Genomic DNA, 57,475 nt, shown 5'->3' with positions numbered 1-57,475 from the left:
ACGGCGCCATCGCGCCCTCCGGCCGCATCGATTATCCCGAGTGCTTCCAGTGCATGGACTGCGTCACGATCATCCAGGATCCCGCGCAGTGCGTGCCGCAGGTGATCGCACGCAAGCGGACGCGCCGGGCGGCCCCGCAGCCGGTCCCGGTCGCATGAGCCCGCACTGGCCGCGTGATCCGGCGCGCCGGCGCATTGTTGTCGGAGCCGCAGGCCTCGCCGGAGCCGCCGGGCTCGCGGCCTTCCGGGCCTCCGCGGCCGCCCGGGGACTGGCGCTCCGGACGCGCGCGGGCCTCGCCTTCGGCACCACCGTGGCGCTCACCGCGGCCGGTCCGGACGCGACCGTCGCCGAAGCCGCGTTGACCGATGGCTTCGCGGCCCTGCGTGCCGTTGAGCAAGCCGCCAGCCTGTTCCGTCCCGACAGCGCCCTGGCGCGGCTCAACCGCGACGGCGTCCTGACGGCGCCCGATCCGCACCTCGTCGCGCTGCTGCGCTTCGCCCTCGCCCTCGCGGCCGAGACCGGCGGCGCGTTCGACCCGACGGTGCAATCCCTCTGGCCGGTCTGGGCCGGCGCGGCCGCCCGGGGCACGCGACCGGACGACCGGGCGGTCGAGGCCGCCCTCCGCCAAGTCGGCTGGCATCGCGTCGGCCTCGAACCGGACCGGATCACCCTGGAGCCGGGCACGGCCCTGACCCTGAACGCCCTGATCCAGGGCTACGCCGCCGACCGGGTGATGGCGGCGCTCCGGGCCCGCGGCATCGGCGACGCGTTCGTGGATACCGGCGAGTTCGGCGCCGCGGGGGCGCATCCCGACGGCACACCGTGGCGCCTGGGCCTCGCCGATCCCCGCGACCCCGCCGCACTCGCTGCCGTGATCGCGCCGTTCACGGGCTTCGCCGCGACCTCCGGCGACTACAACATGAGCTTCTCGGACGACCGGGCGGACCACCACATCTTCGATCCGGCCAGCGGCCACTCACCGCGCTTCTTCTCGTCCGTCACCGTGACGGCGCCGACGGGGCTCCTGGCGGACGGCCTGTCGACCGCCTGCATGGTGCTCGGGCGCGAAGGCGGGATGCGGCTCGTCGGCGCTCATGCGGGCTGCGCCGTCCGATTCACCGATAAGACCTGACGGCCCACGAGGCGCCGTCCGCCGCGCACCGGCCGAGGCGGGGCCGCGTCGTGGCTGTCGTTTCCAGTCGGGAACACGTCGAGGATCGCAGCCGCACCGTCATTCCGGGGCGCCGCAGGCGAGCCCGGAATCCAGAGCCGCTGTCCATGCAGGATCTTGGCGCGTCAGCGGATCTGGATTCCGGGCTCCGCTACGCGGCCCCGGAATGACGTGGCGAGAACAGGATCCGGACGGCATCCTGCCCGACGTCTGATCCCCATGTGCGGAACCTCACCCGTAAGAGCCCCAGCCCGCTTGCTTCCAATCATGATGGGCGTCATGTTTCTCATACATGATGATCATCATGTTCAAGGATCGGAGATCGACCATGTCCAGCAAGCCAGCCGTTCTCGTTACGGGCGCCTCGTCGGGGATCGGCGCCGTCTACGCCGACCGCTTCGCCCATCGCGGCCACGACCTCGTCCTCGTCGCCCGCGACGGCGAACGGCTGAACGGCCTCGCCGAGCGCCTGCGCCGCGAGGCCGGCGTGACCGTCGACGTCGTTCAGGCGGATCTGACCCGGACGGAGGATCTCGTCCGCGTCGAGGCGCGCCTGCGCGAGGACGCCCGGATCGGCGTGCTGGTGAACAATGCGGGCGCGGCGCTCTCCGGGCACTTCGCCGAGCAGAGCCCGGATCAGACCGCCGCCCTCATCGGGCTCAACGTCACGGCCCTCACCCGGCTCGCCGGCGCGGTCGCGCCGCGCTTCGTCGCCGCCGGGACCGGCGCCATCATCAACATCGGCTCGGTGGTCGGCTTCGTCCCCGAATTCGGCATGGCGGTCTACGGCGCGACCAAGGCCTACGTGCAGTACCTCAGCCGGCGCTCCACCTCGAGGTCGGGTCGAAGGGCGTCTACGTCCAGGCGGTGCTGCCCGCCGCGACGCGGACCGAGATCTGGGGCCGCAGCGGCATCGACGTGAACGCCCTTCCGGCCGTTATGGAGACGGGCGATCTGGTCGACGCCGCCCTGGTCGGGTTCGACCGCCGCGAGACCGTGACCATCCCGCCGCTGCCCGATGACGGCCAGTGGCGCAGCTTCGACGCGGCGCGGGCCGCGATGATCCCGAATCTCGGCCAGACCCGTCCGGCGGAGCGCTACCGCAACGCGGCCTGATCGCCGCGATCCCGGCTCGGGCTGCCCGGGCCGGGCTCAAGCTTCGCGGCGCGCGTTCCAGAACACGAACTGGTCCTGGACGATGTCGCGGATCTCGCGCCGGTACGCGGTCCGGTAGAAGTACTGGCCGAGCGGCAGGTACGGCACCTGGACCATAGCCGCGGCCTGCAGGTCGCGGGCGATCCTCTGCCGCCCGGCCTCGTCCGGCGCCTCGATCCAGGCTTCCCGCAGCGTCTCGATCTCGGGGATATCCGGCCAGCCGAAGAAGCCCTTCTGGCCGCCGCACCGCAGCACCTGCTCGCCGACCGGGTTGGTCATGTCGAGGCCCACCCAAGTGGTGCTGAAGATGTTCCACCCGCCCTGGTCCGGCGGCGCCTTGCTGGCCCGGCGAGTCACCAGCGTGCCCCAGTCGGAGACGACGTACTGCACGTTCATCCCGAGGCGCTGGAGCAGGTCGTGCATCACCTCGCCCAGGGCGCCGAGCACGGGGTTGTCGCTGGCCGACATCAGCACGACGCGCTCGCCCTTGTAGCCGGCGGCGATCAGGTCCTTCTTCGCGCGCGCGAGGTCGCGCTTGCGCGTCAGGATGTCGAGGCCGGCATCGCTGGCCATTGACGTTCCGGGCGTGAAGATCCCGACGCCGGTGCGCCGGAGCTTCTCGTCGTCGCCCGCCGCGGCGGCCATGAAATCCTCCTGCGTCAGGGCTTCGAGGATCACGCGGCGGACCGCGGGCTTGTCGAAGGGCGGATAGAGGTGGTTCATCACGGCGGTGCCGAGATTGCCGAGGCGCCCGGCGAGCTGCGTCACGATCTGCGGGTTGCCCTGCAGGGACGGCAGCAGATCGTTGATCGGGTTCTCCCACCAATCGACCTCGCCGTTCTGCAGCGCGGCCGCGGCGGTGCCGGGATCGGGCATGACCTGCCACTCGACCCGCTCGAAATGCACCCGCTTCGGCCCGGCGGCCCAGGAGACCGTGCCGCTCTCGCGCGGCCGGTAATCCGGATTGCGATCGTAGACGACCCGGGCGCCGACCAGCCGCTCCTTGGTGTTGAACCGGAACGGGCCGGATCCGATCACCTCGGGGATCTGCTGCGCCGGGTCCGTGGCGGCCGGCGCTCGGGCATGATCACCAGAACGGGTGGCCCGAGCTTGGCCAGCGTCTCCAGCATCAGCCCGTAGGGCCGGTTCAGGCGGATGACGAAGCTGCGGTCGTCCGGCGCGCTCATGGCGTCGGTGCGGGCCATCAGCGCCTGGCCGAGGCTGTCGCGCTGCGCCCAGCGCCGGATCGACGCGATGCAGTCGCGGCCCCGGACCGGCTCGCCGTCGTGGAATGTCAGACCGTCGCGAAGACGGAAGGTCCAGAGCGTGCCGTCCGCCTCGACATTGTGCCCCTCGACCATCTGCGGTTGCGGCTTCAGCTGCGCGTCGAGGCCGTAGAGTTGGTCGAACACCATCAGCGCGTGGTGGCGGGTGATGTAGGCGGTGGTCGTGACCGGATCGGCGATCGTGAGATCGGATTGCGGCACGTAGCGCAGGACGCTGGCCCGTGCATTCTGGGCGAGCGCCGGGCGCGCCGGCAGGAACGGCAGGGTTCCGGCCGCGGCGGCACCGCGGAGAAAGGAACGTCGCAGCATGGTCTCGAACTCCGGACGCGGGCCCGCGCCGCAGGAATGTCCGGGCCGGAGCGGTCGCGGCATTCCGGACAAGGTGCGGACGTGGTGATGCTGCCAGGCTGCAAGAGACACGCCCCTCCCCATGCCCGCGGCGCAGACCCTGCATTCAGAATACTGCGGGATTAACCCCCGAGATCGAGAGGAGAGCGCGTGTGACCGAGGCGATGCAGCCGTATTGGCCGACGGGATCCTGGGAGGACGCGGATCCCGGCGCGGCCGGATTCGACGCCGGGCGTCTCGCGGAGGTGGTCGTTTACGCCGAGGCCAACGAGAGCGCTTGGCCGCGCAGCCTGTACTATCCCGACGGTCGCTATGTCGGGATCGTGGAGTGGAACGAGCGCGGGCCGTGGAGCGACATCGCCGGTCCGGTAAGCCCGCGCGGCGGGCCCGCCGGCGTGATCCTCAAGGGCGGCCGGCGCGTCGCCGCCTGGGGCGACACGCGCCGGCCGGACATGACCTTCTCGATCGCCAAGAGCTATCTGGCCGTCCTGGCCGGTCTCGCCCACGATGACGGGCTGATCCCCGACGTGGACGCGCCCGTCCGCGACAGCGTGCCGGATCCGCTGCTCGACGGACCGCAGAACGGCGCGATCACGTGGCGCCACCTGCTGCAGCAATCGAGCGAGTGGGAAGGCACCCTGTTCGGCAAGTCCGACCAGGTGGACCATCATCGCCAGATCGGCCCGGGGGCCGACAACAGCCGCAAGGGCGAGAAGCGGCCCTTGCGCCCGCCGGGCACGCATTACGAGTACAACGACGTGCGGGTGAACCTGCTGTCCTACTGCCTGATGCGCCGCTTCGGCCGCGCCCTGCCGGAGGTGCTGCGCACGCGGATCATGGACCCGATCGGCGCCTCGCAGGACTGGGCGTGGCATGGCTACGACAATGCCTGGGTCGAGATCGACGGCGCCCGGGTTCAGTCCGTGCCAGGCGGCGGCCACTGGGGCGGCGGCCTGTTCATCGGCGCCGACGACCATGCCCGGTTCGGGCTTCTCATCGCCCGCGGCGGCGACTGGAACGGGCGCCGGATCCTGTCGGAGGGCTGGATCCGCGCCATGCTGACCCCCTCGCCGACCCTCGACAGCTACGGCTATCTCTGGTGGCTGAACCGCGGCGCGGCGGCGAAGCCGCACCTGCCCGCCTCGGCCTTCAGTGCCCTCGGGGCCGGCAACAACGTCATCTGGTGCGATCCGGACCGCGACCTCGTCGCGGTCCTGCGCTGGATCGACAAGGCCGCTCTCGACGGCTTCCTGCTCCGCCTCGTGGCGGCGCTGCGGGATTAGGCCTGCGCCAGTGCCGCGATGGTCTCGGCCATCGCGCGCGCCCGGGGCACGAGCGTCGCGACCTCCAGATACTCCTCCGGCGAGTGCGCTTTCCCGCCGACCGGTCCCACGGCGCAGAGCGTCGGACAGCCGACGCTGGCGGTGAAGCCGGAATCGGCGCAGCCGCCGGCGAACTCGCCCGCGACCGGCGTGCCCTGCCGGGCACTGACCCGCGCGTAGGTCTCGAACAGCGCGCGCGAGGCCTCGTCCTGCACCAGCGGCAGGAACTCGCCCTTGATGGTCAGGTGCGCGGTGGTGTCGGGCACGGTTGATTCCGCCACGATCGCGGCGATCCGGTCCATGGCCGCCGCCCGATCCGGCGGGGTCACGTAGCGCAGGTCGATCTCGCAGGTCGCCCGCGGGGCCACGGTGTTCACCGACTGCCCGCCCGCGATCAGCCCGACATTCACCGTCGTACCGCGCTCCAGATCGGTGATCGCGTGGAAGGCAACGGTCTTGTGCGCGAGTTCCAGGATGGCGCTGCGCCCGTCGGCATAGTTGCCGCCGGAATGGGCAGCCTTGCCGCGAACCTCGAGGACCATGAACACGCCGCCCTTGCGGCCCGTGACGACGTTCCCGGTGGGGCGGCCGGGCTCGGAATTCAGCACCGCCCGGGCGCCGCGCGCGGTCTCCTCGATGATCGGCCGGCAGGCCGGCGAGCCGATCTCCTCGTCGCTGGTGAACAGGCCGACGAGCGGCACCGGCGCGCCGGCCCGGTGGAAGGCCGCGAGCACGAAGGCGTTCATCACGAGGCCCGCCTTCATGTCGGCGACGCCCGGCCCGTAGGCGCGGCCGTCCGCGATCCGGAACGGCCGATGGGCCACCTCGCCCTTCGGGAAGACCGTGTCGCGATGGCCCATCAGCACGACCGGTCGGTTGCCGCCGCCGGACCCGGCGACATGGGCCTTCAGCGCGTCGCCGTAGCCCTCCACCGGGACCGTCGTGACCGGGATGCCGTGACCGGCCAGGAACTCAGCGATGCGGGCGCCGACCGCGTCGACGCCCGGCTTGTCGTAGGAGCCGGAATCGATGTTCACCAGCCTCTCGAGGAGGGCCAGCATGGCGTCCTCCTGCGTGTCCAGCCAGCCGAGGGCGTCGGCGTCAGGTGCGGTCATGGGGATCCTCGAATGGAGCGCGTCGGATAACGGGCTCGAAGGTCTTTGCGCGCGGAGCGAAGCAACCCAGAGGCGCTCCGCTTGCGGAGGTCGCGCTGCCCTGGATGGCTTCGCTCCGCTCGCAAGGACGGCGCCGTTGCGCCGTGACCCCGCATGAAAAAAGGCGCGCCTATTCCACGGTGACGGATTTGGCGAGGTTTCTGGGCTGGTCGACGTCTTTGCCCATGATCACGGCGGTGTGGTAGGCCAGCAGCTGGATCGGCACCGCGTACACGATCGGCGCCACGCTCGGCTCCAGCGCCGGCATCGTCACCGTCGCCAGCGTCTCCAGACCGTGCGCCGCCGCGCCCTGCGCGTCCCCGATCAGCACGATCCGCCCGCCGCGCGCGGCCACCTCCTGCATGTTCGACACCGTCTTCTCGAACACCCCGTCGTGCGGCGCGATCACGATCACCGGCACGCTCGCGTCGATCAGCGCGATCGGACCGTGCTTCAGCTCGCCCGCCGCGTAGCCCTCCGCGTGGATGTAGCTGATCTCCTTCAGCTTCAGCGCACCCTCCAGCGCCATCGGGTAGCTCGTGCCCCGGCCCAGATACAGAACGTCCCGCGCCTGCGCGACCTCGCGCGCCAGACCGGCGATCGCGCCCTCGTGGGCCAGCGCCTCCGCCATCAGACCCGGCACCCGGATCAGCGCCTCAACCAGCCGCGCCTCGCCCGACGCGTCCAGCGTGCCCCGCGCCCGCCCCGCCGCGATCGCCAGGCACAACAGAACGGTGAGCTGGCACGAGAACGCCTTCGCCGAGGCCACCCCGATCTCCGGACCCGCCAGCGTCGGCATCACCACCGACGATTCCCGCGCGATCGTCGAGCTCGGCACGTTGACCACGCTCAGCGTGTGCTGGCCCTGGCTCCTGGCGTAGCGCAGCGAGGCCAGCGTGTCGGCGGTCTCGCCCGATTGCGAGATCACCAGCGTCAGCCCGTCCCGCTAGCGGCGCCTCGCGGTAGCGCGCCTCGGAGGCCACGTCGATCTCCACCGGCAGCCGCGCCAGCTGCTCGAACCAGTAGCGCGCCACCAGACCGGCATAGTACGCCGTGCCGCAGGCGGTGATGTACACCCGGCTGAGCTTCGCGAAGTCGAACGGCAGCGCTTCGGGCAGCACCACCCGGCTGTTGGCCAGGTCGACGTAGTGGGCCAGCGTCCGGCCGACCACCTCGGGCTGCTCGTGGATCTCCTTGGCCATGAAGTGGCGATACGCGCCCTTGTCGATCCGGTAGGCCTGGGTGGCGATCGTCTGGCGCGGGCGCTGAACGACCGCCCCGGACGCGTCGCGGATCTCGGCGCCGTCGCGGGCGAGGATCGCCCAGTCGCCCTCGTCGAGATAGGTGATCGCGTCGGTGAAGGGGGCCAGCGCCAGGGCGTCGGAGCCGAGATACATCGCGCCCGCGCCGAAGCCGATCGCCAGCGGCGCGCCGTGGCGGGCGCCGATCAGCAGGTTGTCCTCACCGGCGAACAGGAAGGCGAGCGCGAAGGCGCCGCGCAGCCGCGGCAGGGCGGCTTCGACCGCCGCCACCGGCCCGAGGCCCTGGTCGATGGCGCGGCTGACGAGCTGGGCGACGACCTCGGTGTCGGTCTCGGTCTCGAACACGACGCCGTCGGCCTCGAGCTCCTGCTTCAGCGCGCGGAAGTTCTCGATGATGCCGTTGTGCACGACCGCGAGGTGCCGTGTGGCGTGGGGGTGGGCGTTGGTCTCGTTGGGCCGGCCGTGAGTGGCCCAGCGGGTGTGGCCGATGCCGATCGTGCCGGTGAGCGGCTCCTGCGCGAGCTTGGCCTCGAGGTTGGCGAGCTTGCCGGCGGCGCGGCGGCGTGCCAGCCGGCCGTGCTCGAGGGTGGCCAGCCCGGCGGAGTCGTAGCCGCGGTATTCGAGCCGGCGCAGGGCCTCGATCACCTGCCCCGCCACCGCGTCGCGCCCGACGATGCCGACGATGCCGCACATGGTTGTGTCTCTCGCTCTCGCGCCCGGAGCGCCGCGCAATCGTGCCGCGCGGCGCTCGGGCTGCCCCGCTCAGCGCGGCGCCAAGCGTGAGTTGTACCGGATGGGGGCGGCGCAGAGCGAGTCCCGGCCCCGCTCGGGACTTCCGCGGCCCCGAATCAGGAGCTTTTGCCGCGCCGTGCCTTCTCGGCCTGCAGGGCGGCGCGCTTCTCCCTGGCCCAGCCGGGCTTCGTCGCCTGCCGGCCGCGCGCGACCGCCATGGCGTCCGCCGGAACGTCGTCGGTGATCACCGAACCCGAGCCGATATAGGCCCCCTCCCCCACCGTGACCGGCGCCACGAGGGCCGAGTTCGAGCCGATGAAGGCGTTCGCGCCGATGGTGGTCCGGTGCTTGAGCACGCCGTCGTAATTGCAGGTGATCGTGCCGGCCCCGACATTGGCCTTCGCGCCGATCTCGGCGTCGCCGAGATAGGTGAGGTGCGCGGCCTTGGCGCCTGCGCCCATATGGGCGTTCTTCAGCTCGACGAAATTGCCGAGCTCGGCGCCGGTCTCCAGCACGGCGTGGCCGCGCAGCCGCACGAACGGTCCGATCCCGACGTCCGCCTCGAGTCGCGTATCTGTCAGATGCGCGAAGGCCCGCACGGTGCAGCCGTCCCCGACGCGCACCCCCGGCCCGAAGACCACGTTCGGCTCCACGATGACGTCGCGTCCGAGCACGGTGTCGTGGCTGAGGAAGACCGTCTCGGGTGCGATCAGGGTGGCGCCGCCGAGCATGGCGCTGCGGCGCAGCCGGTCCTGGATCGCGGCCTCCGCGACGCTGAGCTGCGCCCGGTCATTGACGCCTTGCGCCTCCGCCTCGTCCACCGGCACGACGGTGACCGCGAGCCCGTCGGCGACCGCGAGCGCCACGGCGTCGGGTAGGTAGTACTCGCCGGCGGCGTTGTCGTTGCCGATGCGGGTGAGCAGCGCCAGGGCGTGGGGGCCCGACAGTGCCATCAACCCGGCATTGCAGAGCGTCACGGCCCGCTCGGCCGCGCTGGCATCCTTCTCCTCGCGGATCGCCAGGACTCGGCTGCCTTCGGTCAGCACCCGCCCGTAACCGGTGGGAGTCGCGGTCTCGAAGGCCAGCACCGCGACCGCCGCGCCATCGGCCAGCGGTGCCCGCAGCCTCAGGAACGTCTCGGCGGTGATCAAAGGCGTGTCGCCGAAGGCGATGACCACGTCGTCGTCCGGATCGGCGAGCACGTCCCGCGCCGCCAGCACCGCGTGGGCAGTGCCCAGCCGCTCGGCCTGCGGAAAGACCTGCGCGCCGGGAGCCTGCCGGGCGATCTCGGCGGCGACGTCGTCGCGGCCGGGCTCGGCCACCACGGCGATCCGGCCGGCGCCCGCCGCCTGCACGGCGGCCAGCACGTGGCCGAGCATGCTGCGGCCCGCGATCCGATGCAGCACCTTCGGCAGGTCCGAGCGCATGCGCGTGCCCTTCCCGGCCGCCAGCACGATGGCGGTGAGGCTGCGGGACGGTGTTCCGGTCGCGGTCATGGCAGGTCCAGGCGTCGTCATTCGGCGCCACGGATGGGCCGGACGGCGGTTTCGCGCAAGCCCGGCCGTTGGCTCAGCGCGGCGCCAAGCTTTCGCTCAGCGCAGGGCCAGGGCGGCGTGGTGGGCGGATCCGTGGGCGAAATGCTCGCGGCGGCGCTCGATCGAGCTCGGGATCCGCAGCGATTCCCGGTACTTCGCCACGGTGCGCCGGGCGATGTCGACGCCCTCGCTGCGCAACTTCTGCACCAGCGCATCGTCGGAGAGCACGTCGGCCGGCGTCTCGCCGTCGACGAGCTGCTTGATGCGGTGGCGCACGGCCTCCGAGGAATGCGCCGCCATGCCGGCCGCACCGGGGATCGCCGCGGTGAAGAAGTATTTCATCTCCAGGGTGCCGCGGCTCGTGCCGATCGCCTTGTTGGAGGTGACGCGCGACACCGTCGATTCGTGCATGCCGATCGCTTCCGCCACCGTCTTCAGGTTGAGCGGGCGCAGATGCGTGACGCCGTGGACGAAGAATCCGTCCTGCTGGCGCACGATCTCGGTGGCGACCTTGAGGATGGTGCGGGCGCGCTGCTCCAGGGAGCGGGTCAGCCAGTTGGCGTTCTGCAGGGCCTCCGACAGGAAGGCCTTGTCGCCCTCCGCCGAGGCGCCGCGCACGACCCGGGCATAGTAGCTCTGGTTCACCAGCACCCGCGGCAGGGCCTCGCCGTTGAGCTCGACCAGCCAGGACCCGTCGGGGGCGGCGCGCACGAACACGTCGGGCACCAGCACCTCGACCGCGCTCGACCCGAAGGCCCGTCCCGGCTTGGGGTCGAGGCGGCGGATCTCGCCCAGCATGTCGGCGAGATCCTCGTCGCCGACGCCGCACAGACGGCGCAGGGCCGCGAAATCGCGCTTGGCCACGAGATCGAGACGGGAGACCAGGGCCTGCATGGCCGGATCGAACCGGTCGCGCTCGCGCAGCTGGATCGCGAGGCATTCCGCGAGATCCCGAGCCGCGATTCCGGGCGGGTCGAAGGTCTGCACGAGGGACAGCACGCGCGTCACCAGAGCCGGGTCGGCCCCGAGACGCTCGGCCACGCCGTCGATGCCCTCGCGCAGGTAGCCGGCCTCATCGACGGCGTCGATCAGGAAGCCGCCGATCAGGCGCTCGGCGGGATCGCGTGTCGCCAGCTCGAGCTGGCTCGCGAGGTGGTCGCGCAGCGACGTCTCGGCCGTGAGACTGGCCTCGAAATCCGGCGCTTCGGCGTCGAAGCTGCCGCCGGCGCTGCCGTAGGGCGGCGGTGTCAGCGAGAGCATGTCGCCGCCGCCCGCCTCGCGCGCCTGGACCGGCGCCTCGTCGGGAAAGACGTTGTCGAGCCGCGTGTCGAAGTCGCCCTCGATCTCGCCGCGGCTCGCATTCAGCTCAGTGGAGAGCCAGGAATCGGGCTCCGGCGCCTCGAAGCCGTCGGCATGCGACTCGTCTTGGTGAGAGCCGGATTCCGAGGCGTCGCCTGCGCCCGACAGCTCGGGCTCGGCACGCTCGAGGAGCGGGTTCCGCTCCAGCTCGGCCTCGACATACGAGGCAAGATCGAGCTGCGACAGTTGCAGGAGCTTGATCGCTTGCAGGAGCTGCGGCGTCATCACCAGGGCCTGGCCCTGACGCACTTCCAGCCGTTGCACCAAACTCATGCGAGGCCCCGATGCCCTTCCAGCGCGGTTCACCAGCCCGAGCGGCGGTGCTCACGGCATGGTTCTTGCTTGTCTTGCTGCGCCGTGTGTAGACCGATGGAGAGCGCACGTCAAAGCGCGGCGACGTACTCGGGTGTTGGCAAGTGCAGGCCGCGCGGCGCACGTAGCAAAGCAGCCACATCGGCACGGCTGCCTGGGCCAATCTGAGGATCGGTCTTTAAGGAAGCTTTGCATTCCGCATCGGGGCCGATTCTCGTGTGTTGCCCGTTCTTCCGAGATCTCTGGTTTGTCTGATAGCGGACGCTCCCTGCATAACGTGCAATATCCGCTCGCGTTCGTGCGGTGATCCGAGCAGTCTCGCCGTGACGCTTCGTCTCACCAAACTGTGTCGGCGCGTTTTCGGCTGCTTCTGCGCACCTCACGGCGATGGCTCATCAGAACAGCTTGCTGGCGTCCCTCTCCGAGGCGGACAACGCGCTGCTCGCGCCGCATCTCGAACCTATCGAACTGCCCCTCGGGATGGTTCTGGTGGAACCGGCCAAAGTCATTGCGCATGCCATCTTCATCGAGACCGGCCTGTGCTCGGTGGTTTCGGGCCTGGCGGAGGGCGGACGCGTCGAGGTCGGATTGTTCGGCCGTGACGGCATGGCGGTGCCGACGCTGATCCTGGGTGTCGATACGATTCCCCACCAGATCTTCATGCAGGTCGCGGGCCGCGGGCAACGTATTCCCGTCGCGGCCCTGCGCGCGGCCGCCGAGGCCAGCCGGTCACTGCGCGATCTGCTGCTGCGCTACGTGCAGACCTTCCTGGTGCAGGTCGCCCAGACCGCCATCGCCAATGCCGGCACGCCGGCTGAGGAGCGGCTCGCGCGCTGGTTGCTGATGTACCACGATCGCCAGGACGGGGACGATCTGTCGGTCACGCACGAGTTTCTATCGATCATGCTCGGTGTCCGCCGCCCCACTGTCACGGTGGCGATCCACACGCTGGAAGGGGCCGGGCTGATCCGGGCCCGGCGCGGGCGCATCCGTGTGCTGAGCCGCGCGCGGCTGGAGCAGGCGGCCGGCAACACGTACGGTCCCGCGGAGGCCGAGTACGAGCGCCTGATCGGGCCGCTCAGGGCGCCTCACGGAACGCTGGCGTAGGGCACCTCCGCCACGACAGCACCGCCCTCGTCGGTGATCACGAACGTGTCGGCCCGCCAACGGCGCGGCGCGCCGTAGATGTGAGGCAGGCGCCGCATTTCGCCGACGATCTCGCGGGCGAGCGCCTGGGCGGCGGCCCCGTCGGGCAACTCGTCGCCTTCCTCGTCTTGGATCAGCGTGCCGTGCCGACGAACGTTCAGGTAGAAGCGGGGCAGGTCTTCCCTCCATGATCCTCATTCGGGATCGGCCGCCGCGCCGTCCCGGCATCCTGACTTTCAGGACCTTCCTGCTGAGCGATCGTGCCGCCAGCGACCGAAGGCGGCGCTCGCCGCGAAATGCCGCAGGCCTAGTTCCCCGCGGCGGCCCCTTCCATTGGACCTTCGTGCAAGCCTGGAAGCAGGGCTGCGCCGCGCCCGCGCTCGGAATGGCGGCGCGGCCGCCTTGATGCAGGGCCAGCTTTCTCCTAGGGAGTGTGTACTTTCCGACAGTCGCGAGCGGCTGCCGGAGGATTCCCGTCACCTTGTGTCCGCTGGAGAGGCACCCGTGCCTGGGTGAACAGCCGGTCCTGCGGCTCGGGGCCGGTGTGGTTCGACCCACACACAGGTTAGCGACAGGGGATGGGGGGCGGATCACGCTCCGTGTTTGCCCGTGAGGCTCCGCGCCGTGCGCTACTTCACCGACTTCATCGAAGGCCAGGACGTGTCCCGCGACGAGGAGGGGCTGGATTTCGCCGAGCGGCAGGAAGCCTGCCGCTCGGCGGCGGAAGCTCTGGTCGAGGCCGCGCACGACCTGCTCCGCGGCAAGCCGAAGCTTCCGCCGCCCGGCGGCGCCGCCGGTCTGCAGCTGGAGGCCCAGGTTCGGGACGAGGCCGGCACCGTCGTCTTCCGTGCCCGCCTCGCCCTCGATCTGGAGTGGCAGCCCGCAATCGACTGATCCGGCAGGCTACCAGCCGCAATTCGGCACCGGCGGCTGCGGTTTCGCCAGGGCCGCCTTCTCGATCTTCACCAGCGGCCCCCAGGCGTATTTCTGCGCGTAGGGCGTCACGTTGGCGAACAGGCAGCCGAGCTGGAAATCGGTCGCGCCCATCTCGCCCGAGAAGCCCATGCAGTCGAGGAACGTCCAGGTCTTGGGCACCGGCGTCATCGACCGCCAGCGCGGCATCGCCACCGGCGAGCAGACCTTCACGGCTCCGGTCCCGTCATCCGCATCGAGCGCGTCGCCGGGACGGGGCTCGACAGCCCAGGCGGAGGCCGTCGCCAGCGCCAGCAGCACCGCGAGGGCGCGGACCGGCATTCTTGCCGGGGTGAAGCCGTATCGGATCATCGGATCAGCGCATCGTCCACCACAGCGCCGCGAGAATCGCGAAGCCGATGAGGTTGTAGAGGATCGCCCAGAGCCAGACACCCAGGATCGCGTGGCTCGGCTGGCGCGGCTTTTGACGGCCGAGGCGCAGCCGGTTTCGATCCTCCGGCGTCGGCCAAATGGCGCTCTTGGGCGCCCGGAGCAGGCGCGTGAGCGTCTCGGGCAAGTGCGGGTCGGGCGAGTGCGGGTCGGGCGGTCGTTCGCCGTTCATGACGGGCTCGCATGCGTCGCCGGACCGACCGGCCGTGGGGCGATCGGGGCTTTCACGCGCCGGGCGGCCCAGTCGCACACAGCCCTGAACCCGCCGGTCAGAGGACCGTTCCGGGGGCTTCCGGATAGTACTGGTAGGCCCAGGTCTCGGAGAGCAGCCGCCCGCCGGCCTTCAGCTGCAGCCGCATCTCGACCGGGTCCGGACCCTCGGCGTAGACCTTGAGGAACACCCGCCAGGGACTGGGCTTGCCGTAGGGCGCCCAGGTGGCGCCGACCTCCTCGGCCTGACCGCGCGTGAGCGTGAGGACCACCTCGGCCTTCTCGGGATCGAGGCCCGCCAGGGCCGCGCCCTCGAATTCGAGCACGAATTGCCGCACGAGATTGGCGCGGCCGGGGCGCCGGTCGACCTCGGCGAGCCAGGATCCCTTGGTCGCCCGCGTCGCCACGCAGCGGGCGAGATCGGTCGCGACCGGCTCCTGCACCGGCCAGCGCAGGCGGTAGGCGAAGCTGCGCGCGCTCCCGGCCTTCGGCGGGTCGTCCGGGACCCACAGGGCGACGATGTTGTCATCGGTCTCCTGATGGGTGGGGATTTCCACCAGCTGCACGCTGCCCGCGCCCCAATCCCCCTGCGGCTCCACCCAGAGGTCCGGCCGGTTCTCCTCGAAGCCGTCGCCGATGTAGTGGTCGAAGGACCGGTCCCGCTGGAGCAGGCCGAAGCCCCGGGGCGACCGGTCCGCGAAGGCGCTGACGCTGAGCCGCGGCGGGTTGTTGAGCGGCCGCCAGATGATCTCGCCGCCGCCGGTCTGCATCAGCAGGCCGTCGGAATCGTGCACCTCCGGCCGCCAGTCGCTGGCGAGGAACCGGCTCATCCCCTCCGAGTACCAGAGCATCGAGGTCAGCGGCGCCATGCCGAACCGCTCGACGGAGCGGCGCATGTAGAGCGTGCAGGCGACGTCGATGACGACGTGCGGCTCCTTGCGGGCGACGAACCGGTAGGCGCCGGTCAGGCTCGGACCTTCGAGCAGGGCCAGCACGGTGACGGCGCCCTCCGCGGCCGGGCTGACGTAGAAGCGGGTGAAGACCGGGAATTCCTCCGTCTTGCCCGGTCCGGGCGCGGTGTCGATGGCGATGCCGCGGGCGGAGGCGCCGTATTGCTGCCCGTCGCCGGCGGCGCGGAAATAGGATGCGCCGAGGAAGGCGAGCCAGTCGGCGTCATCGCCGGGCTGGCCGGCCGGGGCCTTCTGGAACCGGAACCCGGCGAAGCCCGCCCCGTCCGGGACGTCCTTGGCCGGATTGCCGGCCGGGTAGGTGAACAGGTCGTGGCTGTAGAGCACTTCGCGGGCCTGTCCGCCCTCCAGGGCGAAGACCTTCACGGGGTGCCGGAAGAAGTTGCCGAGATGGAAGAAGGTCACCGGATAGGGGCTGTCGGAGAACAACGCCCGGCCGGGCGGGTAGCGGATCTCCTGCAGCGGCCCGTAGGTCAGGGCGTCGAGGGCCTTCGCGGCGGGCGCCTCGGGCGGCGGCGCGTAGGGCCGGTCGCGCAGGCTCCGGGCGAGGTCGTTCAGCCGGTCGAGATCCATGGGCTCGGGCGACGCGAGACGCGGCCCCCCGGCAGCGGCCCGGGCAGTGCCGGGGAACGGCGCGAGGGCCAGGAGCCCGAGGGCGGTCAGGACGCGGCGCGTGATCAAGCGGATGCCTCGGCGATTCGACCTGGGCCTCGCGGCCCGCGTCGCGCTCTAGCCATGCCGGGGCGACGGTGCAATTTCCTCAGGCGCCGCTCAGCTCCGCGGCCCGCACGTGCCCGTGGCACCGGTCGCCGACCAGAGTTCCGCCCCGCCCCCCGGGGCGCACTGTCCGGGCAGCGCCAGCGTGATCAGCTTGGACAGCACGCGCGCCTCGTCCTCCTGGTAGCCGATCTCCCCGACCATGCGGCCGGTCTTGTCGAACAGCGCGACGGTGGCCGAATGCTCCATCGTGTAGTCGCCGTCCTGGGTCGGCACGCGCTTGTAGGCGACATGGTAGGCATCGGCCATGCGGGCGACCTGATCCTTCGTGCCGACGAAGCCGCGGATTCGTGGATCGAACGAGGCCAGGTACTCGCGCAGGGAGTCGGGCGTGTCGCGCTCCGGGTCGAGCGTGACGAAGACCACGTTGAGACGGTCCGCGTCGCGGCCCATCCGGCCGAGGGCGCCGGCCAGCGTGGCGAGCGTCGTCGGGCAGACCTCCGGGCAGTGGGTGAAGCCGAAGAACAGGGCGGTCGGCTTGCCCAGGAGATCGGCCTCGCTCACCGGCCGGCCGTCGAGATCCGCCATGGTGAAGGCGCCCCCGGTCTTGCGCGGATGGCTGAAGCGCGAGCCCTGCTGCAGGACGATCGCCCCCGTGCCGGCGGCGACCATCGCGACGAGACCGGCGGAGGCGATGAGGGCGATCGGGCTCGGTGCCATGCTGTGACCTGCGAGGGCGCATCGTTGCCCGCAATATGGGGTGCGTGTCGATCCCCGCGATGTTCCTGCGGCGTCCCGGCCGCTCGGCCGCGGCCCGGGGAACACGCCCTGGCAAGCCCGGTTGGCAGGATACCGGCGGTGACGGGCATCCCGCGTCGTACGCTGCGGCGCCCTGACGGGACAGGTCTGTGCCCGCACGGATCCCGGTGGGGCTCGGCCCGGCCCGGCCGCACCACGAACAGCTATAGGAGCCCGGTTCAGATGGCCCAGCAGATCCCTGTCGACCCGCAGGCCCGGGCCGATGATCCGCACCGCGACGCCGAGCGAGACGACGCCACCCACGCCATCACCGACGACGTCGCGTATCAGCGTCATGTCCTCGTCAACGTGGTCTTCGTCGGCGAGCCCGGCGCGGGCGACCGTGGCTGGGTGCTGGTCGATGCCGGTGTAATGGGCTCGAAACGGGCGATCGAGGCGGCCGCGCGGGCGCGCTTCGGCGAGGGCGCGCGGCCATCCGCGATCGTGCAGACGCACGGCCATTTCGACCATGTCGGCGTGCTGGAGGATCTGGCCGCGCAGTGGGAGGTCCCGGTCTACGCGCACGCGCTGGAGCGGCCCTATCTCGACGGCAGCGCCGCCTATCCGACGCCCGATCCCAGCGTCGGCGGCGGCCTGCTCGGCCGGCTTTCGCCGCTCTTCCCGACGCAGCCGGTGGATGTGTCGAAAAACCTGAAGGACCTTCCGGAGGACGGGACGGTGCCGCCCCTGCCCGGCTGGCGCTGGATCCACACGCCGGGCCATGCGCCGGGTCACATCTCTCTCTGGCGCGAGGCCGACCGGACGCTGATCGTCGGCGATGCCTTCGTCACGACCGCGCAGGAATCGGTCTACGCGGTGGCGGTCCAGGAGCCCGAGCTGCACGGACCGCCGATGTACCTGACGATCGACTGGGACGCGGCGCGCACCTCCGTACGGACGCTGGCGGCGCTCGATCCGGAGCGGGTCATCACCGGCCACGGGCGGCCGCTCCAGGGACCGGAGATGCGCCGCGCCCTCAAGGCGCTGGCAGACGATTTCGACCGGGTCGCGGTCCCGAAGCACGGGCGCTTCGTGGAGGAACCGCTCCGCGCCGAGGACGGCTCGGCCTACAAGCCGCCGCGGTGATGGCGGGGTGTCTTTCCCCGTCACGCCCGTCCGGGGCGCCGTAGGCGTGTTCAGACCCGCGCGCGGTCGCCAGCCTAACCGCGTCGGCGGGTCTGGATCCCGGGCTCCGCTCCGCGGCCCCGGATGACGGCGTGATCGGCAGCTGGCCGCCTATGAGGCCAGGGCGAGGCCGTCTGTCGGACCGACCGCGTCGCCCCCCGCGCTCAGCACGACGTCCATCTCGGCCTTGGGCATGGCGTGGCCGAAGAGGTAGCCCTGCCCGAAATGGCAGCCTTGATCGGACAGCCAGTCCAGGCTCGCATCCGTCTCGATGCCTTCCGCCGTGGTGGAGAGGCCCAGGCTCGTTCCGAGCTTGATGATGGCGTCGACCAGCTTGGCGCGCTCGTCGCTCATCGTGATCGCGTCGACGTAGCTCCGGTCGATCTTCAGCTTGTCGAACTTCAGCTCGCGCAGGTGATAGAGGCTGGAATAGCCGGTGCCGAAATCGTCGAGCGCGATGCGCACGCCGAGCTGTCGCAGCGACAGGAGGGTGGCGCGCGTCGCCTCCAGATCCTGGATCAGGGCGCTCTCGGTGATCTCCACTTCGAGACGCTGGGGCGGGAATCCGGTCTCGGTGAGGATCGCCAGGATGCGCTGGGCCAGCCACGCGTCCTGGAACTGGTGCGGCGCGATGTTCACCGCGAGAATCAGGTAGGACGGCCACGCGCGGGCATCGAGGCAGGCGCGCCGGATCAGGCTGTAGCTGAGGTCGGCGATCATCCCGGTCTCCTCGGCCACCGGAATGAATTCGGTCGGGCCGACGAGGCCCGGGTCGGATGGCGCCAGCGCGCCAGCACCTCAACGCCCACGATCGTCTTCTCGGGCAGGGAGACCACCGGCTGGTAGTAGGGCTCGATCGCCCCGGTCTCGATGGCGGTGCGCAGCTCCGTCTCGATGCGGGCCCGGGCGCGCAGCTCCTCGTCCATGGTGCTCCGGAAGAAGCGGTAATTGCCGCGGCCGTCCTTCTTGCCCTGGTACATGGCGAGATCGGCCGCGTGAAGCACGGCGTCGGGATCGGCGTGGTTGGCGGCCACGACCGCGACGCCGACGGTGGCGCCGACCTTGAGGTCGTTCTGGTTCCAGGAGACCGGCTCGGAAATGCTGGCGATGACGGCCTGCGCGAGGCGCGTCAGCCCCTCGCTGCCCTGCTCTACTGGCACCAGCATGGCGAACTCGTCGCCGCCGAGCCGGGCCGCGACGCCGCCCGCGGGCAGCTGCTGCTGCAGGCGTTCGGCCACGGCGCAGAGAACCGCATTGCCGGCCGCGTGACCGTAGAGGTCGTTGACCGGCTTGAACCGGTCGAGATCGATCAGCAGGACCGCAGAGGACGGCTCCGCACCCAACGTCGCCTGGGCTCGCGCGACCGCATCGATGAAGCGGCGCCGGTTGGCCAGCCCGGTCAGGCCGTCATGCCGGGCGATGGCCTCCGCCTGCGCGGCCGCCGCGTCGCGCTGCAGCATCAGCCGGCGGAGGAGGATGGATTTGCGGACGCTGGCGCCAAACAGGGCCACGCCCATGCAGGCGGCGAGCATCAGCAGGTCGTTGAGACCGTAGGCGGACATCGCGGCGTTCAGGGAGTCGAACGTTCCAAGCGTGACGCCGACGAACCAGATCCCCGCGCCGATGACGAGCAGGCACAAGGTCTCGTATAGCTCGCCGCGGCCCCATGTGGTCGGCGACTCGTTCGGCATGCTTTGTGTCCGGATTCCAGGACGCGGACAAAGCATGCCAAATGCTAAGAGGCTGTGAACTCCAGGATCACCAAAGTCTCTGCTTCGACTGATGGCTTCGTTATTTTGGTTGATACGGGATTAAGGCAATACTCCACGTCTGCCGAGCCCCGGCTTTGCGAAGGCACAGGGCTCGGCCGACACGTCGGACTAGCCGCCGCCCTGGCCGGAGGTGCCGCCGCCGGCGCTGCCGTTCGGCACGGACCGCTCCGGAAGGTTGGCGTTTCCGCCCGCGGCCGAGTTCGTGGTGATCGTCTCGGCGCCGGTGGCGCCGGGGGCGATGACGATGTCGGCATCGCTCCCGGTCGTGTTCGGCTGGATCTCGGTGATGGCGCCGGTGGTACGCGGGCCGACGAGGCCCGGCCCGGCCGGCACTCCCGTCTGGGCAAGAGCGCTGGCTGGCAGCGTCATGGGCAGCGTCATGGGGAGGAGCACGGCCAACGCCGCGGCTGAGAAGCGCATTTGATGTCTCTGGTTGGGCAATACGCGACTGCGGCTACCGTGACGGCCCGTGAACCGAGGGACAAGCAGCAGGGTATGGTTGGTCAACCAGCTGAAACGGATCCGGTTTCTGTATAAATCCACACGCACGGACGTTTATTGAAGGTGACGAGCCGCCATAAATCTTAGTCTATGTCGATTTCTGGCCTGATCGACCGGCATGAAAACGCTGATCCATTGATCAATTCGGGCCCCTACGTGCCACATACGAGCGCGCGCGGCTGCCGCCGAACACCGCACGAGCCGCCGATTTGAACCGCAGCTTCTCCGGTGCAGTTGAGCGAGTGCTGACATTCTCAACTGGATAGCGAGAGCCCTGCATGAATTCTGGATCAGGTTGCCGCCCCGTCATCGGATCTCCCATCTCGCGTCTTGGCGCGATCCTCACCGCGGCCCTCCTCCTGACCGGGGCCGCCCGGGCCGCCGAGACGATGCCGACCGTCGACCTGACCATGACGGTCGAGAACGGGGTGCCGACCTGCGCCCCGGCCGAGCTGCGCCTGCCGGCTGACACGGATGTCAGCATCAAGGTGCAGAACCGCTCCACGAGCCAGTTCGTCCTCACGGCGCCGCAGATCTTCGAGAACAAGAACGTCCTCCATCACGATGGCGACGTCGTGCACGTGGCGAGCAACGAGGGCTACACCGTCAAGCAGAACGGCAAGGGCGAGATCCGCGTGCGAACGATCGGTGCGGGCCAGTACCCGTTCGGCTGCACCAGCGTGAACGACAAGTCCAAGCCGTTCCGGGGAACCCTGACGCTGACCCCGGCGGCCCGGTAGCCGCGCCGCCTCAGCGCCGCTGGAGCGGGCCGTCCGGCTCCTCCTCGGTGGGCAGCTCGCAGCGATTGTGGATGTCGGTGGCGGCCACGGCGCCGTGCGCCATCGCCACCACCACCTGATCGAGCCCGCGGACCACGCCGCCGGCGGCGTACAGGCCCGGCACGCTCGTGCGGTTGTGCTCGTCGACCGTGAGGGCCCCCGTGCCATCGTGCTCCGCGCCGAGGGCGCGCGCGAGGTCGGAGCGGAGCTTCAGTCCGAGAGCCGAGTACAGCACCTCGAACCGGTGTTCCGCGCCGTCGGCGGTGCGCAGCAGGGTAATCCGGCTGTGCTCGATATCGAGGCCGATGACCGGCGCGTGGACGACCGCGATCCCGTGGTCGCGCGCCCGCTCGCGCGCCGCTTCGTCGAGGTGCAGATCCTGACCCAGGGTCAGCAGCGTCACGTCCTGGGCGTAGGTGCGTGCCACGAACACCGCCTCGCCGAGGCCCCGGTCGCCGTGGCCGATGACGGCGATGCGCTTGCCCCGCGCCTCGTAGCCGTCGCAGATCGGGCAGTAGCGCACCAGCCCGCGCCGGATCGCGTCCGGCAGGTCGGGGAGGTCCGGCTCGACATCCTCGGCGCCGGTGGCGAGGAGAACCCGCCGGGCCTCGATCGTGCGGATGCCGGGTTCCTCCTCCGCCCTGACGGTGGCGCGCAACCCGCCCGGCCGCCGCGCGAGATCCGTGACCAGCCCCGGCAGGATCGTCCCGCCATAGCGGGCGAGGTGCGCGCGCTGCCGCTCGAGGATCTCGGTGCCCGAGATCCCGTCGGCGAAAACCGGGATGTTATGGCTGACCGGGATCCACCCGGTCCGGGACCGGCCCACATCGACCACGAGGCAGCTGCGGCCGAAACGGGCGAGGTAGAGCGCCGCGGTCAGGCCGGCCGGCCCGCCGCCGACGATGAGGCAGTCGAGCAATTGGCCCACCGAGAGCCGGTCCAGCGGCATGGCCCACCCGAACGTTATGACGCATCTCACCGAAGGACCCGTTCGGGCGGCCCTGGGTTCCCCATTCTGCCGTCGCGGCCCGCGCCAAAGCGGGCTGCGCCGCTCCGACGGCGGATCATCCGACCGAGCCGATCCAATGCGTTCCGATGCGTGACACTGCCCTGAACGCGGAGAGCCTCCGCACCTGTCCCCTGCCGATGCCCGAGGCGGGCAGCAAGGAGGCCCGCGGCACCGTTCTGGTTCTGGGCGGCTCGGCGGAGCTGCCGGGGGCCGCCCTGCTCGCCGGAGTCGCGGCCCTGCGTGCGGGGGCCGGCCGGCTCCGCATCGCCACGGTTGCGGATGTGGCGACCGCCATCGGCGTCGCGATCCCCGAGGCGCGCGTTATGGCGCTCGGTGCCACCGAGGCGGGCGAGATCGATCCGGCGGCGCTCGCCGAGCGGCTTCCCGGCCTGACACGGCGCTGCGACGCGATCTTGGTCGGCCCGGGCCTCAGCGCCGGCGCGGCCACGGAGCGGCTGGTCCTGGCGCTTCTGCCCGGCGACGCGCCGACAGGCTTCGTTCTCGATGCCGGTGCTGTCTGCGGACTCGGCGCCCACGCGGAGGCGGTCCGGTCCTGCGGCGGACGGGCGATCATCACCCCGCACGCCGGCGAGATGGCGCGCCTGCTCGAAACGGACCGCGAGACCGTTGAGGCCAATCCGCGGGCGGCGGCGCACCGGGCGGCAGACCGGCTCGCCTGCACGGTGATCATGAAGGGCGCCGAAACCTGGGTGGTGAGCCCGGCCGGTGACACGTGGCTCTATTCCGGCGGTGGCGTCGGCCTTGCAACCTCCGGCTCCGGCGATGCCCTCGCGGGCATCCTGGCGGGGCTCCTGGCCCGTGGCGTGGACAGCCTGACGGCCGCGCTCTGGGGCGTGTTCCTGCATGGCGAGGCCGGCCGGAAGCTCGCCGGCCGGTTCGGGCCCGTCGGCTTCCTCGCGCGGGAGATCGCCGGCGAGGTGCCGCTCCTCCTGCGCGACCTGGCGGACACGACGACGGCGTGAGCCGTTTTTCCAGCCCGCGGCGGAAAGCCCGGGCCGGGCGCGCACTCACGCCGCGCAGGCTGCCATTCCGTTCCGCACCAGCGCCCGGGCCGCCTCGGCGTCGCCGCGGCGGAGCGGCCGGAATTCCCGGCCGGACAGCGCGTTGTACTGCGCGAAGAACGCCTCGACCTCCTCCAGCATGCCCGGACGGAGGTCGCTCAGGGCGTGAACATGCGCATGGGTCGGAGCGTGCTCCGCCACGGCGATCAACCGGTCATTGCGCTCCCAGGTCCCGTCCCGCTCGCGCTGCTCGGCCTCGATCACGCCGACGAGGCGGCCCGCGACGACGCAGCCGGCGACGGCCGGCGCGTCGAGGAGCAGCAGGACGTCCAGCGGATCGCCGTCCTCGCCCTTCGTCGAGGGGATCATCCCGAAATCGTAGGGAAACGACAGCCCCTCCGGCAGGACCTTCTTCAGCAGGAGCGCGCCGAGTTCGGGTTCGAAGCTGTACTTGTTGCGGCTGCCTTTCGGGGTCTCGACAACGATGTTGAGCGCGTCGCCTGTGAAGGCGGACAGGCGGTGCAGCGGCTGAGGATGAGCGGACAACGGGACGACCTCCGGGACGGGGCCCCCGGCCGCGTCACCGGAGGGGAACCCGCCCTCCCCCGGACAGGATCCGGACGCCGAGGCCCTATCGCCCGAGGCGTCAGCCCGCGCGTGGGCGCTCCGGGTCCGGATCGCTCGAGATCGCCCAGGATGCGAGCACGAACGCCATGAAGAACAGGAAGTACTGATTGACCGACAATTCCTCGAACATCATCGACGGGATCAGGAACAGGGCGCTGTAGGTCAGGAACGGACCCGAGACGGCCGGCGCCAGAAGGATGCGCACCAGCCCGGCGATGAGGAGCAGCGCCACGGCGAGGCCGGATTGCAGCGCGAGCGAGACGAAGGCGTTGTGCGGCGTCATGAGACCGGTGAGCGCGCGCAGCTCGTCCCGCCGGGCGATCTCGCCGACCCCAAACGGGTATTCGACCACGAGCTGGAGTGCCGTGACGCCCGACAGGAACCGCTCGTCGAAATTGCCGGCGACGTTGTGGTCTTCGGTGAAGCGCCGCTCGACCGCCTGAGCCAGGGTGCCGGGCAGCGGGAGCTCGCCGGTCAGCGACCAGGCGAGGAGCAGGACGCCCAGCACGCCGAGGGCGGCCAGGACCATCGAGGGCCGAAGATTGCGCCGCATCAGCACGATCAGGATGAAGCCTGGCATGAACAGGCCGGCGCGATTGTTGGTCAGCGGGAAGCTCGCCAGCAGCGCGGCGAAGTACACGAGGTAGATCACCCGCAGGCGGTAGCGCAGGCTCAGAAGCAGAGCGGCGGCGCCGCCGAGCGCGAAGACGTGGCCCGTCTCGTTGCCGGAGATCCAGAGCCCGCCCAGCTTGTCCTGGAAGAAGAGCTTCAACTCCTCGTCGACGCCGTCCAGCGGAACCGCGAGGCCAAAGCGATCCAGCGACGCGCCCGTCGAGGCGAGGAACAGCACCGCCAGGGACGCCAGCATGCCCGCGAGGAGGCCGATGCAGAACGCGTTCTCAATCCGGCGGTCGCGGAACAGCACCAGCAGGATGAACGCCTGAACGACGTAGAGCAGCAGCACGAGGGTTAGGTAGACGTCGCCGCCCTGCTGGTGGGCCTTCAGCACGATGGAGGCGCCGAGGAGCACGACGATGGCGCCGATCGGCGCGATGTTCCGCAAGGCTTCCGCGATCACCGCGCGGCGCAGTCCCAGCCAGGGGATGAGAAGGAACGGCAGGAGGTCGGACAGGCGCTGGAATGGCAGCCCGAAGCTCGAGGTCAGCACGTTGAATTGGAGGGCAACGCCGAGCAGGAAGACGGCCGCGCGGTCGGCAGCGGCGGACAGGGCCGGCGCCTCGTCCCGGATCGGCAACGTCCGTCCCATCATCGTTCCGAACCGTCCGAACGCGCGCCGCCGAAGGCCGGCGCCGGGCAAGGCAGGCGTCTCCGCCCCCCGACCCGACGATCCCGGTCCGGCCGGACGCGGCCCTGCACGCGCAGTCTCGCCCATAAAGGTTGGCGGACCGTGCAGATCAGGCCCTGCGGCGCATGAGGAACCCGAGGGCGCTGTGAACCGTGTCCCGCATGAAGGTCTGGGCCAGCGCCGCGTAGGCGAGGACGCCGATTCCGACGGCCGCGAACAGGCCGAGCCGGTCGCCGAGGGCGGCGTGGATCGGGGCCTGGACCAGCAGGACGAAGCCGGCCATCGCCGCCGCGCAGGCCGTGACCGGCAGGAGCACCCGGGCGAGATGCCGGTTGCTCACCGGCACGAAGCGCCCGGCGCCGACCACGATGGCGGGCGAGAACAGGTAGGCCCGCGCCACATGACCGATCGCCAGCGCCGCGAGGCCGAAGGGGGCTGTCGCGACGGAGGCGAGCGCGCCGAGGCCGAACTGGGCCCCGGCGAGCCGCAGCGCCGTGCCGTTGCGCCCGAGCGCCGTGAAGATCATCCAGAGCATCGAGGTCGCGACGAATTCGGGCGCGAGCAGCGCCAGCATCCGCAGCACCGGGGCGGCCTGGTGCCACTGATCGCCGAACAGGAACGGGATCAGCGTCGGGGCGACGGCTGCCATGCCGAACAGGGCCGGCACCGCCACGAAGGCCGAGGCCGCGGTGAAGCCGTAGAAGGCCGTCGCGAGTTCCGCCGGCCGGTCTTGGAGCCGGGCATAGGTGGTCAGGCCCACCGTGGTCAGGGGGATGACCGCAACCTGGCTGACGAGATCGATGCAGCGCCAGGCGAGGCGCAGATACCCGACATCGGTCGCCGAGAGGAAATACGCGGCGATCACCTCCTGGCTGCGGATCGAGACCACCAGCAGGAGGTAGGTGCAGAACACCCGCGAGCCGAAGGCGATCTGGGCGCGCGCGGCCGCGAGATTCACCCGGCGCGCCGGAATCCAGCGGGACGCCGCCCAGGTCAGGAGCGTCGTCGCCGTGGCGGCCACGAGGCGCTGGACCACGAGGCTCCAGACGCCGTAGCCGGCGAAGGCCAGCGCCAGGGCGACCGCCCCCCCGAGCAGGTTGGAGCCGAGCGCCCGCAGGGCGAGCTTGCGGAAGCCGAAGCTGCGCTGCAGGCGCGCCTCGTGGATAGCGCCCGCGGCGGTGATCACGAAGCAGGCCGAGAGCGCGCACAGGACCGGGCGCAGCTCCGGCAGGTCGAAGATCCAGGCGATCGGCCCCGACAGGGCGATCAGCGCCGCCGCGCACAGGCTGCCCGCCGCGAGCATGACCCAGAAGGCGGTGGCGGCGAAATCCTCGTCGCAATCGGCCCGCTGCACCACCGCGTCCGGCAGCCCGCACCGGGCGACAATCTGCAGGATGTCGATGAACACGGCGGCGATCGCCACCATGCCGAATTCCGCCGGCCCGATGAGACGCGCGAGCACGAGGAACACCCCGAAGCTCAGGACGACATTGCCCACGGAGGCGAGCGCCACCCAGCGGGCGGCGTCGAAGGAGCGGCCGGTCACGTCCGCGCCGGCGCCGAGCCCCGGGACGATCTCGGAGGCGTCGGCGGCCGCCGCGGCCTCGGTAAGGACCGGCGCGCCGGCGCTCACGGGTGGGCTGCCCGGCGCTCGGCGACGAGTTCGGCGTAGAGGTCGAGGTACTTCTCGGCGACGCGCTCGGAGGTCGATTCGCGGATGACGTGCTGGAACGCGCGCTCGTCCGGAAGGTCGCCGCGGCCCCGTGCGATCACCGCCTCCAAGCGCGCGGCGAGTTCGGCATCGTCGCCCGGCGCGAACAGCCAATCGGTGTTGTCCTCGCCGATCAGCTCGGGGATCCCGCCCGAGGCGGCACCGATGACCGGGACACCCATCGTGTAGGCCTCGTAGATCGTCCGCGGGGACGGCTCGGCCCAGAACGACGGCACGGCCAGCACGTCGATCGCGCTCAGGAACTCGGCGGGCTTGGCCCAGCCGACGAACTCGATCGGCAGGCCCTCGGCCTGCGCCTTGAAGCGCGCGATCGAGTCGTCCATCGCGTGGCCGGCCACGAGGCAGCGCCAATTGCCGGGCCCGATCCGGCGGAAGGCGTCGATCAGCGTGCCGACCCCCTTCTCGACGTTGATCCGGCCGAGATAGCCGAAGGTCATCGGCTGCGCCGACCGGTCGATGCGGCGCCGGGCCTCGGCATCGCCGTCCGGGACCGTGCAGGAATAGAAGATCACCCGGCGGCGCTCCGGGGCGAGATGCGTGAACAGGCCGTGATTGACGTGCGTCTTCAGGATCTCGGTCCCGACGCTGACGACCGCATCGACCGAACGGTTGGTGATCTGCTTGCCGGCATTGACCACCTTGCAGCCGAGGTGCCAGCGCTCGCAGGGCTTGCCGTTCTTGAACATCGCGGCGTTGCCGCAGATCAGGTCGTACTCGCAGACCGTGTGGACGATCGGGATTCCGCGCTTGGCGGCCTCGCGCCAGACCAGGGTCGAGACGTCGAGCAGCGAGTGCGTGTTGACGATGTCGGGCCTGAAGTCGTCGAGGACCCGGCCGAACTCGGCCGCGATGGCGAAATTCCACTGCTGCTTGAGCTTCGCCCAGGCACGGCCGAACCGCGTCGCCTTCGGCCAGTCCTCCAGCCAGAAGTCGTTGTGGTGCGCCATCCGGTAGACCGTGACGCCGCCCCGCACGCTCTTGGGCTCCGGCTCCCGGGCGATGCAGGCTGCCGCCACGATGTGGCCGGCTGCCGCCAGCTCCTCGGCGAGGTGCTCCACCGAGCGCTCGGCCCCGCCGACGATGTACGGCGGGTAGAGGGCGCTCAGATGCAGGATCCGGAGCGGCCCGGTGACGGCGCGATGCGCGATGCCATCGCGCGGCGCGCTGTCGACCGAGATGCGGCCGCTGTCGAGCAGGTCACGCGTGTAGGCCGGGGCCAGGGTAGAGGCCGTCATAGGCGGGACTCGCTGAGTTGCGGGCGGCCGAGAGGAGCCGGGACCGTGGCGGATTGGGTGGCGGCGCGGGCGGCGGCGTAGAGGTCGAGGTAGGCGGCCGCCACTTCGGCCGGGTCGGTGCCGGCGCGGATGATCGGCGCGCGCGCCAGACCGTCGGAGAGACGCTCCGGCTCCGCGATGATCCGAGCCATCGCGGCCGCAAGCGCGGAAGCATCGCCGGGCGGGACGAGCCAGGGGCCCGGTCCGATCTGCTCGCCGATGCCGCCGATGGCCGACCCGATCACCGGGACGCCGCGCCCATAGGCCTCCGCCACGGTGCGGCCGAAGGGCTCGGGCCAGATCGGGGGGACCACGAGGCAATCCACCCCGTCGAGGAAGGCGTCGCGCTCCGCGTGACCCAGGAAGGAGACCGGCAGGCCTTCCGTCAGGGCACGGTAGCGGTCGAGCCCGTCCACGGCGCGACCGGCAATGGTGAGGCGCCAGCCCTGTGCCGGCAGCAGCCGGCAGGCCTCGAAGAGAATGTCGGCGCCCTTGCTGGCCTCGATGCGCCCCAGGAAGCCGAAGGTGACCGGCGCACCGGGCGTCCGGGGTCGCCGGTTCGCGCGTGCGCCCGGCTCGATCGGGTTCCAGATCACCCGCTGGAGATCCGCCGGGACCGCGTCGAAGAAGCCGGCGGCGCGATGGCGGGCCAGCAGATCCGCGCCGACGGCCGCGATAGCCGAGACCGCGCGCTGGCACCGGCGGTGCGGCTCCGCGTAGAGCCGGCACTTGAGGTGCTGGCCCGCGCAGGCCTGGCCGTGGCGCGTCATCGCGCCGTTGGTGCAGAGGCTGGTGAAGTCGTGCAGCGTGTGCACCACCGGCACGCCGAGCCGTCGGAGCAGCGGCCAGACCGCCGGGGGCAGTTCCGAGAGCGAGTGGGTGTTCACCAGATCGGGCTCGAAATCCCGCACGGTTCGGCTGAGCTGGACGAGGCTGTGCCGGTTCCACTGCGCGGCGAGCTTGTAGCGGATCCGGTCGAGGCGCCCGCGCTGCGGCCAGTCGAGGATGTGGAACGGCGTCCCGTATCCCATTCGGTAGACCGCGACGCCGTCCTGATGGACCGGCGCCTCGACCTGCCGCGATGCGCAGGCGACCGCCACGGCGTGGCCGAGACCGGCCTGCGTGCGGGCGAGCGTCTCGACCATCAGCTCGGCGCCGCCGACCTGCTCGGGCGGGTAGAGCGAGCTAAGGTGCAGGATGCGCATGCGGCACCTCCCGGGCGGGCGTCGCGCGGCCGGCCTCCGCCAGGGCGTCGAGGAGCACGGCCTCGTAGCGCCGGGCGGTCTCGGCCCAGCTGTAGAGCCGGACATTGTCGTGCCCGCGCGCGATCAGCGCGTCGCGCAGGCCGGGCTCGTCGAGCAGGCGGCGCAGGCATCGGGTGAGCGCCGCCGGATCGGCCGGGTCGAAGGTCAGCGCACCCGCGCCCGCGATCTCCGGGGTCGCCGACCGGTCGGAGCAGATCACCGGGCAGCCGAGCGCTTGCGCCTCCAGGACCGGCAGGCAGAAGCCCTCCGCGAAGGACGGCACGCACAGGCAGAGGGCGTCCCGGTAAAGGGCGGCCAGCCGGCCCTCGCCGATCCGGGACAGGCGCGTCAGCGGCACCGGGGCGCCCGCCAGCGCGGCGGCGATCGTCTCGTCCGGGTCCTCTCCGACATGGACGATGCGGATGTCCGAGCGCCCGAGCGCCGCCACGGCCCGGGCCAGGGTCGCGAAGTTCTTGTTGTAGAGCGCGTTCCCGACCGCCAGCACATACGGTCCCGCGGGGATCCCGGTGGCCGCATCCACGTTCGCCGGGTCGAGCATCGGCGCGGAGGGCACGGTGTCGGTCCGACCGGCGAGCGACGGGTAGCAGCGCCCGAGGTCGCGCCGGGTCGTCTCCGAGACGGCGATCACCCGGGCGCTGTTGCCGAGGACGAGGCGGAAGATCGGATCGGTCGTGAGCGCCTCGCGCGAGCCGATCCGTTCGGGCATCGTGCGGAAGTAGAGATCGTGGACGACGCTGACCCGCGCCCGCGCGCCGAACGCGGCCCCGTAGGGATCGGCGTTGAGCACCACGTCGATGCCGTGGGCGCGGCAGAGCGCCGGAACCGTGACGGCCTGCCGCAGGACTTCGAGCAGCATGATCCGCGGGCGCGGCACCGTGACGATTGCGATCCGATCCCGGATCGCCGGGGGTAGCTGGTCGCGGCTCCAGGGCGAACGAAGCACGATATCGAAGCTGCCGCGCGCGATGAGCCCGGCAATGACCCGGAAGGCGACGAGGGCGACGCCCGACGGCCGGCCGGCGAATTGGCTGGGCATGTTCACGAGGACGCGCGGCATGGCGGCTCTGGCGGCTCGATCGTGAGAGGAGGATGGCCCGCCCGTCAGGGTCGGCCAGAAACCTGAAGAATCAGCGTCGCGAGATCGCGCTGCATGGCGGCGGCCCCGTAGTGAGACAGCGCCCGCGCGCGGGCCAGGCGGGTGCGCGCGACGACGGCATCCGGATCGGCGAACAGGTCGGCGAGGGCCGCGGCGAGGCGATCGGGCCGCCGGGGCGGGACGAGGATGCCGGCCGCGCCGTCGTCCAGGATCTCCGCAGAGGCGCCCGCATCGGTGGCGATCACCGGGACGCCGGCGAGCATCGCCTCGACGAGGGTCCGGCCGAACGGCTCGGGATCCACCGACGGGTGCACGACCGCGTCGACCGCCTGCATCAGGCGGGGCACGTCGGCCCGCTGGCCGAGGAACAGCACGCGGTGCGCGAGGCCCCGCGCCGCGACGCGGGCGCGCAGATCCGCCGCGTAGGCGTCCTCGCCGAACAGAGCGGCGCCCACGACGATGCAGCGGACATCCGGGAGCGCCGCCAGGGCGTCGATGACGACATCCTGCCCCTTCCAGGGCGCGAGACGGCTGAACACGCCGACGAGCGGTCCCGCGGGCAGGCCGAGTTCCGCGCGCAGCGCGGTCTGCGGCCGCGGGTCCAGGTCGAGATCGAGGCCGTTCGGCACGACCGTGATCCGGGACGGTCGCCCGCCGGCGCGGACGAAGGCGTCCGCCGCGGCGCGGGACGGGACAACGACCCGGGCCGCGCAGGCATTGGCGAGGCGCACCTGCACGGCCCGCTGGACCCGGCCGAAATGGGCGCCGTCGAGGATGTCGTGCAGGTGCCAGATCAGCGGTCGCCCGGCCAAGCGCGCGGGCAGCGCCGAGAGCAGGAAGGCCTTCTGCGAGTTGGCGTAGACCACGTCGCAGTCGCGGGCCGCGCCGAAGATCTCGACCGCGATGGCCGCCAGCCGCTTCAGCACGGGCAGCGCCCGCATCGGAGACGCGTCGCGCCGAAGTCCCGAGAGCCCGGCCCCGCGACGCGCGACCCGCGTCTCGAGACCCAGCCCGCGCAGGGCCTCACCCAGCGCGCCGTCCTCGAACAGGAACGCCCTGGCGTCCGTCCAGGGGCGCACGGCGTCGCGCAGCACGAGTTCCGCCCCCGACATCGTGCCGGTGTGGCTCACGAACAGGACCCGCGGGCGGGCGCTGCGTCCGGGCTCGGCCAATCGCGCGCCGGGCGCGATGCCGTGCTCCGAGAGCCCGTCCGCGGGACAGGCGCCGGTCATCGGGCGGCCCCAGCGTGGCGGGATTGCGGAAGCGGCATCGCGTCGTAGGTCATCTGCCGGCCGGAATTGACCATCGTCATGGCGATGCCGAGCACGTGCCCGCCGGCCTGGCGCAGGTTCGCCACGGTCTCGACGGTGTCGGACAGCTGCGAATGGCCGTAGCGGGTGCAGCAGAGCACGCCGTCCACGTGACGGGCCAGCATCGCGGCGTCCATCAGCAGGCTGGTCGGCGGCGTGTCGAGGAGGACGAGGTCGTAGCGACGGCTCCAGCGCAGGAAGTCGGTCATCCGGGCGCTCATCAGCAGCTCGGTCGAATCCGGGGTGGGCGTGCCGGCCGGGATGACGTCGAAGGCACCCGCCGAGACGACGGCCTCGGCCGGGCCGATCTCACCGCGCAGGATCCCGCCCAGGCCCGGCCCGCGTCCGAGCCCGAGCGACGCCTCGAAGTTCGGCCGGCGCAGGTCGCACTCGACCACCAGCACCCGGCGCCCGCTGGTCGAGCCGATGCCCGCCAGGGCGAACGCCGTGAACGACTTGCCCTCGCGCGGCTTCGGCGAGGTCACGAGGACGACCCGGGATTGGCCGCCGCCGGCCAGCATCAGGTGCGCGTGCAGGTTGCGCAGGACGTTCTGCATCACCGGGTCGACGCGCGCCCGGTCCAGGGCCTCGGCGAGCTGGAGTTCCCGGTGCCGGTCGGAGAATCGGCCGACGAGGCCCGGGGCTTCCAGGTACGGCAGCTGGGCGAAGACCGGAGCGCCGGTGCCGGCCAGGAGCTGGGACGGGGTGCGGACCCGCTGGTCGGTCGAGTCGCGCAGCAGCGCCGCGGCGGCCGCCAGGACGCCTGCGAGCACGATGCCGCCCGCCACGAACGGCACGGTCTTGGGCGAGGACGGCTCCTGAGGCAGTTCGGCGAGGCTGACCAGCCGCGTGCTTCCCGTGAGGATGCGCCGCTCGGTCTCCAACTCGCCCGCCCGCTTCACCAGATCGGCGTAGCGGGTGCGCTTGATCTCCGCATTGCGCACCATGCCCTCGATCGAGGCCTCGTCGTCCATGGCGGCCGCGGCCTCGGTCTTGGCGGTCTCCAGCTGGGCGCGCAGCGACTTGGCGAGGGCGTTCGACGCTTCGTAGGACTTGCGCAGGCCCCGCGCGACGTTGGCGATCTCCTGCTCGATGCGCTCGCGCAGGCTCGACTGCTCGGTCACGAGCGCCCGGATCGCCGGATGGCTCGCGCCGAGGAGCGTGCTCTGATTGGACAGCTGCGCGCTGACGGTGCTGAGTTGCTGCTTCAGAGCAATCACGGTCTGGCTGGCCAGGACCGCTGGGGCGCTCTCGGCGCCGCGTCCCCCGCGGCTCTCGATCTCGCCGAGACGCGCGGCCGCGTCGGCCTTGGCGGCTTCGGCGGCGTTGAGCTGCTGGCTGATGCTGGTGAGCCGCTCGGCGCTGATCGGGGCACTCGACCCCTTCAGCAGCCCCTTGCGACGCCGATAGGTCTGGATCCGCGTCTCGTCGGCGCGGATCGATTCGTCGAGCTGCGTGATCTCGGTGTGCAGCCAGTCCGAAGCGGCCTTGCGGCTCGAGGCCTGCGCCTCGCGCTGATCCTCGAGGAACGCGTTGATGAGCGCGTTGGCCATCGTCTGCGCCACTTCGGGCAGGGGCGACCGGTACGCGATGGTGATGATGCGCGAGCGGCCGGAGCTTGCGACCGTGAAGCGCTTGAGCAGGTACTCGGCGAGGGCGTCGTGATTGCTCGTCAGCTTCGTGCACGCGGCCTGCTTCGTCTCCGAGATCTCCTCCGGCTGACCGCGCGTGGCGGCGAAGCGGCACTCGGCCATCACCGATGCGGCCAGGCCGCTGTCGATCGCGAGCCTCAGCAGCCGCGGCGAGCGGATCACCTGGATCTGGCTCTCGATGTCGGCCGGATCGCCGAGCTTCTGGATCCAGGCCATCGAGGCGTTGTGGGCGCCGGGCTCGGCTTCCGCCACGATCACCGAGCCGGTGGCGACGTATTGCGGCTGGATGATCATCAGGGCGGTCGCCGCCAGGGCGACGACGAGGGTGAACACCGTCGCGAATAGGGTGCGGCGACGCCAGATTCGCGTCAGGGGGGCGGCGAGCGGACCGCGGCGCTCCGGCCCGAGGGCGGGGGCGGAGGTGCGGGCCGGAACCCGATCCGCCAGATCGACAGTCAGGAACGACATCGGCGCTGCCCTCAGCCCACGGCTTCGAGGCGCGGCAGAACGCGCGGACGCGTTTCGCAGGAGGCCCGGTGGAGCGCCATCTGCTCGTCGACGAAGGTCGAGAACCGCATCCGGAACAGATCGGCCGAGAAGAGTTCGGCCTGAGCGCGGCATGCCTCGCGGCTGAAGTGGCTCTCCTGCTGGAGAAAGCCGCGCACGCAGTCCGCGATGGCTTGCGGTTCGGGCGTCTCGAAGAACATCCCGGTGCGATGGGGGCCGCGCACCTGCACCGTCTCTCGGGCACCGCCCCGGCCGAGCGCGAGGACCGGCGTGCCCTCGGCGGAGGCTTCGAGCACGATGATCCCGAAATCCTCCTCCGCCGCAAAGATGAAGGCGCGGGCCGTGGCCATCAGATGGCGCAGCTCGTCGTCGGCGACGAAGCCCGAGAAGGAGACGTTGGGACCGGCGATCTCCCGCAGATGCGCGGCATCCGGACCGGTGCCGGCGACGACCAGCTCGAGGTCGGGCAGCATCGCGAAGGCGCGGACCACCGCCTCGACGTTCTTGTAGGGGACGAGGCGGCTCGCGACGAGGAAGTGGTTTCCGCGCGGCCCCTCGAAGCGCTGGCGCGACAGGGTGATGGGCGGGTGGATCACCTCGGCCGAGCGGCCATAAACCTTCTGGATGCGCCGCGCCACGAAGGCTGAATTCGCCACGATGGCGTTCGGGCCGGCCGCCGTGCGGACGTCCCACACGCGCATCTGGTGCAGGATCAGGCGGGCGATCACGCTCTTGATGCCGGCATCGCAGCCGCTTTCCCGCAGATAGGTGTGCTGCAGGTCCCAGGCATAGCGCATCGGCGAGTGGACATAGGAGATGTGAAGCTGATCCGGCCCGGTCAGGACGCCTTTCGCCACCGCGTAGCTGCTCGAGATCACGAGGTCGTAGCCGGCCAGATCGAACTGCTCGATGGCGAGCGGCATCAGCGGCAGGTAGTTGCGATGCCGGGTCCGCGCGAAGGGCATGCGCTGGATGAAGCTGGTCCGCGCCTGCTCGTAGCCGAGCCGTGCCCGATCCTCCTCCGGCAGGAAATCGAACAGCGCGTAGACGTCCGCACCGGGGTAGATTTTCAGCAGTTGCTCGAGGACGCGCTCTGCGCCTCCGACGACATAGAGCCAGTCGTGAACAATCGCGACACGCATCGCAGCTTCCTCGTGGATATGCCGGACGCTGGAAGAAGCGGTTCCGTCCCGGAGTCCAAGACCGGTCGATGTCTCTGGCCGGTCTGCATACAGAGACTAGGGATGGAGGCGCTAAAAAAGAAGTCAACGGCGGCTTGAATTCTGCAGATCCATGTCAATCGGGTCAGAAAGCGCGATGGTAGTGTTAATTTAAGCGTTGGATTAAGGTTAAATTTCGGTCGTAGACCTGTCTTGGTCGCGCGATCCGGCCCTTCTCGACCGCGGGGGCCGGCCTATCGCGGCGCATGTCTGCAGGACATAAGTGAATGCGCGGCGCCCGTGACGCCGGCGTCGGGTCAGGTGGTGATCGTGCCGGGCAGGGATGCCGAACCGATGCGCCACTCGTGCCAGCGCTCGTACCGCCGTCGGAGGGCCGCGCTCCCGGGTGCCTCGACGAACCGGAACACCAGATCCCCGAGGAATGCCGCTGCCGCGAACGCGATGACGAAGATCAGGGCGGCGCTGAGGATGCCCGGCGTGACCAAAGCCAGAACGATCTTGGCGGCGGTATGCAGCAGCACGTTGTGGATCAGATAGAACGCGTAGCTGGCGTTACCCTGCGAGAACAACCAGCGCGCACGCAACACGATTCCGGCGCGCTCCAGCAGGAGCATCGCGCCCACGATCAGGACCGCTGCGGATCCCCAGACCAGGGGCCTGTAGAAGCCCTGAAGCTCGGGGCTGACACCCAGGGCGTAGGCGCCGCCCTGCCCGCCGAGAAGCAGAAGCGCGGCTGCGAGGACGGCCAGGCTGGCGACGCGCCTGACCGGAAACCCGGGGGGCACGGAGCGGAGGCGCTCGTACGCGTAGCCGAGCCCGATGCCGAACGCGAATTCGATCACGATCGGCTTCGTGTAGAACGCCCAGTAGATCCCCGGCACCGGGACGAGCCCGAGCAGGATCAGCCCGAGGAAGAGGCCGGCCGCCGCCAGGACCCGGTGGGTGGACGTCCGGATGAGCAGCAGCCCCGCGAAGACTGCGTAGAAGAACATCTCGTAGTTGAGCGTCCATCCGACCGAGTTCAGCGGTTCGATGTAGCCGCCCCGTGAGAAGGGCAGGAATGCCAGCGACTGCAGCAGGTATTCCGGCCGGAATTCCACGATCCCGACGGGCTTCAGGCCCACCAGTGTCATGAGCGCGAGACCGACGGTCACCAGCCAGTAGACCGGGACGACGCGCGCCACCCGCCGCACCAGGAACGCGCCGGGTCGCTCGGCACGTCCGTGCGTGCTGACGAACATGATGAAACCGGACAGGACGAAGAAGATGTCCACGCCGGCCGCGCAGAAGGCGAGGAGATCCGGCTGCGGCAGGACCGGGCCCGCGTAGAGGCTGAAATGCAGCAGGAATACGAGGTAGGCCGCGAGGGCGCGCAGGACTTGCAGACTGTAGATCATGCGCAGCGGCCACCCGCGGGGCTCGACCCACCCGGCCCGGGCGAGATCGCAGCACCATGCCTGACCGGGGCCCGACAAGTCACGGATTCTCAGGAAACGTGCTGAACAGGCCCCACCCTGTGTTGGTAAAATTAGTGCATACAATTCATCGCAGGGCGCAAGCGCGTCTATTTCTGTGCAGAGACAATCAAAACCGCGTCATCGAAAGTCATTGGAAAGGTGTCGGCGCTGAACATGGTTCGCGCGACATTGCCCCGGCCTGCAGCCTCCGACACGATTTCCTGCTCCGGTGAGGGGGTTCATATTTACTATTAACAAACGGCTTATTTGACGTCGATAGATTCTAATCAATAGTGTGTCCTAAATCGAAGCACGGAGATCCGCCTTGAACATCACCCAAGACATTCGCGAGATTCTCGGGTCCACCGAAGCTTTCGCCGGACGGGCCGATCAGCTCTCCGAGGACGACAGCCTGTTCGATATGGGGCTCGACTCGTTCGGCTCGGTGCAGCTGATGCTGGCCCTCGAGGAGCGGTTCGAGGTCGAGTTCCCCGATGCGCTCCTGAACCGCAAGTCGTTCTCGGCGATCCGGTCGATCCGCGACGCCGTTGCCACCCTGATCAATCGGGAAGCCGCATGAGCACCCTGGCCGCGCGTGCCGAGCGGGCGGCGGCGGTGGCAGCACGCCACGCCGACGCTGTCGATCGCGAAGGCCGCTTCCCCGCGGAGGCGGTCGCTGCCCTGAAGGCCGAGCGCCTTCTGGGTCTTCAGATTCCGGGACAGTTCGGTGGTGAAGGCGCAGGGCTCACGCAGATCGCCGAGCTCTGCAGCATGCTCGGCCAAGCCTGCAGCGCGGCCGCGATGGTCTTCGCCATGCACCACATCAAGGTGTCGAGCCTCGTCACCCACGGGCTCGACAGCGCGTGGCACTGCCGCCTGATGGAGCGGATCGCGCGCGAGCAGCTGCTCGTCGCCTCCTCGACCACCGAGGCCGGCATCGGCGGTGACCTGCGCAACAGCCTCTGTGCGGTCGAGACGACCGGCGAGGTGTTCGCGCTCGGCAAGGATGCCTCGGTCATCTCCTACGGGGCCCAGGCCGACCTGATCCTCGCCACGGCCCGGCGCAACCCGGAGGCGGCGACGTCGGATCAGGTGCTCGTGGCGCTTTTCGCCGACCAGATCGCGCTGACGCGCACCGGGGCGTGGGACACGCTCGGCATGCGCGGGACCTGCAGCGAGGGCTTCCGCCTGGAAGCCCGGGACATTCCCGTCGAGCAGATCCTGCCGAAGCCGTTCGCGGAGATTGCCGCCCAATCGATGCTGGCCTCGTCGCACCTGCTCTGGAGCAGCGTCTGGTACGGGATCGCGACCTACGCCCTCGACCGGGCTCGCGCGTCCGTGCAGGCCGAGGCGCGGCGCCGGCCCGGCAGGTCCCGCCGACGGCCCTGCGCCTCGCGGAAGTGTCCAACGCCCATCAGGCGATGCGCGGCACCATCGTCTCGGCCCTGCGCCGGTTCGAGGACGCGCACGGGGATGCCGACACGATCGGCTCCCTCGGCTTCTGCGTCATGCTCAACAACCTGAAGGTCACCGTCTCCGACATGGCCGTCGACATCGTGCGCTGCGCGCTCGCGATCGTCGGGCTCGCCGGGTACCGGAACGACACGCCCTACAGTCTCGGCCGCCCGCTGCGGGACGTCCTGTCCGCTCCGCTGATGATCGGCAACGACCGCATCCTCGCCAACACCGCCAAGCTTCTGCTCGTGCAGAAGGGCAGCGGCCAGCTCATGAGCGCGTGATGGAATCGTTTTCCTCTCCCCACAGCGATGTCCTGCTCGAGGACGCGCCGGCCGGCGGTCCGACCTTCCTCGACCGCCTGTTCGATCACGGCCTTCTGATCCGCACCGGGGTCGACGGGCTCTACGGCCGCAGCGGCGCCTTCGAGAGCGTCGCCGACGCCCTCGACCGGCTGATCACCCGGATCGGCGCTGCGGACGGCGCCGAGGTGATGCGCTTTCCGCCGGGCATGAGCCGGCCGGCCTTCGAGCGGAGCGGCTATCTCAAGGGTTTCCCGAACCTCGCGGGCACCGTCCACAGCTTCTGCGGCGATTCCGCGGGCCATGCCGAGATCCTCGCCTGCGTCGAGGCCGGGCAGGACTGGACGGGCCAGCAGGAGGCCACCGACGTCGTGCTGACGCCGGCCGCCTGCTACCCCCTGTATCCCGTCGCGGCCGCCCGGGGACCGCTCCCGGCCGAGGGGCGCCTGTTCGACCTGCAATCCTACTGCTTCCGGCGCGAGCCATCGCTGGAGCCGACCCGGATGCAGCTGTTCCGGATGCGCGAATACGTGCGCATGGGCAGTCCCGAGCAGGTTCTGGCCTTCCGGGAATCCTGGCTGGAGCGCGGCACCGCGATGATGCGCGACCTCGGCCTGCCGCTGGCCATCGACGCCGCCAACGACCCGTTCTTCGGCCGGGCCGGCCGGATGCTCGCAAACAACCAGCGGGCGCAGGGTCTGAAGTTCGAGCTGAACGTCCCGGTCAACAGCGTCGAGAAGCCGACCGCCTGCCTCAGCTTCAACTACCACCAGGACCATTTCGGCAGCACCTGGGAGCTGCGTCAGGCCGATGGCGGCGTCGCCCACACGGCCTGCGTCGGCTTCGGCCTGGAGCGGATCACCCTGGCGCTGCTGCGGCATCACGGCCTCGACCTCGCCGCCTGGCCCGAGGCGGTGCGCACCGCGCTGTGGGGCTGACGGCGTGACCGCCGCCCTTCGCCTGCCGTCGGGGCTCGCGCCGGCGGCGCCCTACGTGCCGCACCCGCTGCACGATCCCGGCCGGGACTGGCCCGAGACGAACTGCTACGTCGACCTCTGGATCGAGCTGCTGCACGGCCGCGGACTCGCGCCGGAGGCGATGCTGGGCTTCACCCTGCGGCAGGATTTCGAGGGCGACCAGTTCACCTTCTTCAAGCCGCCGCCCGGAGACATCGAGCGCCTGTACGGGCTCGAGGTCCTGGAACTCGCGGTCTACCGGGACCTCGAGGCCCACGCCCTGATGCAGGTCGGCGCGGGCCGGCCGGTCCTGGTCGAGGTCGACGCGATCCACCTGCCCGACACGCACGGGACGACCTACGGTCGGGACCACGGCAAGACGACGATCGGCATCCTGGCGCTCGATCCGGCCGCCGGAGAGCTGGATTACCTCCACAATGCCGGCCGTTTCCGGCTCTCGGGCGCGGATTACGCCGGGATCTTCGGCCCCGCCACGCTGCCGCCCTACGCCGAGTTCGTGAAGGCGGTCGCCGAACCCCTCGCGGCCGTCGACCTGCCGGCCGCGGCCCTCGACCTTCTCGTCCGGCACCGCGCCCGCGCACCCCGGCAGAACCCGGTCCTGGCCTTCCGCGACGCCCTCGCCGCCACGGCCGAGGGGCTAGTCTGCCGGCCGCTCAGCGTGTTCCACGCCTACGCGTTCAACACGACCCGCCAGCTCGGTGCGAATTTCGAGATGCTCGCAAGCCACCTCGCGTGGCTCGGGGAAAGCGGCGCCGGCGATTTCGCACCCGCCGCCGAGGCCGCCGCCGACCTGAGCCGCGAGGCCAAGGCGTTCCAGTTCCAGCTCGCGCGGGCCTTCCACCGCCGCAGCGCCGCAGGGCTGGCGCCGCGCCTCGATCGCCCCGCCGAGACCTACGCCCGCGTGTTCGCGCTGCTCGACCGGGCACTCGGCCGCTAGGGACGCCGATGGCCCGCATCCGCAGTGTCGACGGCCGCGTGCCCCAGGCTCCGAACGGGCCCTGGCAACTCGCCGTGACGCCGGCCGGCGACTGCAGGGACACCCGCGACCTCGGCGCTGTCACCGATTGGATCGCGGCCAACGTCCCCGGCACCGCGGCATCGGCTCTGCGCGCGGCCGGGCGCTGGACCGAGACGGCGCCGGAGCCGATCCACGATCGTGACGTCTGGTACCGGACCCGCCTTCAGGTTTTCGGCCGGTTCCGCCTCGCCTTCGAGGGGCTGGCGACGCTGGCCGAGATCTGGCTCGACGGCGTGCCGATCCTGTGCAGCCGCTCGATGTTCGAGGCGCATTCCGTCGCGATCGACCTCAGCGGCGCGGCCGAGCTCGCGATTTGCTTCCGGTCGCTCCGCGCGGAGCTCGACCGCCCGGCCAAGCGCGGACGCTGGCGACCGCGGATGATCACGCCCGGATCGCTCCGCCACGTGCGCACCAGCGCGCTCGGGTTCATGCCGGGCTGGTGCCCGGAGATCGACCTCGTCGGACCCTATCGGCCGATCACTCTGGACCCGGTCCGTCCCGGTCTCGCGGAGGCTGATCTCCGTGCCGAACTCCAAGACGGGATCGGCCGCCTGGTCGCGCGCCTGCGGATCGACGGCGGCGCCGCCTCCGCAAGCCTCCTGTGCGACGGCCGCGAAGCGGCGCTCGCCGAGACCGAGCCGGGCTTGTTCACCGGCGTGCTGGAGCTGCCCGGCATCGCGCCGTGGTGGCCGCACACGCATGGCACGCCGCATCTTCATCCGGTCGCGGCGCGCGTCGACGACGCGCTGTTCGATCTCGGCCGGGTCGGGTTCCGATCGCTGTCGCTGACCCGGCCGTTCGAGCAGGGCCTGTCGCTCGCGGTGAACGGCGTGCCGGTGTTCTGCCGCGGCGCCACCTGGACGCCGCCGGACCTCGTCGGCCTCGGCACGGACGCAACCCGGACGCTGCTCGGGCTGGCCCGCGAGGCCGGCATGAACATGCTGCGTGTCCCCGGCACGACGCTCTATCCGTCAACCGACTTCTACGATCTCTGCGACGAGGCCGGCATCCTGGTCTGGCAGGATCTGATGCTGGCCAATTTCGACTATCCGCACGATGATCCGGACTTCGCCGCCCGTCTGACCCGGGAGGTGACGGGCTTCCTGGACCGGACCCAGACCGCGCCGTCGCTCTGCGTGCTCTGCGGCGGCAGCGAGGTCTGGCAGCAGGCCGCGATGCTCGGCGCGCCGCGCGCCGTCTGGGCCGACGCGTTCTGCGAGACAACCCTGCCGGCGCTCGCGGCGGCGTCACGGCCAGACCTCGTGATCGTGCCCAATTCGCCGTCCGGCGGTGCGTTGCCATTCCTGCCGCGCGCGGGCTGCACCCACTATTTCGGCGTCGGCGCCTATCGCCGGCCCCTGGAGGATGCCCGTCGCGCGGAGGTGGGCTTCGCCAGCGAGTGCTTGGCCTTCTCGAATCCCTCCGATCCCGGGACCCCGGGTCCGGTCGGGCCGGCCGATCCGCGATGGGCGGCCGGCATCCCCCGCGACCGCGGCGCCGACTGGGACTTCGAGACCGTGCGCGACCACTACGTCGACCGCCTCTTCGGCGTCGATCCGGGCGGGCTGCGCACGGGCGATCCGGACCGCTACCTCGAGCTCGGCCAGGCGGCCGTCTCCGAGGTGATGGAGGCCACCTTCGCGGAGTGGCGCCGGCCACGCGCGCCGACGGCGGGCGGCCTCGTCCTCTCCTTGAGCGATCTCGGACCGGGCGCGGGCTGGGGCGTCATCGACTGGGCGCGGCGCCCGAAATCGGCGTGGTATGCCCTGAAGCGCGCCTTCCGGCCCGTGCAGGTCTCCCTCACCGACGAGGGGCTGGACGGCCTCCACCTCCACGTCGTCAACGAGACGCCCACGGCGCGTGCGCTGACCCTGGCGCTGACCTTCTGCGACGTCGGCGGCCGCGTCGCGGCCCGGGCCGAGCGCGACCTTGCGCTGGACGGCCATGCGGCGCTGACGCTGTCGTCCGCGGACGTGCTCGGCCGCTTCTTCGATGCGACGGACAGTTATCGATTTGGACCGCGGATCCACGACCTGGCCCACGCACGGCTCAGCGAGCCTGACGGGACAATCGTGGCGGAAGGCTTCCACTTCCTCGTCCCGCGCCCGAGTACCCGCGAGGATATCGGTCTCACGGCCGAGCCCGCGATCACAGCGGACGGTCCGGCGCTGCGCATCGCGACGGCGCGTCTGGCCTTCGCGGTGCAGATCCGCGCACCCGGCGCGCGCGCCGCCGACAACGGCTTTCACCTCGCGCCGGGCACGACGCGGACCATCGCGTTTCCCGGCGCCGACCGGCTGCCGCCCGGCAGCGTCCGGGCGCTCAACAGCAACGAGATCGTGGAATTCGGCCATGACGCCTGAGATCACGGCGCCTGAGTTTCGAGACGCGACCGCGCCATCCGGCCCGCGCGCGCCGCAGCCGGTGACGTTCGACGGCCTCTTCGGCTGGCTTCATCCGGCGGCGGGTCGGCGCGGTGTCGTGCTCTGCGGCGCCTACGGGTTCGAGCAGATGGCCGCACACCGGCCCTGGCGGGTGCTTGCCGACTCGCTCGCGAGCGCGGGCTGCCCGACGTTGCGGTTCGACTACCCCGGCGAGGGCAACTCGGCCGATCAAGACGAGGCGCGTGTCGCCTCCTGCGTCGCGGCGATCCGCCAGGCCATCCGCTTTCTGCGCCGTACGACCGGGGTCACGGAGGTCGCGCTGGTCGGCCTTCGCTTCGGCGCGACCCTTGCGGCACTGGCGGCGGAAACGGAATCGGTGGAGCGGCTCGTTCTGCTGGCGCCCGTGACGACCGGGCGCTCTTACCTGCGGGAGATGCGTCTGCGCGCCCAGACGATCGGCCGCCTGCCGGACGGATCGAACCCGCCCCTGGAAGCCGACACGCTGACGATCGGCGGCTTCCGCATGGAGGCCGCGTTCCTGGCCGACCTCGCCGACCTGAATCTCGCCCGGATCGACCATCCGCCGGCGCCGCGCGTGCTCCTGCTCGCTTCCGAGACGAAGGCGCTTGCGACCCGCCTCGGCGCCCTCGGTTGCGACGTCGTGACGGGTCCGTTTCCGGGGCTGGCCCACTTGGTCGGCGATCCGATTTTCGCCGCCGTCCCGGCTGCCGACTTCGCGCGCGTCACGGGCTTCGCGACCGACGGGATGGCCATGGCGGCAGGCGCCGCGCCACCCCCTCCCCCCGCGCGCTTCGCGGGCTCCGCCTGGGACGAGGAGCCGATCCGGTTCGGACCGGGCCTGTTCGGCATCCGGTGCAGGCCGCGCGTGCGCGAGACGGGTGCGCCGGCGGTCCTGTTCGTCTCGACCGGCATGAGCGTCCATTCCGGTTGGGGGCGCCAGACCACGACGCTGGCCCGGAGCCTGGCCGCCGAGGGCGTCGCCTCGGTCCGCTTCGATCTGAGTGGGATCGGCGACAGCGCGGATCGTCCGGATGGACGCAATCCGCTTTTCGCCCCGGACGGGTTCGCCGACATCGCCGCGGCCGTCGACCAGATCGCCGATACCGGCGCCCCCATCGTGCTCATGGGCGGGTGCAGCGGCGCCTACGCGGCGTTCCAGGCCCTCTGCAGGGATCCGCGGATCGCCGGCGCCCTCCTGATCAACCTCTACTGCTTCGACTGGGACCCGGAGCAGGATCTCGACCGCGTGATCCGCCAGACGTTCGGGAGCGCCTCCACCTATGCGGGGCTTCTGACCCAGGGCTCGACCTGGCGGCGCCTGCTCCGGGTCGAGATCCATGTCCGGCCGATCGCCGAGGCCCTGGCGCGGCGCGGGTTCGACGCGGCGCTCCGTCGGGTTCGCCGCGCCTGGCGCCCGATCAACCCGGGCGGCTCCGTCGCCCGGCGCGTCGCCGCGATCCGGCGGCGGGGCGCCGAGATCCGCCTGCTCTACAGCGCAGGCGATCCCGGCCTGATCGCCGCGCGCCGCCACCTCGGACGCTTTCCCGGCCGGGCCGACCGGCGTCTCGGCGCGCCGGTGACGGTCCTGGCGGGCGCGGACCACAATCTCGGCGCGCCCGAGGCGCAGGCCCTGCTGGCGGCGCAGCTGCGCGAGCTGCTGCGGGCCGTGCGGCGCGTCCCGGCGGTACGGTCTGCCTCCGCCGTCCCTGAGATCCGCCTCGACGCGGTGGCTCGGACATGATCCCCCGCCCGATCGGACGCAGGGAGCCTGGCTTTGCCGCTTGACGGGCAGCAGCGGATGAGCGGCCGATGTTGAGTCTCGTGTCGGAGACGGCCGTCAGCCTGACGTTGCTGATCCTGAACCTGCTCGCGCCCCTCGAGGTGCAGGTGGACAAGGGGCGCGCTTACGCGGCGGGAGAGTCCCATCAGGCCGACATCTACCGGCCGAGTGGGCCCGGCCCGCACCCGGTCGTGGTGTTCCTCTACGGAGGCGGCTGGCGGAGCGGGTCCAAGGAGGATGTCGCCTATGTGGGCGCCGCCTTCGCGCGACGCGGTTTCGTCACGGTCATTCCGGAATACCGGCATGTCCCGGCGGCGAGCCTGCCGGATATCCTGAACGACAACGCCGCCGCCGTCGCCTGGACGCTCGCGCACGCAGCCGAGTTCGCAGGTGATCCCCACCGTGTCGTCATCGTCGGTCATTCCTCCGGCGCCTGGGCCGCCGCGATGCTGGGATTGGATGCGGCGTGGCTGGAGCGGGCCGGCACCAGCCCGGAGGCCCTCGCGGGCATCGTCGGGCTGTCCGGACCCTACGCGGTGGCTGCGCTGACCGACCCGCAGGACAGGCAGGTCTTCGCGGGCAGCGATCAGGCCTTGCAGCCGATCAAACACGCCGCCGGTCCGCACCCGGCCATGTTGCTGCTCACGGGAGCCGCCGATCGCGACGTGAAGCCCTCCGGAACGGTCGCGCTCGCGGAGAAGCTCCAGCGATCCGCTGGGACTCAGCAGGTGCGCATCTACCCGGGCCTCGGTCACGGCGACATGGTCGAGGCCCTCAGCGTCCCGTTCAGCCTGCATGCCTCGGTCGCGAAGGATATCTGCCGCTTCGCCGATGCCGCGCGGGCCGGGCATTAGGAGCGTCGGTCGATCCAAGCGGCCGCTTCACGCGACGGTAAGCGCATCCTGCCACTTTGCCGGGGCGTCCAGGATCCTCGCATGACCAGCCTCGTCGAAACTCTCTCGGTCCGCCGCGCGGAGGCGGGGCGCTCGCCGTTCGAGAGCCGGCTGCTGATCGGGATGCTCGTCCTCGTCGCGCTCTTCGGCCTGTACGATCCGCGCAATCTTATTCCCGTCTTCGACGGGCTGCGCCTGCCCGATACCGACGACATGATGCGCCTCGTCGGCGTGCGCGACCTTCTGGCCGGCCAGGGCTGGTTCGATCCCGTGCAGCACCGCATGCTCCCGCCGGCCGGCATCGCCTCGCACTGGTCCCGCCTGATCGATCTGCCGCTCGCCGCGCTCATCCTGGCGCTCACGCCCGTTCTCGGGCGCGAACTCGCCGAGCCGGCCGTCGCCGCACTCTGGCCGCTCATGCTCTTCGCGCTCTACGGCGCGCTGGCTTATTTCGGCATGCGCCGGCTGTTCGGGTGGCGCCCGGCCCTGCTGACCCTCTTCATCGCCCCGCAGACCGGCGTGTTCCTGAACACTTTCCGCTTCGGGCGGATCGATCACCACAACGCGCAGCTCTGCGCCGTGCTGGCTGTCGCCCTCGCCCTGGCGCGTTCGGACCGGCCCGTCAGGCGCGGCCTCGCCGCCGGTCTCGTGGCCGGCCTGTCGCTCGCGATCGGGCTTGAGACCCTGCCGGTCATCGCGGCTGCAGGGCTGTTCGTCGTCGCCGATTGGGTGCTCCACGGCGCCGCTGCGTCCGGCAGGCTTGCGGGCTTCGGGACCGGTCTCCTCGCGGCGAGCGTCCTGATGTTCGGCGTGCAGACGGCGCCGGCATTGTGGACCGTCCCGGCCTGCGATGCGCTCTCGCCACCCTGGCTCCTGCTGGCGGCCGGAGGCGCCTTCACCGGCGTCGCCGCTCTCGTGGCGGAAAGGCTCGGCCTGAACCGGAACGGGCGTCTGTTCGTCGCGGCTGTCATGGGGGCCGCCGTGGCGGCCGGTTTCGTTCTGGTCGCGCCGGACTGCCTCGCCGGGCCGTTTGCCGGCATGGACGCGGTCGTGCGCACATCCTGGCTGCAGCAAGTCGACGAGATGCGTTCGTTCCTGCAGGTCCTGCGCGGCGAGCCGGACGTGGCGCTGGCCAACATCGTGCCGCTGATCGTGGCCGCGCTCTACGCAACCGTCATGGCTATCCGCGTGCAGGAGCCGGAACGGCGCCGGTTCTTCCTCGCGGTCGCGACGGTGATGTGGCCGGGCACGCTGGTCGCGCTGGTCCAGGTGCGGGGCATGTATGTCGCGGGTGCCTTCGTGCCGCTGATGGCCGCGCTCGCGCTCGACCGCGCCATGCGCATCGTCCGGGAGCCCGCGACAGTTCTGCGGCGGCTGATGGTCCTGGCGCTTCCCTTGACGATGATGGGCAAGGTCTGGGCGATCGGTGCCGAATTGCCGATGCGCCGGCAGCGGCGCCTGGCGCTCAACCGGCGATCACGGGAAGTTGGACGACCTGCACCGATCCGACGGCGCTTGCCGCCCTCGGCCGGCTGCCGGCGGGGCTGGTGCTGAGCCAGATCGACCTGGGGCCGGCCATCCTCCTCAGGACTGGGCATTCGATCGTCGCCGCGCCCTACCATCGCAACCTCGTCGGGCTGCGCGCCGCGATCGAGGCGTCCGAGGGCTCGGAGGCGGTCTTGAGGACGGTCGCCCGCGACCGTGGCGCCGACTACCTCGTGCTGTGCACGCTCGCGCTTGAGACGAGAGGGCCGGATAAGCCTCAACCTTTCGCAACGGGCCTCGCCCGCGGCAGCCGGGCGACCCCGGACTGGCTTGAGCCAATCAACAATATGCCGAGCGGGTCGGCACTGAAAGTCTGGCGCATCCGACGCGAGTGAGCATGCGGCTGGCGACGCGCGTTCCGCTCCGGACCATCAAGACGTGTCCAGCCTGCCAAGCGGGCGATCTGATCGTCCGGTGAGCCTCAGGCGACGTACGGTCGGACTCCGCCCAAGGGTTTGCAGCGGCGGAATCGTGCGATCAGCTGGCCCCGCCCGGCCGTATTCACTTGCTCTTGCCGCCCTTCTTCCCGAGCTCGGCCTGCGCCGATGAGGATGTCCGCGGGTTGGACTTGCCTTCCTTTTTGGCCTTCGCGTTCGCCTTCTTGGCCGTCGCGCTGCCGTGACCCTTCTTCTCAGTCATTGTCGCCTCCGTGATCGGAGGCCGAATGCCAAGGAGGCATTCCACGTTCCGGCGAACGCGAAGTTCCCTGTGAACAGGTGGCGCCGTCCGTCGTCTTGGCCATCAGCAAGGACCTGATTGAGTCTCCCGCTGTCCTGAACCTCATCCTGACAGATCATCACGTGTCAGTCGGGGTCACACCGCCGCTTCCAGAGGCCAAGCGGGATTCGTCAGACGATGGAGCGATCAGATCCGCTCTGCGATGGCTGGTTGCCGCGTCGTGAGGCCGGGGACGGCAGCGCTCCGATGCAAGAGTTCGGGCGGCCGTCCGAGTGCCCCACGCGGGATCGGCATCCGAGTAATTTGCGCCACGGCCGAAACCTCGCCGCCAGACATGAGAAAGGCAGCCCGAGGGCTGCCCTGTCTAGCTCATTGCCGCTGCGGTATAATGGTCGGAGTGGCGGGATTCGAACCCACGACCCCTAGTCCCCCAGACTAGTGCGCTAACCGGGCTGCGCTACACTCCGACGCCGCGAAGGCCCGGCGCTCTTAGCCTTCACACTCGCGCGGTGCAACCCCTTCTCGGATGTCCCGCGTGCCGGAAGCTCTGGCCCTCGCCGTCCCGGGCCGGTAGGGGTTCGCCATTCCCCCTTTCTGCTCGAGGATCATGACGGACCGACCGATCGCCTTCGATCTCACGCGCCTCGTCACGCGCCTGCGTCATGCGAGTCCCTCCGGGATTGATCGCGTCGACCTCGCCTACGCACGCGCCTTTCTCGATCGGTCGGCCCCCGGTTTCGGCGTCGTTTCGACGGGACTGGGACCGCGCGTCGTCGACCGTGACCAGGCGCGCGCCATCGTCGAGACCGTGGCCGCCGGCTGGGTCGAGGACCGGGACGCGGCCTCGGACCCGGTCTATCGGCGGCTGGCCGCGCGATGCGGCGATCCGGACGCGGCCTCCGGAGCGTCTGCGCGGGTGCCCGGCACGCGGATCGGCGCCTCCGACCGGCGCCGCATCCAGGCGCGGACGACCGCCGACATCGCGTTGCGCAGCCGCCCGATCGCGGCCCTGCCGCGCGACACGCTCTATCTGCACACCTCCCACCTGCGCCTCGACAACCCGCGCCGGTTCGACTGGCTCTATATGCGCCCGGATATCCGGGCGGCATTCTTCGTCCACGACCTGATCCCGATCACCCACCCGGAATACGGTCGGGCCGGCGAGGCCGACCGCCACCGGGCGCGGATGCGCACCATCGGCCGCCACGCCGCCGCGATCCTGGTGAACTCGGTGGATACCGGCGAACGCACCCTCGATTTCCTTGCGGCCGAGGGGTTCGGGCGCCCGCCCCTGGCGGTCGGCCATCTCGGGGTCGAGGCCGCCTTCGGTCGGACCGGTCCGCGATTTCGGACCGATCGCCCCACCTTCGTGGTCTGCGGCACGATCGAATCGCGCAAGAACCACCTGCTCCTGTTCCAGATCTGGCGGCAGCTGGCCGAACGCCTCGGCGCCGCCACGCCCCGCCTCGTCGTGGTCGGGCGACGCGGCTGGGAGGCCGAGAGCGCCATCGACATGCTGGAGCGGTGCCCCGGCGTGCAGGCGCACACGATCGAGGTCACGGGGCTCTCGACGCACGGCCTCGCCGCGCTGATGCGCAGCTGCACCGCGCTGCTGATGCCCTCGTTCACCGAGGGCTACGGTATCCCGGTGGTCGAGGCCGCAGCCTCCGGCCTGCCGGTCATCGCGTCCGACATCCGAGTTCATCGCGAGATCGCTGACGGCTTCGCGCTGTTTCGCGACCCGCTGGACGGTCCCGGCTGGCTGGCGGCCATCGAGGCTCTGGCGCGCCCGGGCTCGGAGCTGCGGACGGAGCTGACCGGACGTCTCGAGGGCTACGTGCCGCCGGATTGGGCCGCCCATTTCGACGCCGTTGGACCGACCGTCGACGCGCTGTGACCGCCGCCTCGCCGCGACAGACCTCCGAGTTGCACCATCCTACCCTGACGAATAAGGAAAAGCGTCAGTCCGCAGATCACGCGGAGACCGGGCGGAACGGAGATCCTGCCGATGCAGGTGGTCGACCTCGATCGTGAAACGATCAAGCGTGGGTTGAGCGATGGCTCGATGCTGGTGATCGACGTGCGGGAGCCGCACGAATACGAGGTCGGACATATCCCGGGCGCCGTCTCGCATCCGCTGTCCAGCTTCGATCCGCAGGCCGTGGCCGCACTGATCGCCGATGATGGGCGGCGGCCCGTCTTCTCCTGCGCGTCCGGGGTACGTTCGATTCACGCGCTCATGGCGGCCCAGAATGCCGGCGTCGCCATCACCGAACACTACAAGGGCGGCTTCAAGGATTGGTACAGCGCCGGCGAAACGATCGAATAGATCGCTGGAACAATCCGGCTCACGGCCCCGTGATGTGCGCTCGCGCACAAGCAACAGCGTTTCGTACGGGTTAGGGCGCCCCAGCGGCGGAACAATCGTCACGCTCGGCGCGACCGATAGGTCGGCCAACCGACAGCAGGACCCGATGCGCAGCCGGCTTCCCAGCCTTCTCACCGTATTGTCAGGACTGGCCGCCGGCTTGGCGGTGGGTCCCCTCGCGACGCCTGCGCACGCACAGGCCCCGGGCGGTCCGCCGCCCAAGGTGACCGTGGCGAAGCCGGTCGTGCGCCAGATCGTCGAGCAGGATCAGTATACCGGCCGGTTCGACCCGATCGACTACGTCGAGGTTCGCGCCCGCGTCACCGGGTACTTGGAGAAGATCAACTTCACGGATGGTCAGACCGTGAAGAAGGGTGACCTGCTGTTCGTCATCGACCGGCGCCCCTACAAGGCGGCGCTGGAGCAGGCGCAGGCGGCGCTGGCCTCCGCGAAGGCCCGGCAATCCTTCTCGCAGACCGACCTGGAGCGCGCGCAGACCCTGTCGCGCAGCGGCAACATCTCCGAGCAGGTCACCGACCAGCGCCGGCAGGCCTCGCAGACCGCCCAGGCCGATGTCGACAGCGCGCAGGCCGCCCTCAACAACGCGCAGCTGAACTACGATTTCAGCGAGGTGAAGGCGCCGATCAACGGCCGGATCAGCCGCCGTCTCGTCACCGAGGGCAACATCGTCAGTGCCGATCAGACGATGCTGACCACGATCGTGTCGCTCGATCCGATCTATTTCAGCTTCACCGTCGACGAGAAATCGTTCCTCAAATACCAGAACAGCCTCGGCATCGGCATGGGCCAGACCCAGCAGGGCAAGGGCGTGCCGATCCTGATCGCGCTCTCCGGAGAGGCGAAGCCGACCCGCAAGGGCACCCTCGACTTCGCCGACAACCGCGTCGACAACGCCACCGGCACGATCCTGCTGCGCGCGACCGTCCCGAACGCCGACCTATTCATCAAGCCGGGCCTGTTCGGCATCGTCTCGATGCCGGCCACCAAGCCGTTCCAGGGGATTATGCTTCCCGACGAAGCGGTGGCGGCGAACCAGGATAAGCGGATCGTCTACATCGTCGGGCCCGACAACGTGATCCAGCAGAAGGACGTGGTGCTGGGACCGAAGGTCGATGGCTACCGGGTGATCCAGTCCGGGCTGAAGGGCGACGAGACCGTGGTGGTCAACGGCCTTTCGCGGGTCCGCGCGGGCGCGAAGGTGGCGCCCGACACCATCGAGCTGCCCCCGAGCAAGACGTGAGCCTGAACGGCTCGCGACGACTGCCTTCGAGCGCGCCGCACGGCGCGCCCCGCACCGACGACGCAGGGCCCCGGCCGGGAGACCGGCGGGCCTCAGAGGTTTGACCGATGCGTTTCGCCCATTTCTTCGTCGACAGGCCGATCTTCGCGTCCGTCACGTCGATCGTGTTCCTGATTCTCGGCTTCGTGGCCTACGAGAGCCTGCCGGTCTCGCAGTATCCCGAGATCGTGCCGCCGACCGTGACCGTGCGCGCCTCCTATCCGGGCGCCAACGCCGAGACCGTCGCCGCCACGATCGCGACCCCGATCGAGCAGGAGGTCAACGGCGTCGACAACATGCTGTACATGACGTCGTTGTCGACCAACGACGGCAACATGCTGCTGACCGTCACCTTCAAGGTCGGCACCAACCTCGATATCGCCAACGTGCTGGTGCAGAATCGGCTGTCGGTGGCCCAGCCGCGCTTGCCGCCGGACGTGCGCAACCTCGGCGTCACCGTGCGCAAGGCCTCGCCCGACCTGATGCTGGTCGTGCACCTGCTGTCGCCGAACAAGACCTACGACCAGAACTACCTCGCCAACTACATCTACCTGAACATCCGCGACGAGCTGCTGCGCCTCGACGGCGTCGGCGACATCACGATCTTCGGCGGTAACGAGTACGCCGAGCGGATCTGGGTCGATCCCAACAAGCTCGCCGCCTACGGCCTCTCGGTCACCGACGTCACTACGGCGCTGCAGGAGCAGAACGTGCAGGTGGCGGCCGGCCAGCTGAACGGCCCGCCCGCGGCCAAGAGCGAGGCGTTCCAGCTCGTCGTGCAATCGCAGGCGCGGTTCAAGACGCCCGAGCAGTTCGCCGAGGTGATCATCAAGGCCCAGGACGGCCGCCTTGTCCGGGTCAAGGACATCGCCCGCGTCGAGATGGGCCAGAAGGACTACACGACCAACTCCTACCTCAACGACACGCCGGCAGTGGGCATCGGCGCCTTCCAGCGCCCCGGCACCAACGCCCTCGATGCGGCGGCGTCGGTCAAGAAGGTGATGGAGGAGGTCAAGAAGCGGTTCCCACCCGACGTCGAGTACCGCATCGCCTACAACCCGACGGAGTTCATCGAGGAATCGATCCACGAGGTCTACAAGACCCTGTTCGAGGCGGTCGGCCTCGTCGTCATCGTGGTGCTGGTCTTCCTCCAGAGCTGGCGGACCGCGCTGATCCCGGTGATCGCGATCCCGGTCTCTCTGATCGGCACCTTCGCGGCGATGGCGGCTTTCGGCTTCTCGCTGAACAACCTGACCCTGTTCGGGCTCGTGCTCGCCATCGGCATCGTGGTCGGCGACGCCATCGTGGTGGTGGAGAACGTCGAGCGCAACATGGCCGAGGGCCTGTCGCCGGGCGACGCTGCGCACAAGACCATGGACGAGGTCGGCGGTGCGGTCATCGCGATCGCGCTGGTGCTCGCCGCGGTGTTCGTGCCGACAGCGTTCATCCCGGGCATCTCGGGCCAGTTCTACAAGCAGTTCGCGCTGACGATCGCGGCCTCGACCCTGATCTCGGCCTTCAACTCGCTGACCCTGTCGCCAGCGCTGTGTAAGCTGCTGCTGGTGCCGCACCACGCCCGGAAGGAGCCGAAGTTCTTCCTGACGCGGTTCATCAATTGGCTGGCGAACGGCTTCAACCGCGCCTTCGACGCGACCTCGAACGCCTACGGCCGGACGATCCGTGTCCTGACCGGCGGCATCGTGGGCCTCGGCGTGATGCTGCTGATCTACGCCGGGGTGATCGCCGGAACGCTGCACCTCGCGCAGACGACGCCCACGGGCTTCATCCCGGACCAGGACCAGGGCTACCTGATCGGCGTGGTCCAGCTGCCCTCGGGCGCATCCCTCGACCGCACGACGGACGTGATCCTGCGCGCCGCCAAGCAGGCCCGGACGGTCGACGGCGTGGCCAACGCGGTAATCATCGCGGGCTTCGACGGCGCGACCTTCACCAACACCACCAACGCCGGCGTGATGTTCCTGACCCTCAAGGGGGCGAAGGAACGGGCGGAAGTGGGTCGGAGCGCGGCCGTGATCACCGGCGACGTGCTGAAGGCCACCTCGGACATCCAGGAAGCCCGGGTGATCGTGATCCCGCCGCCGCCGGTCCGCGGCCTCGGCAACGGCGGCGGCTTCAAGATGCAGATCGAGAGCCGGCAATCGTCGGAGATCGGCCCGCTCATGGCCGCGGCCGGCGAGGTGATCGCTCAGGCCAACCAGAGCGCGGACGTGCAGCGGGTCTTCACGACCTTCGACAACTCGACGCCGCAGCTGTTCCTCGACATCGACCGCACCATCGCGCGGATGCTGAACGTGCCGCTCGCCAACGTGTTCTCGTCGGTCCAGGCGGATCTCGGCGGCACCTACGTGAACGACTTCAACACGCTCGGCCGCATCTACCAGGTGCGCCTGCAGGGCGACGCCGCCTTCCGGACGTCGATCCAGGACATCTCGCAGATCAAGGTGCGCTCCTCCACCGGCGCGCTGGTTCCGATGGGAACGCTCGCCTCGGTGCGGGACGTGACCGGGCCGCAGATCGTGCAGCGCTTCAACCTGTATTACTCGGTCCCGGTGCAGGGCGTGGCCAAGCCCGGCGTCTCGACCGGTCAGGCACTGGACGCCATGGAGCAGATCGCCAAGAAGGCCCTGCCCGACGGCTACTCGTACGACTGGACCGAGATCGCCTACCAGCAGAAGGCCGCGAGCGGCACCGCTGGCGCCGTCTTCGCACTGGGCGTTCTGCTCGTCTTCCTCGTGCTCGCCGCGCAGTACGAATCGTGGGCGCTCCCGCTCGCGATCCTGCTCGTGGTGCCGACCGGCGTGCTCGCCGCGCTCGCGGGCGTGCAGTTCCGCGGCCAGGACAACAACATCCTGACGCAGATCGGCCTGATCGTGCTCATCGGCTTGGCTGCCAAGAACGCGATCCTGATCGTCGAGTTCGCACACGACATCGAGCAGCGAGAGCACCGCGGCCCGGTGGAGGCGGCGGTCGAAGCCTGCCGCCTGCGCCTGCGCCCGATCCTGATGACCGCCTTCGCGTTCATCCTCGGCACCCTGCCGCTGGTCATCGCCACGGGCCCCGGCGCCGAGATGCGCCAGGCGCTCGGCACTGCGGTGTTCTTCGGGATGATCGGCGCGACCTTCTTCGGCCTGTTCCTGACGCCGGTCTTCTACGTGGTCATCCGGCACTTCTCGATCTGGCTCGGCCGGTTCCGGAAGAAGCACAGCCACGGCGATCACGGCGACGCTGCACCCGCCCACGGCTGACGCGCCGCGCCGTTCCTGGAAAGCCCGTCTGATACTGCGCGGATCGGGCGGGCTTTCGCGCGACGGGCGGGTGTACCCGGTGTAGAGGCTGTCCGGCATGCACCTCCTCGGCCGCCTGATCCTCGGGGCCTTCGCCCTCCTGCTCGCCGTCCCGGCGGGCTTCGCCGTGCTGGTCCTGGCGGTGCTGGTCGATCCGGCTGCGCAGGCCTGGCTGACCGGCGGGGCGCTGGCCGGCCTCGACATGGCCCTGTCGGACCTGTCGGCCGGGCTCCCGCCGGAAGGGGTGGTGCTGTTCGTCGCCGGTCTCGCCAAGGCGCTGTTCGTCCTGCTGTTCGTACCGCCGGCCCTGGTCGGTCTCGGCGGCGAGGTGCTCGGGCGACGCGGCCTCGTGTGGTACGGCGCCGGTTGCGGTCTGCTGACCGCCGCCTTCCCCTGGCTGACCCGCGGCGCCGTCCGGGCGGGGGCGGGACGCACGATGCCGGCCTCCTGGCCGCTGAGGCGCGCCTGACCCTGATCCTGTTCGTCGTCGGCGCGAGCGCCGGGTTGGTCTACTGGCTCGTGGCCGGGCGGCGCGCCGGCTCCACCCGCGGCCGCCGCTGGGCCGAGGACGCCTGACCGGCCCCGGCGACACTGCCCTTGGCCGCGGACGGGCGGGCGCGCTACAGGGAGGCGCCACGATACGGTTCCCGATGCTCGCCCTGCGCTCCCTCGCCTTCAACATCTGCTTCTACGCCGTCACCACGGTCCTGGCCTTTATCGGCCTGCCCATGCTGGTCTCCGGCCGGTCGGTTCTGCGGCTCGCCCGCGCCTGGGGGCGGATCACACTCTGGCTGCTGCGCGTCGTCGCCGGCACGCGGGTCGAGTTCCGCGGGCTGGACAACATCCCGCCGGGGCCGCTGCTGGTGGCGGCCAAGCACCAATCGGCCCTGGAGACGCTGGCGCTCTGCACCGTGCTGCCGGACTTTGCCTACATTCTGAAGAAGGAGCTGCTGCTCATCCCGCTGATCGGCTGGTACCTGTCGCGCAGCGGCATGGTGGCGATCGACCGGTCCAAGGGCACCCGGGCAATGAGCCTGATGAACGCCGCCGCCGGCGAGGCGATTCGGCAGGGACGCCGGCTCATCATCTTCCCCGAGGGGACCCGCCGCCCGGTCGGGGCGCCGCCAGCCTACAAGCAGGGCCTGTCGCACCTCTACACGGCCCTGCAGGTCCCCTGCGTACCCGTGGCGCTGAACACCGGCCTGTTCTGGTCCCGCAACAGCCTCCTGCGCCGTCCGGGGACGGCGGTGATCGAGTTCCTGCCGCCGATCCCGCCGGGCCTGCCCCGGCAGGAGTTCCAGGCGCTGGCGCAGGAGCGGCTCGAGACCGCATCGAACGCCCTCGCCGACGGTGGGCTCCACGGGCTCGCCGCCGCGGGTCACGCGGTTCCGGCATCCGAGGCCCCTGCGGCGGCCTCACCGCGCCGCTGATCGGCTCGCCACCCACTGCGTCGAACTGGCCGATCCGGCTTGTGGATAGCGGGTGTAACTCCCACATCTATTCCTAGGAACGTCGCGCTTGACGCCTGTGGATAGCGCGCGCTAGGTTAGAACAAATGGCGAACAGACGAGCCCTGTCCTGGTCGGCCGCGCTTCGCGACCTGAAGGACGATCGCACGCGGAGGCAGGATGTGCGTGAAGAACGCCTCAAGACGACGGCGGGCCTGCGCGGCTCGCCCGCCCTTCCCCTCTCGGCCTGGCGCGGCCGCTCTGGCCGCCGCTACGTCGTGGGCGTCCATCCCGCCGGAGGCTTCGACCTCGACGAGATGGCGCAGGCCGTGGTGATCGCAGTGCGCCGTGACAATGCCGGCATCGCCGAGATGGTCTCGGTCGCCAGCTCCAGCGAGAGCCCGCGCGAGCACCTGCGGCGGACCTGGCTCGACCGGGTGCGCCGTCGGGGAGCCACCGAGATGCACGTGCACCGGCTCGCCGAGAACGAAGCCGAGCGGGTGGCGATCGTCGAGGATCTCCAGGTCGACAGCGTCGAGCCGGCGCAGGTCTGACCGGGAAAAAGCCGGCGCGCGCAGGCCGATCGCCGCCCGCGGCGGTCGACCGCGCACGGCGCTGCCCCAGTTTCGCCCCTTGCGTGGCCACAAGCCGGGGCCGCGATGTCCCTGCGGGGATCGGGTCGGGGAGCGGAACGCATGGTGCAGGATCGGACGCGGCCGGACGAGATCGCTTCAACGCCGCCGGCGCAGGGCAAGCGGCGCTCCCGCCTCGGGCTGTTCCTCCCCTACATCCTGCTCGCTGTTGTGGCGGTCGGATGGTCTGCCGGGTGGTTCTGGATCCGCGGGCGCGCCGCTGGCGAGATCGATGCCTGGATCGCCCGCGAGGCGGCCGCCGGCCGCACCTGGATCTGTGCCGACCGCACCCTCGGCGGCTATCCGTTCCGCATCGAGCTGCGCTGTAGCGCCGTCACCCTGGAGCGCGCCGACGGGCGGTTCCGGCTCGGCCCGAGCACCGCGGTCGCGCAGATCTACCAGCCCCGCCTGGTCGTGTTCGAGAGCGCCGGCCCGTTCCACGTCGAGCAGGGCGACCTGGTGGGCGACGCCACCTGGAAGGGCCTGCAGGGCAGCTTCCACGGCGCCGCGGAGGGCTTCACCCGCGCCTCACTGGTCGTGGACAACCCCGAAATCACCGTGAACGGCGCCGAACCCGGCCCGATCGCAGTCACGGGCCGGCACCTGGAGCTGCATGCCAGACCGACGCCCGGCCGCTATGACTCCGAGGGCGCCGTTGATGTGAGCCTGCGTCTGACCCAGGCGGCCGTGCCGCAACTCGACGCCCTCACCGGCACCGGCGACCCGGCCGATCTCGCTCTGGACGCGACCCTGACGCAAGCCACGGTGCTGCGGACCGGAACGGTGGCGCGTGAGTTGGAGCGCTGGCGGCAGGCTGGGGGTACCCTGGATCTTACCGCGCTCTCGCTCGCCAAGGGTGATCAGCGCGTGCAGGCCAAGGGAACTCTCGCCCTCGACGCCGCCCATCGGCCGGTGGG

Annotated in this window: 44 protein-coding genes, 1 tRNA gene and 6 pseudogenes (2 of these 51 running past the window's edge); 26 read left to right on the top strand and 25 right to left on the bottom strand. The window is 70.6% G+C overall.

Features of this window, described 5'->3' with window-relative positions:
* The 3 genes and pseudogenes from M6G65_RS01940 to M6G65_RS01930 form a co-directional block, all read left to right on the top strand.
* A protein-coding gene (locus M6G65_RS01940; protein WP_238199722.1) for a 4Fe-4S binding protein crosses the window boundary here: on the top strand, window positions 1-158 show its end. The gene continues 1,987 nt to the left of window position 1, outside the view; 158 of the gene's 2,145 nt are visible here — the last part of the coding sequence; its start codon lies off the left edge, out of view; its stop codon occupies window positions 156-158.
* The gene (locus M6G65_RS01935; protein WP_250103495.1) at window positions 155-1,132 is read left to right on the top strand and encodes an FAD:protein FMN transferase; all 978 of its coding nucleotides are present in this window, start codon (window positions 155-157) and stop codon (window positions 1,130-1,132) included. The genes M6G65_RS01940 and M6G65_RS01935 overlap by 4 nt, the downstream gene beginning before the upstream one ends.
* A gap of 367 nt (window positions 1,133-1,499) precedes the next feature.
* A pseudogene (locus M6G65_RS01930) lies at window positions 1,500-2,287 on the top strand (SDR family NAD(P)-dependent oxidoreductase).
* A gap of 36 nt (window positions 2,288-2,323) precedes the next feature.
* Here the strand turns inward: M6G65_RS01930 and M6G65_RS01925 are convergent.
* A pseudogene (locus tag M6G65_RS01925) lies at window positions 2,324-3,921 on the bottom strand (ABC transporter substrate-binding protein).
* Between the two features lie 191 nt (window positions 3,922-4,112).
* Between M6G65_RS01925 and M6G65_RS01920 the strand changes: the two are divergent.
* Entirely contained in the window at window positions 4,113-5,243 is a 1,131-nt protein-coding gene (locus M6G65_RS01920) for a serine hydrolase domain-containing protein (RefSeq protein WP_238199727.1), read from the top strand.
* Here the strand turns inward: M6G65_RS01920 and M6G65_RS01915 are convergent.
* From M6G65_RS01915 to rpoN, 4 genes and pseudogenes are all read right to left on the bottom strand, one after another.
* Window positions 5,240-6,397, bottom strand: a complete 1,158-nt coding sequence (locus M6G65_RS01915; RefSeq protein ID WP_238199729.1) for a M20 family metallopeptidase — start codon at window positions 6,395-6,397, stop codon at window positions 5,240-5,242. The genes M6G65_RS01920 and M6G65_RS01915 overlap by 4 nt on opposite strands.
* 169 nt (window positions 6,398-6,566) lie before the next feature.
* Window positions 6,567-8,391, bottom strand: a pseudogene (glmS, locus tag M6G65_RS01910) (glutamine--fructose-6-phosphate transaminase (isomerizing)).
* A gap of 155 nt (window positions 8,392-8,546) precedes the next feature.
* Window positions 8,547-9,926, bottom strand: a complete 1,380-nt coding sequence (gene glmU / locus M6G65_RS01905; protein WP_238198174.1) for a bifunctional UDP-N-acetylglucosamine diphosphorylase/glucosamine-1-phosphate N-acetyltransferase GlmU — start codon at window positions 9,924-9,926, stop codon at window positions 8,547-8,549.
* Between the two features lie 96 nt (window positions 9,927-10,022).
* Window positions 10,023-11,597, bottom strand: coding sequence for an RNA polymerase factor sigma-54 (gene rpoN / locus M6G65_RS01900; protein WP_250103494.1), 1,575 nt, complete (start codon window positions 11,595-11,597; stop codon window positions 10,023-10,025).
* Window positions 11,598-12,023: 426 nt separating this feature from the next.
* Between rpoN and M6G65_RS01895 the strand changes: the two genes are divergently transcribed.
* Window positions 12,024-12,743, top strand: coding sequence for a Crp/Fnr family transcriptional regulator (locus M6G65_RS01895; RefSeq protein WP_238198178.1), 720 nt, complete (start codon window positions 12,024-12,026; stop codon window positions 12,741-12,743).
* Here the strand turns inward: M6G65_RS01895 and M6G65_RS01890 are convergent.
* The gene (locus M6G65_RS01890) at window positions 12,725-12,892 is read right to left on the bottom strand and encodes a DUF6894 family protein (protein WP_238198180.1); all 168 of its coding nucleotides are present in this window, start codon (window positions 12,890-12,892) and stop codon (window positions 12,725-12,727) included. The two genes, M6G65_RS01895 and M6G65_RS01890, sit on opposite strands and share 19 nt — an antisense overlap.
* 499 nt (window positions 12,893-13,391) lie before the next feature.
* Between M6G65_RS01890 and M6G65_RS01885 the strand changes: the two genes are divergently transcribed.
* Window positions 13,392-13,676: a DUF6894 family protein gene (locus M6G65_RS01885; RefSeq protein WP_238198182.1), complete on the top strand. Its 285-nt coding sequence runs from the start codon at window positions 13,392-13,394 to the stop codon at window positions 13,674-13,676.
* A 9-nt stretch (window positions 13,677-13,685) separates the two neighbouring features.
* Here the strand turns inward: M6G65_RS01885 and M6G65_RS01880 are convergent, their stop codons facing one another.
* The 4 genes from M6G65_RS01880 to M6G65_RS01865 form a co-directional block, all read right to left on the bottom strand.
* Window positions 13,686-14,066 carry a hypothetical protein gene (locus tag M6G65_RS01880; RefSeq protein WP_238198184.1) on the bottom strand — a complete coding sequence of 127 codons (381 nt, stop codon included), beginning with the start codon at window positions 14,064-14,066 and terminating at the stop codon, window positions 13,686-13,688.
* Window positions 14,067-14,070: 4 nt separating this feature from the next.
* A complete protein-coding gene (locus M6G65_RS01875) occupies window positions 14,071-14,316 on the bottom strand; it encodes a hypothetical protein (RefSeq protein WP_238198186.1) in 246 nt (81 codons plus the stop codon).
* Window positions 14,317-14,413: 97 nt separating this feature from the next.
* A complete protein-coding gene (locus tag M6G65_RS01870; protein ID WP_250103493.1) occupies window positions 14,414-16,003 on the bottom strand; it encodes an OpgD/OpgG family glucan biosynthesis protein in 1,590 nt (529 codons plus the stop codon).
* A 90-nt stretch (window positions 16,004-16,093) separates the two neighbouring features.
* On the bottom strand, window positions 16,094-16,759 hold the full coding sequence (locus M6G65_RS01865; protein WP_250103492.1) for an SCO family protein: 666 nt from the start codon (window positions 16,757-16,759) through the stop codon (window positions 16,094-16,096).
* A 261-nt stretch (window positions 16,760-17,020) separates the two neighbouring features.
* Between M6G65_RS01865 and M6G65_RS01860 the strand changes: the two genes are divergently transcribed.
* Window positions 17,021-17,923: an MBL fold metallo-hydrolase gene (locus tag M6G65_RS01860; protein ID WP_238198192.1), complete on the top strand. Its 903-nt coding sequence runs from the start codon at window positions 17,021-17,023 to the stop codon at window positions 17,921-17,923.
* 150 nt (window positions 17,924-18,073) lie between these two features.
* On the opposite strand, the pseudogene M6G65_RS01855 reads toward M6G65_RS01860, so the two are convergent.
* Both M6G65_RS01855 and M6G65_RS01850 read right to left on the bottom strand, forming a co-directional pair.
* A pseudogene (locus M6G65_RS01855) lies at window positions 18,074-19,422 on the bottom strand (putative bifunctional diguanylate cyclase/phosphodiesterase).
* 420 nt (window positions 19,423-19,842) lie between these two features.
* Entirely contained in the window at window positions 19,843-20,115 is a 273-nt protein-coding gene (locus M6G65_RS01850; RefSeq protein WP_238198358.1) for a hypothetical protein, read from the bottom strand.
* Between the two features lie 398 nt (window positions 20,116-20,513).
* Here M6G65_RS01850 and M6G65_RS01845 point away from each other — a divergent pair, with 398 nt between their 5' ends.
* Window positions 20,514-20,975 (top strand): cupredoxin domain-containing protein, encoded by a 462-nt coding sequence (locus M6G65_RS01845; RefSeq protein ID WP_238198197.1) that lies wholly within the window; start codon window positions 20,514-20,516, stop codon window positions 20,973-20,975.
* Between the two features lie 10 nt (window positions 20,976-20,985).
* Here M6G65_RS01845 and M6G65_RS01840 read toward each other — a convergent pair whose 3' ends face one another.
* Entirely contained in the window at window positions 20,986-21,963 is a 978-nt protein-coding gene (locus tag M6G65_RS01840) for an NAD(P)/FAD-dependent oxidoreductase (RefSeq protein WP_238198198.1), read from the bottom strand.
* A 146-nt stretch (window positions 21,964-22,109) separates the two neighbouring features.
* Here M6G65_RS01840 and M6G65_RS01835 point away from each other — a divergent pair, with 146 nt between their 5' ends.
* Window positions 22,110-23,006 (top strand): NAD(P)H-hydrate dehydratase, encoded by an 897-nt coding sequence (locus M6G65_RS01835; RefSeq protein ID WP_238198200.1) that lies wholly within the window; start codon window positions 22,110-22,112, stop codon window positions 23,004-23,006.
* A 45-nt stretch (window positions 23,007-23,051) separates the two neighbouring features.
* Here the strand turns inward: M6G65_RS01835 and M6G65_RS01830 are convergent, their stop codons facing one another.
* The 10 genes from M6G65_RS01830 to M6G65_RS01785 form a co-directional block, all read right to left on the bottom strand.
* On the bottom strand, window positions 23,052-23,591 hold the full coding sequence (locus tag M6G65_RS01830; RefSeq protein WP_238198202.1) for an inorganic diphosphatase: 540 nt from the start codon (window positions 23,589-23,591) through the stop codon (window positions 23,052-23,054).
* 100 nt (window positions 23,592-23,691) lie between these two features.
* Window positions 23,692-24,942, bottom strand: a complete 1,251-nt coding sequence (locus tag M6G65_RS01825) for an O-antigen ligase family protein (protein ID WP_238198204.1) — start codon at window positions 24,940-24,942, stop codon at window positions 23,692-23,694.
* A gap of 145 nt (window positions 24,943-25,087) precedes the next feature.
* Window positions 25,088-26,611, bottom strand: coding sequence for a lipopolysaccharide biosynthesis protein (locus M6G65_RS01820; protein ID WP_238198205.1), 1,524 nt, complete (start codon window positions 26,609-26,611; stop codon window positions 25,088-25,090).
* The gene (locus tag M6G65_RS01815) at window positions 26,608-27,945 is read right to left on the bottom strand and encodes a glycosyltransferase family 4 protein (protein ID WP_238198207.1); all 1,338 of its coding nucleotides are present in this window, start codon (window positions 27,943-27,945) and stop codon (window positions 26,608-26,610) included. Before M6G65_RS01815 ends, M6G65_RS01820 begins: the two co-directional genes overlap by 4 nt.
* Complete coding sequence (locus M6G65_RS01810) at window positions 27,942-29,189, bottom strand: glycosyltransferase family 4 protein (protein ID WP_238198209.1); 1,248 nt, start codon at window positions 29,187-29,189, stop codon at window positions 27,942-27,944. The genes M6G65_RS01815 and M6G65_RS01810 overlap by 4 nt, the downstream gene beginning before the upstream one ends.
* Window positions 29,170-30,306 (bottom strand): glycosyltransferase family 4 protein, encoded by a 1,137-nt coding sequence (locus M6G65_RS01805; RefSeq protein WP_238198211.1) that lies wholly within the window; start codon window positions 30,304-30,306, stop codon window positions 29,170-29,172. The genes M6G65_RS01810 and M6G65_RS01805 overlap by 20 nt, the downstream gene beginning before the upstream one ends.
* 44 nt (window positions 30,307-30,350) lie before the next feature.
* On the bottom strand, window positions 30,351-31,577 hold the full coding sequence (locus M6G65_RS01800; protein WP_238198214.1) for a glycosyltransferase: 1,227 nt from the start codon (window positions 31,575-31,577) through the stop codon (window positions 30,351-30,353).
* Complete coding sequence (locus M6G65_RS01795; protein ID WP_250103491.1) at window positions 31,574-33,775, bottom strand: GumC family protein; 2,202 nt, start codon at window positions 33,773-33,775, stop codon at window positions 31,574-31,576. The genes M6G65_RS01800 and M6G65_RS01795 overlap by 4 nt, the downstream gene beginning before the upstream one ends.
* A gap of 11 nt (window positions 33,776-33,786) precedes the next feature.
* The gene (locus tag M6G65_RS01790) at window positions 33,787-34,956 is read right to left on the bottom strand and encodes a glycosyltransferase (protein WP_238198218.1); all 1,170 of its coding nucleotides are present in this window, start codon (window positions 34,954-34,956) and stop codon (window positions 33,787-33,789) included.
* A gap of 335 nt (window positions 34,957-35,291) precedes the next feature.
* Window positions 35,292-36,392, bottom strand: coding sequence for an acyltransferase family protein (locus M6G65_RS01785; protein ID WP_238198220.1), 1,101 nt, complete (start codon window positions 36,390-36,392; stop codon window positions 35,292-35,294).
* A 385-nt stretch (window positions 36,393-36,777) separates the two neighbouring features.
* Between M6G65_RS01785 and M6G65_RS01780 the strand changes: the two genes are divergently transcribed.
* From M6G65_RS01780 to M6G65_RS01740, 9 genes and pseudogenes are all read left to right on the top strand, one after another.
* Window positions 36,778-37,032, top strand: a complete 255-nt coding sequence (locus M6G65_RS01780; protein ID WP_430929538.1) for an acyl carrier protein — start codon at window positions 36,778-36,780, stop codon at window positions 37,030-37,032.
* Window positions 37,029-38,191, top strand: a pseudogene (locus tag M6G65_RS01775) (acyl-CoA dehydrogenase family protein). The gene M6G65_RS01780 and the pseudogene M6G65_RS01775 overlap by 4 nt, the downstream one beginning before the upstream one ends.
* Window positions 38,191-39,147, top strand: coding sequence for an amino acid--[acyl-carrier-protein] ligase (locus tag M6G65_RS01770; RefSeq protein WP_250103490.1), 957 nt, complete (start codon window positions 38,191-38,193; stop codon window positions 39,145-39,147). Before M6G65_RS01775 ends, M6G65_RS01770 begins: the two are co-directional and overlap by 1 nt.
* Window positions 39,148-39,151: 4 nt before the next feature.
* Window positions 39,152-40,123: a DUF1839 family protein gene (locus M6G65_RS01765; protein WP_238198226.1), complete on the top strand. Its 972-nt coding sequence runs from the start codon at window positions 39,152-39,154 to the stop codon at window positions 40,121-40,123.
* 8 nt (window positions 40,124-40,131) lie between these two features.
* Window positions 40,132-42,567, top strand: a complete 2,436-nt coding sequence (locus tag M6G65_RS01760) for a glycosyl hydrolase 2 galactose-binding domain-containing protein (protein ID WP_238198228.1) — start codon at window positions 40,132-40,134, stop codon at window positions 42,565-42,567.
* On the top strand, window positions 42,557-44,350 hold the full coding sequence (locus M6G65_RS01755) for an alpha/beta fold hydrolase (protein ID WP_238198230.1): 1,794 nt from the start codon (window positions 42,557-42,559) through the stop codon (window positions 44,348-44,350). The genes M6G65_RS01760 and M6G65_RS01755 overlap by 11 nt, the downstream gene beginning before the upstream one ends.
* A 68-nt stretch (window positions 44,351-44,418) precedes the next feature.
* Window positions 44,419-45,243 carry an alpha/beta hydrolase gene (locus M6G65_RS01750; RefSeq protein WP_250103489.1) on the top strand — a complete coding sequence of 275 codons (825 nt, stop codon included), beginning with the start codon at window positions 44,419-44,421 and terminating at the stop codon, window positions 45,241-45,243.
* Between the two features lie 81 nt (window positions 45,244-45,324).
* Window positions 45,325-46,836 carry a hypothetical protein gene (locus tag M6G65_RS01745; protein WP_250103488.1) on the top strand — a complete coding sequence of 504 codons (1,512 nt, stop codon included), beginning with the start codon at window positions 45,325-45,327 and terminating at the stop codon, window positions 46,834-46,836.
* Window positions 46,830-47,162 (top strand): hypothetical protein, encoded by a 333-nt coding sequence (locus tag M6G65_RS01740; RefSeq protein WP_250103487.1) that lies wholly within the window; start codon window positions 46,830-46,832, stop codon window positions 47,160-47,162. The genes M6G65_RS01745 and M6G65_RS01740 overlap by 7 nt, the downstream gene beginning before the upstream one ends.
* 166 nt (window positions 47,163-47,328) lie before the next feature.
* Here M6G65_RS01740 and M6G65_RS01735 read toward each other — a convergent pair whose 3' ends face one another.
* Entirely contained in the window at window positions 47,329-47,466 is a 138-nt protein-coding gene (locus tag M6G65_RS01735; protein WP_192707267.1) for a hypothetical protein, read from the bottom strand.
* Between the two features lie 428 nt (window positions 47,467-47,894).
* A tRNA-Pro gene (locus tag M6G65_RS01730) sits at window positions 47,895-47,972 on the bottom strand.
* 140 nt (window positions 47,973-48,112) lie between these two features.
* Here M6G65_RS01730 and M6G65_RS01725 point away from each other — a divergent pair.
* From M6G65_RS01725 to M6G65_RS01690, 8 genes and pseudogenes are all read left to right on the top strand, one after another.
* Window positions 48,113-49,402, top strand: a complete 1,290-nt coding sequence (locus M6G65_RS01725) for a glycosyltransferase family 4 protein (protein WP_238198236.1) — start codon at window positions 48,113-48,115, stop codon at window positions 49,400-49,402.
* A gap of 111 nt (window positions 49,403-49,513) precedes the next feature.
* Entirely contained in the window at window positions 49,514-49,834 is a 321-nt protein-coding gene (locus tag M6G65_RS01720) for a rhodanese-like domain-containing protein (RefSeq protein WP_238198238.1), read from the top strand.
* A gap of 145 nt (window positions 49,835-49,979) precedes the next feature.
* Complete coding sequence (locus tag M6G65_RS01715) at window positions 49,980-51,134, top strand: efflux RND transporter periplasmic adaptor subunit (protein WP_250103486.1); 1,155 nt, start codon at window positions 49,980-49,982, stop codon at window positions 51,132-51,134.
* 107 nt (window positions 51,135-51,241) lie between these two features.
* Window positions 51,242-54,439 carry an efflux RND transporter permease subunit gene (locus tag M6G65_RS01710; RefSeq protein WP_250103485.1) on the top strand — a complete coding sequence of 1,066 codons (3,198 nt, stop codon included), beginning with the start codon at window positions 51,242-51,244 and terminating at the stop codon, window positions 54,437-54,439.
* 97 nt (window positions 54,440-54,536) lie between these two features.
* Window positions 54,537-55,054, top strand: a pseudogene (locus M6G65_RS01705) (hypothetical protein).
* Window positions 55,055-55,128: 74 nt separating this feature from the next.
* Window positions 55,129-55,908, top strand: a complete 780-nt coding sequence (locus M6G65_RS01700) for a lysophospholipid acyltransferase family protein (protein WP_250103484.1) — start codon at window positions 55,129-55,131, stop codon at window positions 55,906-55,908.
* A 125-nt stretch (window positions 55,909-56,033) separates the two neighbouring features.
* Entirely contained in the window at window positions 56,034-56,480 is a 447-nt protein-coding gene (locus M6G65_RS01695) for a hypothetical protein (RefSeq protein ID WP_192707186.1), read from the top strand.
* A gap of 141 nt (window positions 56,481-56,621) precedes the next feature.
* Window positions 56,622-57,475 carry the 5' portion of a DUF2125 domain-containing protein gene (locus M6G65_RS01690; protein WP_238198248.1) on the top strand. It continues 253 nt past the right edge of the window, so 854 of the gene's 1,107 nt are visible here — the first part of the coding sequence; its start codon is at window positions 56,622-56,624; the stop codon falls past the right edge of the window.

Origin of the sequence: Methylobacterium tardum (assembly GCF_023546765.1) — a bacterium.
Classification (GTDB): domain Bacteria; phylum Pseudomonadota; class Alphaproteobacteria; order Rhizobiales; family Beijerinckiaceae; genus Methylobacterium; species Methylobacterium tardum.
This window is presented reverse-complemented; position numbering and strand designations above follow the sequence as displayed.

Coding starts and splice junctions, on each gene's coding strand:
- M6G65_RS01935 (WP_250103495.1), top strand. CDS start 155: ATGAGCCCGCACTGGCCGCGTGATCCGGCGCGCCGGCGCATTGTTGTC.
- M6G65_RS01915 (WP_238199729.1), bottom strand. CDS start 6,397: ATGACCGCACCTGACGCCGACGCCCTCGGCTGGCTGGACACGCAGGAG.
- glmU (WP_238198174.1), bottom strand. CDS start 9,926: ATGACCGCGACCGGAACACCGTCCCGCAGCCTCACCGCCATCGTGCTG.
- rpoN (WP_250103494.1), bottom strand. CDS start 11,597: ATGAGTTTGGTGCAACGGCTGGAAGTGCGTCAGGGCCAGGCCCTGGTG.
- M6G65_RS01895 (WP_238198178.1), top strand. CDS start 12,024: ATGGCTCATCAGAACAGCTTGCTGGCGTCCCTCTCCGAGGCGGACAAC.
- M6G65_RS01880 (WP_238198184.1), bottom strand. CDS start 14,066: ATGATCCGATACGGCTTCACCCCGGCAAGAATGCCGGTCCGCGCCCTC.
- M6G65_RS01875 (WP_238198186.1), bottom strand. CDS start 14,316: ATGAACGGCGAACGACCGCCCGACCCGCACTCGCCCGACCCGCACTTG.
- M6G65_RS01865 (WP_250103492.1), bottom strand. CDS start 16,759: ATGGCACCGAGCCCGATCGCCCTCATCGCCTCCGCCGGTCTCGTCGCG.
- M6G65_RS01860 (WP_238198192.1), top strand. CDS start 17,021: ATGGCCCAGCAGATCCCTGTCGACCCGCAGGCCCGGGCCGATGATCCG.
- M6G65_RS01850 (WP_238198358.1), bottom strand. CDS start 20,115: ATGACGCTGCCCATGACGCTGCCAGCCAGCGCTCTTGCCCAGACGGGA.
- M6G65_RS01845 (WP_238198197.1), top strand. CDS start 20,514: ATGAATTCTGGATCAGGTTGCCGCCCCGTCATCGGATCTCCCATCTCG.
- M6G65_RS01840 (WP_238198198.1), bottom strand. CDS start 21,963: ATGCCGCTGGACCGGCTCTCGGTGGGCCAATTGCTCGACTGCCTCATC.
- M6G65_RS01835 (WP_238198200.1), top strand. CDS start 22,110: ATGCGTGACACTGCCCTGAACGCGGAGAGCCTCCGCACCTGTCCCCTG.
- M6G65_RS01825 (WP_238198204.1), bottom strand. CDS start 24,942: ATGATGGGACGGACGTTGCCGATCCGGGACGAGGCGCCGGCCCTGTCC.
- M6G65_RS01815 (WP_238198207.1), bottom strand. CDS start 27,945: ATGACGGCCTCTACCCTGGCCCCGGCCTACACGCGTGACCTGCTCGAC.
- M6G65_RS01810 (WP_238198209.1), bottom strand. CDS start 29,189: ATGCGCATCCTGCACCTTAGCTCGCTCTACCCGCCCGAGCAGGTCGGC.
- M6G65_RS01805 (WP_238198211.1), bottom strand. CDS start 30,306: ATGCCGCGCGTCCTCGTGAACATGCCCAGCCAATTCGCCGGCCGGCCG.
- M6G65_RS01800 (WP_238198214.1), bottom strand. CDS start 31,577: ATGACCGGCGCCTGTCCCGCGGACGGGCTCTCGGAGCACGGCATCGCG.
- M6G65_RS01795 (WP_250103491.1), bottom strand. CDS start 33,775: ATGTCGTTCCTGACTGTCGATCTGGCGGATCGGGTTCCGGCCCGCACC.
- M6G65_RS01790 (WP_238198218.1), bottom strand. CDS start 34,956: ATGCGTGTCGCGATTGTTCACGACTGGCTCTATGTCGTCGGAGGCGCA.
- M6G65_RS01785 (WP_238198220.1), bottom strand. CDS start 36,392: ATGATCTACAGTCTGCAAGTCCTGCGCGCCCTCGCGGCCTACCTCGTA.
- M6G65_RS01770 (WP_250103490.1), top strand. CDS start 38,191: ATGGAATCGTTTTCCTCTCCCCACAGCGATGTCCTGCTCGAGGACGCG.
- M6G65_RS01760 (WP_238198228.1), top strand. CDS start 40,132: ATGGCCCGCATCCGCAGTGTCGACGGCCGCGTGCCCCAGGCTCCGAAC.
- M6G65_RS01755 (WP_238198230.1), top strand. CDS start 42,557: ATGACGCCTGAGATCACGGCGCCTGAGTTTCGAGACGCGACCGCGCCA.
- M6G65_RS01750 (WP_250103489.1), top strand. CDS start 44,419: ATGTTGAGTCTCGTGTCGGAGACGGCCGTCAGCCTGACGTTGCTGATC.
- M6G65_RS01745 (WP_250103488.1), top strand. CDS start 45,325: ATGACCAGCCTCGTCGAAACTCTCTCGGTCCGCCGCGCGGAGGCGGGG.
- M6G65_RS01735 (WP_192707267.1), bottom strand. CDS start 47,466: ATGACTGAGAAGAAGGGTCACGGCAGCGCGACGGCCAAGAAGGCGAAC.
- M6G65_RS01725 (WP_238198236.1), top strand. CDS start 48,113: ATGACGGACCGACCGATCGCCTTCGATCTCACGCGCCTCGTCACGCGC.
- M6G65_RS01720 (WP_238198238.1), top strand. CDS start 49,514: ATGCAGGTGGTCGACCTCGATCGTGAAACGATCAAGCGTGGGTTGAGC.
- M6G65_RS01715 (WP_250103486.1), top strand. CDS start 49,980: ATGCGCAGCCGGCTTCCCAGCCTTCTCACCGTATTGTCAGGACTGGCC.
- M6G65_RS01710 (WP_250103485.1), top strand. CDS start 51,242: ATGCGTTTCGCCCATTTCTTCGTCGACAGGCCGATCTTCGCGTCCGTC.
- M6G65_RS01700 (WP_250103484.1), top strand. CDS start 55,129: ATGCTCGCCCTGCGCTCCCTCGCCTTCAACATCTGCTTCTACGCCGTC.
- M6G65_RS01695 (WP_192707186.1), top strand. CDS start 56,034: ATGGCGAACAGACGAGCCCTGTCCTGGTCGGCCGCGCTTCGCGACCTG.